This window comes from Corallococcus sp. AB030, from assembly GCF_003668965.1.
GTDB lineage: Bacteria > Myxococcota > Myxococcia > Myxococcales > Myxococcaceae > Corallococcus > Corallococcus exiguus.
The window spans coordinates 1-46,491 of sequence record NZ_RAWQ01000057.1 but is presented as its reverse complement, the minus strand read 5'-3'; the positions used below and the strand labels follow the sequence as shown (position 1 = coordinate 46,491).

42 protein-coding genes and 1 pseudogene are annotated in these 46,491 nt (G+C 69.7%); 29 read left to right on the top strand and 14 right to left on the bottom strand.

Annotation, left to right across the window (positions count from 1 at the left end):
* The 3 genes and pseudogenes from D7Y15_RS45745 to D7Y15_RS16060 form a co-directional block, all read left to right on the top strand.
* Window positions 1-339 (top strand): annotated as a pseudogene (locus tag D7Y15_RS45745) (hypothetical protein); the annotation flags it as partial.
* Between the two features lie 41 nt (window positions 340-380).
* On the top strand, window positions 381-890 hold the full coding sequence (locus tag D7Y15_RS16065; RefSeq protein WP_120580372.1) for a biotin/lipoyl-containing protein: 510 nt from the start codon (window positions 381-383) through the stop codon (window positions 888-890).
* A 7-nt stretch (window positions 891-897) separates the two neighbouring features.
* Window positions 898-1,419 carry a YfbM family protein gene (locus D7Y15_RS16060; RefSeq protein WP_121753129.1) on the top strand — a complete coding sequence of 174 codons (522 nt, stop codon included), beginning with the start codon at window positions 898-900 and terminating at the stop codon, window positions 1,417-1,419.
* 1 nt (window position 1,420) lies between these two features.
* On the opposite strand, the gene D7Y15_RS16055 is transcribed toward D7Y15_RS16060, so the two are convergent.
* On the bottom strand, window positions 1,421-2,200 hold the full coding sequence (locus D7Y15_RS16055; RefSeq protein WP_169822364.1) for a TSUP family transporter: 780 nt from the start codon (window positions 2,198-2,200) through the stop codon (window positions 1,421-1,423).
* A 68-nt stretch (window positions 2,201-2,268) separates the two neighbouring features.
* Here D7Y15_RS16055 and D7Y15_RS16050 point away from each other — a divergent pair, with 68 nt between their 5' ends.
* The 7 genes from D7Y15_RS16050 to D7Y15_RS16015 all read left to right on the top strand — a co-directional run bounded on the left by D7Y15_RS16050 (window position 2,269) and on the right by D7Y15_RS16015 (window position 9,651).
* On the top strand, window positions 2,269-3,081 hold the full coding sequence (locus D7Y15_RS16050) for a hypothetical protein (RefSeq protein WP_120580380.1): 813 nt from the start codon (window positions 2,269-2,271) through the stop codon (window positions 3,079-3,081).
* A 106-nt stretch (window positions 3,082-3,187) separates the two neighbouring features.
* Window positions 3,188-5,743 (top strand): DnaJ domain-containing protein, encoded by a 2,556-nt coding sequence (locus D7Y15_RS16045; protein ID WP_121753128.1) that lies wholly within the window; start codon window positions 3,188-3,190, stop codon window positions 5,741-5,743.
* 30 nt (window positions 5,744-5,773) lie between these two features.
* On the top strand, window positions 5,774-6,130 hold the full coding sequence (yhbY, locus tag D7Y15_RS16040) for a ribosome assembly RNA-binding protein YhbY (RefSeq protein ID WP_120580376.1): 357 nt from the start codon (window positions 5,774-5,776) through the stop codon (window positions 6,128-6,130).
* Window positions 6,131-6,262: 132 nt separating this feature from the next.
* Window positions 6,263-6,535: a hypothetical protein gene (locus tag D7Y15_RS16035; protein ID WP_233597397.1), complete on the top strand. Its 273-nt coding sequence runs from the start codon at window positions 6,263-6,265 to the stop codon at window positions 6,533-6,535.
* The gene (locus D7Y15_RS16030; RefSeq protein WP_120580378.1) at window positions 6,532-7,422 is read left to right on the top strand and encodes a hypothetical protein; all 891 of its coding nucleotides are present in this window, start codon (window positions 6,532-6,534) and stop codon (window positions 7,420-7,422) included. Before D7Y15_RS16035 ends, D7Y15_RS16030 begins: the two co-directional genes overlap by 4 nt.
* Window positions 7,423-7,561: 139 nt before the next feature.
* On the top strand, window positions 7,562-8,419 hold the full coding sequence (locus D7Y15_RS16025) for a ChaN family lipoprotein (protein WP_148712781.1): 858 nt from the start codon (window positions 7,562-7,564) through the stop codon (window positions 8,417-8,419).
* Window positions 8,420-8,532: 113 nt separating this feature from the next.
* Window positions 8,533-9,651: an alpha/beta fold hydrolase gene (locus tag D7Y15_RS16015; RefSeq protein ID WP_233604973.1), complete on the top strand. Its 1,119-nt coding sequence runs from the start codon at window positions 8,533-8,535 to the stop codon at window positions 9,649-9,651.
* On the opposite strand, the gene D7Y15_RS16010 is transcribed toward D7Y15_RS16015, so the two are convergent.
* Together D7Y15_RS16010 and D7Y15_RS16005 are read right to left on the bottom strand one after the other, a co-directional pair.
* The gene (locus D7Y15_RS16010; protein ID WP_199745931.1) at window positions 9,629-10,798 is read right to left on the bottom strand and encodes a metallophosphoesterase; all 1,170 of its coding nucleotides are present in this window, start codon (window positions 10,796-10,798) and stop codon (window positions 9,629-9,631) included. The genes D7Y15_RS16015 and D7Y15_RS16010 overlap by 23 nt on opposite strands.
* A gap of 96 nt (window positions 10,799-10,894) precedes the next feature.
* Entirely contained in the window at window positions 10,895-11,452 is a 558-nt protein-coding gene (locus D7Y15_RS16005) for a Uma2 family endonuclease (protein ID WP_120577857.1), read from the bottom strand.
* Between the two features lie 197 nt (window positions 11,453-11,649).
* Here D7Y15_RS16005 and D7Y15_RS16000 point away from each other — a divergent pair, with 197 nt between their 5' ends.
* Together D7Y15_RS16000 and D7Y15_RS15995 are read left to right on the top strand one after the other, a co-directional pair.
* The gene (locus D7Y15_RS16000; protein ID WP_120577834.1) at window positions 11,650-12,672 is read left to right on the top strand and encodes an NADP-dependent oxidoreductase; all 1,023 of its coding nucleotides are present in this window, start codon (window positions 11,650-11,652) and stop codon (window positions 12,670-12,672) included.
* Between the two features lie 141 nt (window positions 12,673-12,813).
* Window positions 12,814-14,928 (top strand): catalase, encoded by a 2,115-nt coding sequence (locus D7Y15_RS15995; RefSeq protein ID WP_120577835.1) that lies wholly within the window; start codon window positions 12,814-12,816, stop codon window positions 14,926-14,928.
* Window positions 14,929-14,946: 18 nt separating this feature from the next.
* Here the strand turns inward: D7Y15_RS15995 and D7Y15_RS15990 are convergent, their stop codons facing one another.
* Window positions 14,947-15,660 (bottom strand): S8/S53 family peptidase, encoded by a 714-nt coding sequence (locus tag D7Y15_RS15990; RefSeq protein WP_120577836.1) that lies wholly within the window; start codon window positions 15,658-15,660, stop codon window positions 14,947-14,949.
* Between the two features lie 23 nt (window positions 15,661-15,683).
* The gene (locus D7Y15_RS15985) at window positions 15,684-15,875 is read right to left on the bottom strand and encodes a hypothetical protein (protein WP_120577837.1); all 192 of its coding nucleotides are present in this window, start codon (window positions 15,873-15,875) and stop codon (window positions 15,684-15,686) included.
* A 162-nt stretch (window positions 15,876-16,037) separates the two neighbouring features.
* Between D7Y15_RS15985 and D7Y15_RS15980 the strand changes: the two genes are divergently transcribed.
* Window positions 16,038-17,315: a dicarboxylate/amino acid:cation symporter gene (locus D7Y15_RS15980; protein WP_120577838.1), complete on the top strand. Its 1,278-nt coding sequence runs from the start codon at window positions 16,038-16,040 to the stop codon at window positions 17,313-17,315.
* A gap of 17 nt (window positions 17,316-17,332) precedes the next feature.
* Here the strand turns inward: D7Y15_RS15980 and D7Y15_RS15975 are convergent, their stop codons facing one another.
* Together D7Y15_RS15975 and D7Y15_RS15970 are read right to left on the bottom strand one after the other, a co-directional pair.
* A complete protein-coding gene (locus D7Y15_RS15975; RefSeq protein WP_233604972.1) occupies window positions 17,333-18,553 on the bottom strand; it encodes an SO2930 family diheme c-type cytochrome in 1,221 nt (406 codons plus the stop codon).
* A 39-nt stretch (window positions 18,554-18,592) separates the two neighbouring features.
* Window positions 18,593-20,140 carry a parallel beta-helix domain-containing protein gene (locus D7Y15_RS15970; protein WP_121753124.1) on the bottom strand — a complete coding sequence of 516 codons (1,548 nt, stop codon included), beginning with the start codon at window positions 20,138-20,140 and terminating at the stop codon, window positions 18,593-18,595.
* A 352-nt stretch (window positions 20,141-20,492) separates the two neighbouring features.
* Between D7Y15_RS15970 and D7Y15_RS15965 the strand changes: the two genes are divergently transcribed.
* Entirely contained in the window at window positions 20,493-20,942 is a 450-nt protein-coding gene (locus D7Y15_RS15965; RefSeq protein ID WP_148712780.1) for a hypothetical protein, read from the top strand.
* Window positions 20,943-20,956: 14 nt separating this feature from the next.
* Here D7Y15_RS15965 and D7Y15_RS15960 read toward each other — a convergent pair whose 3' ends face one another.
* Together D7Y15_RS15960 and D7Y15_RS15955 are read right to left on the bottom strand one after the other, a co-directional pair.
* Window positions 20,957-21,814: a neutral zinc metallopeptidase gene (locus tag D7Y15_RS15960; RefSeq protein ID WP_121753122.1), complete on the bottom strand. Its 858-nt coding sequence runs from the start codon at window positions 21,812-21,814 to the stop codon at window positions 20,957-20,959.
* Between the two features lie 138 nt (window positions 21,815-21,952).
* A complete protein-coding gene (locus tag D7Y15_RS15955) occupies window positions 21,953-23,269 on the bottom strand; it encodes a neutral/alkaline non-lysosomal ceramidase N-terminal domain-containing protein (RefSeq protein ID WP_120597120.1) in 1,317 nt (438 codons plus the stop codon).
* A 166-nt stretch (window positions 23,270-23,435) separates the two neighbouring features.
* On the opposite strand from D7Y15_RS15955, the gene purF reads away from it, so the two are divergent.
* The 7 genes from purF (at window position 23,436) to D7Y15_RS15920 (ending at window position 34,617) form a co-directional block, all read left to right on the top strand.
* Window positions 23,436-24,818, top strand: a complete 1,383-nt coding sequence (purF, locus tag D7Y15_RS15950; RefSeq protein WP_217277677.1) for an amidophosphoribosyltransferase — start codon at window positions 23,436-23,438, stop codon at window positions 24,816-24,818.
* A gap of 1 nt (window position 24,819) precedes the next feature.
* Window positions 24,820-26,454, top strand: a complete 1,635-nt coding sequence (locus D7Y15_RS15945; protein WP_233604971.1) for a sensor histidine kinase — start codon at window positions 24,820-24,822, stop codon at window positions 26,452-26,454.
* A complete protein-coding gene (locus D7Y15_RS15940; protein ID WP_121753119.1) occupies window positions 26,451-27,818 on the top strand; it encodes a sigma-54 dependent transcriptional regulator in 1,368 nt (455 codons plus the stop codon). The genes D7Y15_RS15945 and D7Y15_RS15940 overlap by 4 nt, the downstream gene beginning before the upstream one ends.
* A gap of 157 nt (window positions 27,819-27,975) precedes the next feature.
* Window positions 27,976-29,301 carry a TolC family protein gene (locus D7Y15_RS15935; protein ID WP_120577847.1) on the top strand — a complete coding sequence of 442 codons (1,326 nt, stop codon included), beginning with the start codon at window positions 27,976-27,978 and terminating at the stop codon, window positions 29,299-29,301.
* Between the two features lie 132 nt (window positions 29,302-29,433).
* Window positions 29,434-30,627: an efflux RND transporter periplasmic adaptor subunit gene (locus D7Y15_RS15930; protein ID WP_121753118.1), complete on the top strand. Its 1,194-nt coding sequence runs from the start codon at window positions 29,434-29,436 to the stop codon at window positions 30,625-30,627.
* A 17-nt stretch (window positions 30,628-30,644) separates the two neighbouring features.
* A complete protein-coding gene (locus D7Y15_RS15925; protein ID WP_120598893.1) occupies window positions 30,645-33,779 on the top strand; it encodes an efflux RND transporter permease subunit in 3,135 nt (1,044 codons plus the stop codon).
* Between the two features lie 19 nt (window positions 33,780-33,798).
* Window positions 33,799-34,617 carry an alpha/beta fold hydrolase gene (locus D7Y15_RS15920; RefSeq protein WP_121753117.1) on the top strand — a complete coding sequence of 273 codons (819 nt, stop codon included), beginning with the start codon at window positions 33,799-33,801 and terminating at the stop codon, window positions 34,615-34,617.
* Here D7Y15_RS15920 and D7Y15_RS15915 read toward each other — a convergent pair.
* Both D7Y15_RS15915 and wecB read right to left on the bottom strand, forming a co-directional pair.
* On the bottom strand, window positions 34,601-35,578 hold the full coding sequence (locus D7Y15_RS15915) for an RluA family pseudouridine synthase (protein ID WP_121753116.1): 978 nt from the start codon (window positions 35,576-35,578) through the stop codon (window positions 34,601-34,603). The two genes, D7Y15_RS15920 and D7Y15_RS15915, sit on opposite strands and share 17 nt — an antisense overlap.
* 105 nt (window positions 35,579-35,683) lie before the next feature.
* Window positions 35,684-36,805, bottom strand: a complete 1,122-nt coding sequence (gene wecB / locus D7Y15_RS15910) for a non-hydrolyzing UDP-N-acetylglucosamine 2-epimerase (protein ID WP_120598896.1) — start codon at window positions 36,803-36,805, stop codon at window positions 35,684-35,686.
* A gap of 105 nt (window positions 36,806-36,910) precedes the next feature.
* On the opposite strand from wecB, the gene kdsB reads away from it, so the two are divergent.
* Window positions 36,911-37,657 (top strand): 3-deoxy-manno-octulosonate cytidylyltransferase, encoded by a 747-nt coding sequence (kdsB, locus tag D7Y15_RS15905; protein ID WP_121753115.1) that lies wholly within the window; start codon window positions 36,911-36,913, stop codon window positions 37,655-37,657.
* Here the strand turns inward: kdsB and D7Y15_RS15900 are convergent.
* Window positions 37,650-38,498 (bottom strand): aldo/keto reductase, encoded by an 849-nt coding sequence (locus tag D7Y15_RS15900; protein ID WP_121753114.1) that lies wholly within the window; start codon window positions 38,496-38,498, stop codon window positions 37,650-37,652. The genes kdsB and D7Y15_RS15900 overlap by 8 nt on opposite strands.
* A 116-nt stretch (window positions 38,499-38,614) precedes the next feature.
* On the opposite strand from D7Y15_RS15900, the gene D7Y15_RS15895 reads away from it, so the two are divergent.
* The 6 genes from D7Y15_RS15895 to D7Y15_RS15870 all read left to right on the top strand — a co-directional run bounded on the left by D7Y15_RS15895 (window position 38,615) and on the right by D7Y15_RS15870 (window position 44,783).
* Entirely contained in the window at window positions 38,615-40,384 is a 1,770-nt protein-coding gene (locus D7Y15_RS15895) for an ABC transporter ATP-binding protein (RefSeq protein ID WP_120577855.1), read from the top strand.
* Window positions 40,385-40,712: 328 nt separating this feature from the next.
* Window positions 40,713-40,946, top strand: a complete 234-nt coding sequence (locus D7Y15_RS15890; protein WP_014393887.1) for a hypothetical protein — start codon at window positions 40,713-40,715, stop codon at window positions 40,944-40,946.
* Window positions 40,947-41,033: 87 nt separating this feature from the next.
* Window positions 41,034-42,677, top strand: a complete 1,644-nt coding sequence (locus D7Y15_RS15885; RefSeq protein WP_121753113.1) for a CTP synthase — start codon at window positions 41,034-41,036, stop codon at window positions 42,675-42,677.
* A complete protein-coding gene (gene kdsA, locus D7Y15_RS15880; protein WP_120581567.1) occupies window positions 42,674-43,510 on the top strand; it encodes a 3-deoxy-8-phosphooctulonate synthase in 837 nt (278 codons plus the stop codon). The genes D7Y15_RS15885 and kdsA overlap by 4 nt, the downstream gene beginning before the upstream one ends.
* Before the next feature lie 23 nt (window positions 43,511-43,533).
* Window positions 43,534-44,109, top strand: coding sequence for an HAD family hydrolase (locus D7Y15_RS15875; protein WP_120581569.1), 576 nt, complete (start codon window positions 43,534-43,536; stop codon window positions 44,107-44,109).
* Window positions 44,110-44,153: 44 nt separating this feature from the next.
* Entirely contained in the window at window positions 44,154-44,783 is a 630-nt protein-coding gene (locus D7Y15_RS15870) for a response regulator (RefSeq protein ID WP_120562008.1), read from the top strand.
* A gap of 123 nt (window positions 44,784-44,906) precedes the next feature.
* Here the strand turns inward: D7Y15_RS15870 and D7Y15_RS15865 are convergent, their stop codons facing one another.
* A complete protein-coding gene (locus D7Y15_RS15865; protein ID WP_233597535.1) occupies window positions 44,907-45,356 on the bottom strand; it encodes an Hsp20/alpha crystallin family protein in 450 nt (149 codons plus the stop codon).
* A 225-nt stretch (window positions 45,357-45,581) separates the two neighbouring features.
* Window positions 45,582-45,776, bottom strand: coding sequence for a CPXCG motif-containing cysteine-rich protein (locus D7Y15_RS15860; RefSeq protein ID WP_120581566.1), 195 nt, complete (start codon window positions 45,774-45,776; stop codon window positions 45,582-45,584).
* Window positions 45,777-45,878: 102 nt separating this feature from the next.
* On the opposite strand from D7Y15_RS15860, the gene D7Y15_RS15855 reads away from it, so the two are divergent.
* Window positions 45,879-46,491 (top strand): general secretion pathway protein GspE (locus D7Y15_RS15855; protein WP_121753112.1); only part of this gene is annotated, 613 nt, incomplete at its 3' end.

The following is a 46,491-nucleotide window of genomic DNA, read 5'->3' as shown; positions in this document are numbered from 1 at the left end:
CTCTTCGTTGATGGCCACTTTGCGTCCCAGCATGGCTTCTCTTCCTGCCCCACACCACCCCGCCTCGCACGGGCCTGTCAGGCAGGCGGCTGGCGATCTGCTCACTCAAATGAGGGGATCGCTCAGGACTACGACACCAGCTTCCTCACCCGCCATCACACGGCGCTGCTGGGCGAGGAGGACACCAGGCTCAGCGAGGTGGCGCTGCTCGCGAGCACGCTGCACGCGTTCCAGCGCGACCAGAAGCGCGCGAAGACGCTGCCGTCGCGCGCCGGTGGCGGTGACGCCCCTGGCCGCATCAGCCCGTGGCGTCTGGCGTTGAAGAGCCGCCGCCGCTGACCTTCTTCCTCCCGCAAGCCTTTCGGAAGGGACCTTTCCGCATGCGTTACTTCACGAAGCAGCAGGGCCAGAAGGAAGCGGTGCCGGTGGACCTGGAGTCTCTGGGCCAGGACCGCTACCGGCTCACGGTGAACGGCCAGACGTTCCAGGTGGACGCGCTGTCCGTGGACCAGGGCACGCTGTCGCTCCTGGTGGACGGCCAGTCCTACAACGTCGAGTTCGAGGAGAACGGCGACGAGATTGGAACGTTGGTGCGCGGACAGGTGAACCGCACCGACGTCGCGGATGAGCGCAAGCTGCGCATGCGCGCCGCGGCCGGCAGCTTCTCCGTGGAGGGCCGTCAGGTCATCCTCGCGCCCATGCCCGGCAAGGTGGTGAAGGTGCTGGTCGCGGTCGGTGAGGAAGTGAAGGAGGGCCAGGGGCTCGTGGTCGTGGAGGCCATGAAGATGGAGAACGAGCTCAAGAGCCCCAAGGCCGGCAAGGTCACGGAGGTGTTCGCCAAGGAAGGCACCGCCGTGGAGAACAACGCCAAGCTCGTCGTCGTGGAGTAGCCGCCCCATGGAGATGCTCTGCACGCTGCGCAGCACCACCGAGTCGCAGCGCCAGTCCCTGCACCAGGCGCCCGAAGCGCTGGAGCCCTTCCTGGAGGACGAGGAGGACTTCGGCGACGCGAAGGGCGCATCGTTCCTGGAGCTGGACATCGGCGAGGCGTGGCACGGCCTCCAGTACCTGCTCACCGGCACGGCCTGGGAGGGCACGCCGCCCCTGGACTTCCTGGTCCGCGGCGGCGAGGACGTGGGCGACATCCCTTCGGATGAAGGCACCGCGCGCGTGTTCGACGTGGCCGCCGTGAAGTCGCTGGCGGAGGCGCTGAAGAAGGCCTCCGTGGAGGACCTGCGCAAGCGCTTCGACCCCGCGACGCTCCAGGCGGAGGACATCTACCCCGGCACCTGGGACGAGGAGGAGCCCGCGGAGGATGTGGATCCGCTGGAGGAGCTGCTCTCCTACTTCGTGGAGCTCCAGAAGTTCACCGCCGCCGTGGCGAAGCGCGGCCTGTGCCTGCTCGTGCACATCGGCTGAATCAGGCCGCCCAGCCCCGCCACACGTCGTACCCCAGCTTCAGCACCAGCGCGGCCACCACGCCGAGCACCACGACGCGCACCACCCGGTCGCCGCCCTTCACCGCCACGTGCGCGCCCAGCCACGCGCCGGTGAACTGCGCGGCGGCCATGGGCAGCGCCACCTTCCACAGCACCACGCCCCGGAGCGTGAAGAGCGCCACCGACGCCAGGTTGGAGGCGAAGTTCACCACCTTCGCGTCCGCGGACGCGCGCGCCAGGCCGTGGCCCAGCAGTGACGAGAACGCCACGATGAGGAAGGTGCCCGTGCCCGGACCGAAGAAGCCGTCATAGGTGCCAAGACAGAGCGCGATGAGCGCGCCGATGGCCTGCGCGCGCGGCCGGGGTGAGGGCTCCACGCCGTCCTTCTTCGGCGGTGTGCGGCGGAAGGCGAGGAACACCGCCACCGCGATGAGCAGCACCAGCACCAGCGGCTTGAGCACCTCCGGCTTGAGCAGCAGCACCAGCGCCGCGCCGCCGAACGCGCCCATCAGGCCGAAGGGGAACGTCGCTCGGGCCAGCTTCCAATCCACCAGCCCCGCGCGCGCGAAGCGCACCATCGCCGCCCCCGAGCCGAACACGGACTGCCCCTTGTTGGTGCCCAGCGCCACGTGCGCGGGCAGGCCCGCCGCCAGGAGCGCGGGCAGGCTGATGAGCCCGCCGCCCCCCGCGATGGCGTCCACGAAGCCCGCGCTCAGCGCGGCGACACACAACAGCACCAGCTGCACTGCGCTGACGTCCATGTCCACGATGGCGCCCCGCTTATCACCCTTACTTGCGCGGGGTCGAAGCTTGGGGGTCAATGGGGTCCATGCTCGCGACCCTGATGACCGTGCTGGCGCTGACGCTCGCCGCGCCGCCCTCGACGCCTGACGCGACCACCGCCACGTGCCGCTCCATCGACGGGCACGTGTCCTGTGGCTATGCGTGCAAGTCGGATGGACAGCGCGTGCGGTGCGCCCAGACGCTCCAGGGCAGATGTACCGTCATCGACGGACAGGCCACCTGCTTCGACCCGCCGGCCTACGTGGTGAAGGCGTACGGCGCCGCGCTGCCGGACTCGGAGTGCAAGACCATCGACGGGGTGGTGGGCTGCGGGTACGGGTGCGCCACGGACTTCGGCAAGGTGCAGTGCGCGAAGACGCCCGCGGGCGCGTGCCGCAGCCAGGGGGGCAACGTGATGTGCTTCGACCCGCCCGCCGCGGTGTTCGCGGTGTTCGGCCGGCAGGTGCCGCGCGCGCAGTGCGTCAGCAACGGCGTGCAGATGGCGTGCGGCTACAACTGCGTGAACGCCTCCGAAGGGGTGCGCTGCGCGAAGTCGCCCCTGGGCGTGTGCAAGGCGCAGAACGGCCACCTCACCTGCTTCGACCCGTCGCCCGCGGCGCTCTGCGCGTGGGGCAAGGGCCTGCCGGCGCCCCAGTGCAAGCTGAGCGAGGTGGGCCCGGTGTGCGGCTTCAACTGCACCACGGCGTACGGAAAGGTGGCGTGCGCGGGGACCCCGGCGGGCATCTGCAAGGTCTTCGACAGCGAGGTGTACTGCTTCGACCCGCCCGCCGAGCAGCAGGCCGACGCGGCGTGTCTGGCCAACGTGGGGCTGGCGGCGATGGAGGGCGCCACGCCCTGAAACGCCCGTCCGGCCGCTCGTGTGACGTCGTCTGCTTGGACGCGGGCACGGGCGGCGATAAAATTCCAACTTCTCGGCGATCCAGGGACTGGGAGCAGGACGGCACATGGCGGAGGGCGAGGTCCGGCAGTACTGGGTGCGGAACGATCGGGGCACCACCTGGGGGCCCCTGACGGGCGCGACCATCGAGCTGCTCATCGACAGCGGCTCCATCCAGGGCAAGATCCAGGTCTCCATCGATGGCCTGCAGTTCGCCTTCCCGTGGCGCTTCCCGGAGGTGCGGGACTCGTTCCCCCGGGAGCTGTGGGGCGACGGCGCACCCGCGTCGCTGCTGCAATCCACGCCCGCGGCCATCGCTCCGCCCCCACCCGGCCCTGCCGCGCCCGTCGCGGGTCCGGCCGCCGTGCCCATGGCGGGCCCTGGAATGGCCCCTGTCGCGGGTCCTGGCACCCGGCCGCCCATGGCGGGCCCTGGCGCGATGCGGCCCGGGCCTGGAGCCGTGCGTCCGCCCGTCGACGCGGCGGGACGCCCTGTCGCGGCCGCGCGGCCTCCGGGTCCTCCGGTCGCGGCGGCCCGTCCGGCGGGAGCACCTGGCGCGGGAGCGGCTCCGGCGGCGGCTCCGCAGGCACCGCAGAGTCCGGCGGATGACGGGACCAACACGGTGCCGCCGCAGGGGCAGCTCCAGCAGTGCTCACCCCTGCAGCTGTATGGGCGCATCGCCGCGGGCGAGCAGACGGGCCTGCTGACGTTGGGGCTTTCGGACCGCACGCTGTCCGTCCACTTCCGCAAGGGCAGCCCGGAGTACGTGGACTCGTCGCACGCGGAGGACGCGCTGGGCGTGTCGCTGATGGGCGCGAGGCTCCTGACGGCGGAGCAGCTCCAGCAGGCGGAGGGTTCCAAGGAGCGCTTCGGAGGCGACCTGCTCGCGGCGCTGTTCGGGTTGGGGCTGCTCCAGCCGGCGACGGCGTTCACGCAGCTGTCGCAGCGGGCGCTGGGCATCCTGGGCAAGGCGCTGCGTGCGGAGTCCGGCACGTTCACCTTCGAGGCGCGGGACCTGCCCGCGCAGAAGGCGATGCCGCTGGGCAACCGCTGGGCGCTGATCAGCGACCAGGTGCGGCGCATGCCGACGGCGGACCTCAAGCGGCGGCTGGCCTTCGTGCTGCCCATGCCCATCATGAAGTCCGGGGGCCGGGTGGCCTCCAGCGAGCTGCGCCTGACGCCGCACGAGGTCCGCGCGCTCTCCTTCATCGACGGGGTGCGCTCGCTGGGGCAGCTGCTCCAGGACGTGCCGCAGGACACGGATCACCTGCTGCGCGTGGCGTTCCTGCTGAAGGAGCTGAACGGCGTCTCCTTCGCGTCGGCCTCGCGCGCGCAGACGGCGGCCTCCGGCCCCACGGCGGGCCCGGGCAACCCGACCCGTCCGTCCGGCACCGTCCCCACCGTGGGTGCGGGGAACCCGACCCGTCCATCCGGCACCGTGCCCACCGTGGGACCTGGAGCCACCGGCCCGGGTGCCGCGCCCGGAGCACCTGCCGCCGCGAACACCGGAGCCAGACCCGGTGCGCCCGTCGCGGGCCCTGGAGTCGCCGGAGCCGGTGCGGCCGTCGCGAGCCCGGGTGCCGCGCCCGGAGCACCTGCCGCCGCGAGCGCTGGAGCCAGACCCGGAGCGCCCGTCGCGGGTCCGGGTGCCGCGCCCGGTGCGCCTGTCGCCGGTCCAGGTGCCGCGCCCCGCCCCGCCGGTGCCGCCCCCGTGGCGGGTCCCGGTGCCGCGCGTCCAGCCGCCGCGCCCACGGCGGGCCCGGGTGCGGCGCCCCGTCCTCCTCCGGGTGCCCCCGCCGGAGCCGCCCCTGCCGCGGGCCCGGGTGCGCGTCCCCCGGGTGCCCCTGCTGGAGCCGCTCCCATGGCGGGTCCCGGTGCCGCCCGGCCCGCTCCGCCCGTCGTCGCCGCTCCGGCGGCCCCGGCCGCCTCGGGTCCCGCGCCCGGTTCGGACGAACTGCCCGCGCTGCGCCAGCTCGCCGCGACCCTGAAGGGCCAGAACCACTTCCAGCGGCTGGGCCTCACCGAACAGACCGAAGGCAGCGCGGTGAAGATCGCCTACTTCCGCCTGGCCAAGCTCTACCACCCGGACACCCTGCCCCAGGGCGCCCCCCCGGAGCTGGAGAAGCTCAAGGCGGAGGTGTTCGCGTACATCGGTGACGCCTACCGCGCCCTCTCCGACGACAAGAGCCGCGCGGCCTACATCGAGGAGCTCAAGAGCGGCGGCGGCGACGGCGTGGACATCCAGGCCATCCTCCAGGCGGAAGAGCTCTTCCAGAAGGCCTGCATCCTGGTGAAGGCGCGCAAGTACCCGGAGGCCGTGAAGATGCTCAACGAGGCCATCTCCCTCAACGCGGAAGAGCCCGAGTTCTTCGCCTGGCGGGGCTATGCGCGCTTCCTCGTCGCCCCGGACAAGAAGGCCGCCCAGCCGGAGGCCTTCCGCGAAATCCAGGCCGCCCTTAAACGCAACGAGCGGTGCGCCCCCGCCCACTACTTCCTGGGCGTCATCGCCAAGCTGTGCGGCGACGCGGCCGGGGCCCTCAAGCACTTCAAGCGGACGGTCGAGCTGCAACCGGACCACATCGATGCGATGCGAGAGGTCCGCATGGCGTCGCAAAAGAAGTAGGGTGCGCGCCTTTTCAAGGAGACACCCCCCATGCCCCTCACCGGGAAAGAACGCCGCCACCTGCGGGCCCTCGGCCACCACCTGGAGCCGGTGGTCATCGTCGGCTCGTCCGGCGTCACCGAGGGCGTCATCGCCGCCATCGAGCAGGCGCTGAACGACCACGAGCTCATCAAGGTGAAGATCAACGAAGGCCCGGAAGGCCGCCACGAAGGCGCCGACAGCATCGCCGAGGCCACCGGCTCGGAGCTCGCACAGCTCCTGGGCCGCACCGCCCTCTTCTTCAAGCGCCGCAAGCAGAAGTCCCACTTCGAGGACATCCTCAAGGGCCCACATGAGCCCCGTCCGGCCCCCAAGGCGGACGAAGAGAAGAAGCCGCGCCGCCGTTAGCCGCACCGTTTTCCAGAGGTCGCGGGGAATCCAGACTCATCCCCGCACTTTCTGCGGGTTCGAGGGCAGTCGGACCCTCGTACCGGGTTCGAAATGTCCCTACGCTGGGGGTCTTCCCCCCGCGGAGGTGACGTGCAGACTTCCTCGTCCTCCCCTTCAGCCTCCCCCGGCTGGCACGACGTGCTGATGCATCACCTGGAGCCGCTCCTGGGTGACTTCACCGCGAAGATGGCCATCCACACCGCTGCGTTGCGGGCCCTCAAGCGTCCACCGGAGCAGGTGGGCGTTCAGGACGTGCCGCAGGTGCTGGAGGGCCTCAAGCCCATGCTCAACGTCTTCATCGGCGCGGTGCGCACGACGAACACCCTCACGGAGATTTCGAAGGCCATGGAGAAGCTGCGATGAACGCCCCCCGTTCTTCCTCGGGTCGCGCCTTCAAGCGGATGGCGCCGTGGCTGGGCGCCGTCGTGGTGCTCCAGCTGGTGCACCTGGCCGCGGTGGCCACGTCGTTCCAGGACGCGCCCCGGCTGGCGCTCGTGGGTGACGTGGCGGGCTGGACGGTGGGACTGCTCGCGGTGGCGGGAACGGCGGCGGCGGCGCTGTCGTTCGGCGCGGGGGACTACCTGCGCCGCGTGTGGGGCCTGCTGACGGCGGGAGCGGTGCTGTCGCTGGTCAGCACGGCCCTGCGCAGCTACTGGATGCACGCGGTGCCGGACGTGCCCTTCACGGAGTCACCGCTGCTGCCCGTGCGCATGGGCGTGGTGGTGCTGGCGAACGTGTGCACGACGTTCGCGCTGGTGCTGCTGTCTCGGACCTACAAGCAGTCCGGTCTGCAGCCGCCGCCCAGCTCCCGCGCGTCGCTGCTGTGGGCGGTGGCGGCGGTGGCGGCGCTGGCGGTGGGTGGGCCGGCGCTCGTCACGGCGGTGGGCCACCTGGGCCAGGGCTTCGCGGCCACGTGCACGGCGGTCATCGCGCTGGCGTCCACGCTGGCGGACATGACGACCATCCTGCTCGTCGCGCCCATCCTCCGCGTCGCGTACATGCTGCGCGGTGGGCGGCTCGCGTGGGTGTGGTGGGCCATGGGCGTGTCCGGCGCGGTGTGGCTCTTCTACGACGCGCGCGAGTGGCTGGCGCCGCTGTTGCCCGGCAATCCCGCGGAGGCGGTGGAGCTGCTGCGCACGCTGCGCACCTCGGGGCTCGCGATGCTGGGGCTCGCCGGGTGGTTGCAGCGCTCGGCGCTCATGTCGGCCCAGCGCCAGTCCAGCCCGGGCGTCGTCGTCCCCACCGCCTGACACGGCCCGTCGCGTCGAGCTGACGCACGAGGCCACCACCGGCCCGCTCCGTCTTCCGGGGCGGGCCGTCGTGTTTCCAGGGGCACGGGGCTGGAGGAGACTGGGACTTCCCGTTCTCCTCACTGGAGGCTCCCCGCCCATGCGCTCTTTCCCGACGTCCCTGCTGTTGGCCACCTGTCTTCTGGCGGGATGCCGGACGGCGAGAGAAGCACCGGCGGCACAGGCGAAGGCGGACTGCGGCCCGGTGATTCCCGGCATGGAGGCGGTGCTCAAGCCCGCGGCCTTCGTCGTGTTGGGAGAGATTCACGGTACGCAGGAGGCTCCGGCCTTCGCGGCGCGGCTGGCGTGTCACGCGGCGGCGGCGGGACAGCCGGTGCGGCTGGCGTTGGAGCTGCCGGTGGAGGAGCAGGCGCGCCTGGACGCGTTCGTCTCGGGCGGGTCCGAGGGGCCTCCCGACAGCGCCTTCTGGCGCCGCGAGGTGCAGGACGGCCGCAGCAGCGAAGCCATGCGGAGCCTGCTGGAGCGCGCGAGGGAGTTGAGGCACGCGGGGCTGCCGCTGCGGGTGGTGGCGTTCGACGCGGGTGGCAAGGACCGCGATGACACGATGGCGGCGCAGCTCCGTCAGGCGCGGAGCGAGGCACGTGGAGACACCTTCATCGTGCTCGTGGGCAACCTGCACGCGCGCCGCGACGTGGGCGCGCCCTGGAACGAGAAGCTCCAGTTCATGACGCACCGGTTGCTCGAAGCGGAGCCTGGTCTGGTGTCGCTCGACCTGGCGAACACCGGGGGCTCCGCGTGGATCTGCCGGGGCATGACGGCGGACACCTGTGGCCAGCAGTCCCTGCGAAGCCGGGGCGAAGCGCAGGCCCCGGGCATCACGCTCCAGAAGAACGCGGAGGATCCAGACGGCTACGACGGCACCTACGCCGTGGGAGCACTGAACGCCTCACCGCCCGCGTTCGGCGCCACGAGCACCGCGACGCCCGAGCCTCGCTGAGTCCCAAAGCCAGCTGTCGTCCCGCCCACGCCCGGGCCATCGAGGAGTGGCCGACCTCCCTCCGGGCGCGCTACATGCGCGGCTCCATCCTTTTTGGGTACGAGGAACCTGGAATGCTCGCACGCACCTGGCGCGGGGTGACGAAGGCGGAGGACGCCGACGCCTACCTCGCCTATCTCCACCAGACGGGCCTCACGCACTACCGGCGCACGCCGGGCAACCTGGCCGCGTACTGCCTGCGCAAGGTGGCGGACGGGCGCGCGGAGTTCCTCCTCGTCACGTTGTGGGAGTCCATGGACGCGGTGAAGCGCTTCGCGGGGGACTCGCCGGAGCGCGCCATCTTCTTCCCGGAGGATGACCGCTACCTCATCGACCGGGACGTGCACGTCACCCACTACGAGGTCCCCTTCGCGGAAGGCCAGGCCTTCGAGCCCCAGCGGATCCGCTTCGACGACTTCCGGGTGGCGGGGCCCGCGGGCGACCTGCGGCTGGTGGACACCGGCGGTGGCGGCAAGGCATTGCCTGTCGTCTTCGTGCACGGGCTCGCGGGCAACGCGTCCCACTGGCAGGCGCAGCTGGAGCACCTGGCCCGTCAGGGCCGCCGGGGCATCGCGCTGGAGCTGCGCGGCCACGGAGGATCCACCGTGCCGGAGCCGGAGGACTACACGCTGGAGTCACTCGCGGGTGACATCGCCGCCGTCGTGCGAGCGCTGGGGCTGCGCCGCTTCGTGCTGGTGGGACACAGCATCAGCGGCGGCGTGACGCTGGCGTACGCGGGGGAGAACCCGCGGCAGGTGGCGGGGCTGTTCCTGGTGGATCCGATGACGGACTCGCGCCAGTACCCCGAGGAGCAGGTGGCCGCATACATCGCCTCGCTGGATGCGCCGGACGTGGCGCAGGCCGTGCGGCAGGACTGGGCGCAGATGGCGGGGCCGCGCGCGGACGTGCGCGAGCGGCTGCTGGCGGACCTGGACGCGACGCCGTTGTCCGCCGTGACGGCCGTGCAGCGCTCCAGCCTGCGCTTCGACCTGACGGCGGCGCTCGCGCGCTACCCGGGGCCAAAGTTCTCGCTCGTCGCGCCGGACAACGACGCGCCGCACAGCCTCCACCGGCTGGGGGAAGGCGTGGCGCACCAGGTGGTGGAGGGCGCCGGCCACTGGATCCAACTGGACCATCCGGACGAGGTGAACGCCGCGCTGGACGCGTTCCTCACGAAGTCAGCACCAGTTTGACGAGCTCCGGGGGGCTGCCCAGCCGCATGGGTGGCCCCCAGAAGCCGCAGCCCCGGCTGACGTAGATGTGTGAATCGCCGTGCCGGTAGTGGCCGGCGGAGTGTTCCCAGCTCAACCCGATGAGCGCTGTCATGGGGAAGAGCTGGCCGCCATGGGTGTGGCCGGAGATCTGGAGGTCCACGCCGCGCTCCGCGGCCACCTTGAAGTTGGCGGGCTGGTGCGCGAGCAGCACCGCGGCGCGCTCGGGGTCGCGGTCCGCGAGCGCCAGGTCCAGGTCATAGCCCTTCTGTCCCAGGCGCCGGCCGCCGTGCCAGTCGTCCACGCCGACCAGGTCGAACGCGCCGCCCGCGTCGCCAATGCGCACGTGCCGGTTGCGCAGCGAAGGAATGCCCATGGAGCCCAGGTGGGCCACCCAGTCCTCCGCGCCGGACGAATAGTCATGGTTGCCGGTGACGAAGAAGCTCCCGTAGCGAGCATGGAGGTTGCCGAGCGCCGCGACGAAGCCGCCCAGCCGGGCCACGGTGCCATCCACCAGGTCACCGGTGATGGCGACCAGGTCTGGCTTGAGCGCATTGGCCCGCCGCACGAGCTCATCCATGAAGCGCCGCTGGATGAAGGGGCCCACGTGCAGGTCGGTGAGCTGCACGATGCTGAAGCCGTCCAGCGAGCGGGGCAGCTTCGGAATGCGAACCACCACCTCCGTGACCTCCGGAGCAGTGAACGCGCGCCAGCTCCCATACCCCGCCAGTCCCCCACCCAGAGCGAGAGCCCCACCCGCGGTCGCCTGCGACAGGAAGCGCCGCCGTTCGGCATCCACGGAGGGAGCGGCGGGAGCAGGACGAAGCCGGCGCCCCAGAGCGAGCACGGCCCGTCCCAGGTCGACGCCCGCGAGAGCAAGCACCAGACACAGCGCCACGCCCATCCACGAATAGGACACCAGCTCCACGACGTCGCCAGGAGCCTCCGGAAGCGTGCGTTGCAGATACCGCCGCGCAATCAGCACGAGCGTCATGATGCCCAGCACGAGCGCGGCAACGAGCCGGGGCCCACGGCGGGACGTGAGGTTCCACACAAGCCGCCGGAACAGGTACAGGTGCCCGAGCGCGGCACCCAGCGCGATGAGGAGTGAGAACGGAGACAGCGGCATGGGCACAAGCCTCCCGCGCCTCGTGCCCGGGCGCACCTGAATCCGTGCTCGGCCGGCCGCCCGCCGTGAGTCGCTGCCCGGAAGCGGACGACTCCGTCAGCTGTGCTCGTCCCACAGGAAAAAGAGCTCCAGCGCCAGAACCTCGAAGGGCTCGACGTGGACGGTTGCACTTCCGGAATGGAAGCCCACCTGCCTGTAGCCTTCCGCCTCCAACCGGAGCACCTCCAACGTGCGGGGCACCGGATCCAGGAACCAGACATGGCGCACGCCTTCGCGTGCATACACTGGCAGTTTTGCCTGGCGGTCCAGCTTCCGGGTGGACGGCGACAGCACTTCGCAGACCCAATCCGGCGCGAGGCGGGAGGCAGCCCCCCGAGGCGTTTCTGGCAGCCGCTCGCGCCGCCAGCCCGCGATGTCCGGAATCAGGACATCCGTTCCAAAGTGGAGCTCGGGCTCATCCAGGATGAGCCATCCACCGGGCCCGCCGCGCCCCCGGTCGAAGGGACCCGTGAGTTCCGCGCCCAGGTGCGACGCCACGATGAGATGGGGAGCCGCAGGCCGGGGGCTCGCATACAACTCCCCCGCGACAATCTCCCCCACGACCCCCTCCGGGAGCGCCTCCAGGTCCGCATAGGTCGCGGGTTTCTTTCCCATGGATTCCCTCCAGTCCTCGCCGCCCATCACTCTATCCATGACGGGGAGAGGTAGCACGCCCGTCCGACATGACAGGGCACACGTCCGGCGCCCTACCCTACACATCTCCCACGGATTCCCCGTCCAATTCCCTGCCGCGCCTCCACGCGGTGGTTAAGAGGCCCGCGCTTCCTTCCATCTTCACGAAAGGCCCCCTCATGGCCACGCCGCTCCAGGGACGTGAAATCCGCCTGAAGTCCCGCCCGCACGGTGAGCCCACGCCGGACAACTTCGAGTTCGCCACGGTCACCGTCCCGGAACCCGCCGAGGGCCAGGTCCTCGTGCGCAACCACTTCATGTCCGTGGATCCGTACATGCGCGGCCGCATGAACGACGCGAAGTCCTACGTCCCGCCCTTCAAGCTGGGCGAAGTCATGGACGGCGGCAGCGTGGGCCAGGTGATCCGCTCGCGCTCGCCTGACTTCAAGGAAGGCGACTTCGTCGTCGCCGGCACCGGCGGCTGGCGCGAATACGCCGTCGCTCCCGCGAAGCACTACCAGAAGGCCGACCCGTCCGTGGGCCCGCTCTCCGCGTACCTCGGGGTGCTCGGCATGCCGGGCATGACCGCGTACGTGGGCCTGCTCGACATCGGCAAGCCGAAGGCCGGCGACACCGTCTTCGTGTCCGCCGCCGCAGGCGCCGTGGGCGGCGTCGTGGGCCAGATTGCCCGCATCAAAGGCTGCCGCGTGGTGGGCAGCGTCGGCTCGGACGCGAAGGTGAAGCACCTCCGCGATGACCTGAAGTTCGATGCCGCCATCAACTACAAGTCCGCGCCCATCGCCGAGTCCCTGGCCAAGGCCTGCCCGGACGGCATCGACGTCTACTTCGACAACGTGGGCGGCGACCACCTGGAGGCCGCCATCGGCCTGATGAAGAACCACGGCCGCATCGTCCTGTGCGGCGCCATCTCTGTTTACAACGCCACCGCCCCCACGCCCGGTCCGCGCAACCTGGGACTCGCCGTGGGCAAGCGCCTCACCCTCCAGGGCTACATCGTCATGGACCACGCGGACCGCCGGGCGGACTTCCTGCGCGACGTGGGTCAGTGGCTGCGCGAGGGCAAGGTCCAGGACGTCTCCACCATCGTGGACGGCCTGGACAAGGCCCCCGACGCCTTCATCGGCCTGCTGCGCGGCGACAACACCGGCAAGATGCTGGTGCGCCTGGCGAAGGACGCCTGACGCTCGCTGGCCAACGTCGCGAACGAACGCCACCGGACACAGCCGCCGTCTTGCGTCCTGCACCTCTCAGACGCGGGACACAAGACGTGCGGCCTCCGCCGCGTCCGGCACCCTGCACGCCCTTTCGCAGGAGGCAGTGCGGTGACCTCACAGAAGCATCCGGACGCGGTTCGCGTCGACGAGAAGAGCAAGGACCAGCAGCTCGCGAAGGACCGCGCGGAGCCCACGGGCAACTTCCTCACCACGGACCAGGGCATCCGCGTCGAGCACACCGACGATTCGCTCAAGATTGGCGCGCGCGGACCCACGCTCCTGGAGGACTTCCACTTCCGCGAGAAGATGACCCGCTTCGACCACGAGCGGATCCCCGAGCGCGTCGTCCACGCGCGCGGCGCGGGCGCCCACGGCTACTTCCAGGTCTACGAATCCCAGGCGAAGTACACCCGCGCGAAGTTCCTCCAGGACCCGTCCAAGAAGACGCCCGTGTTCGTGCGCTTCTCCACCGTCGCGGGCTCGCGCGGCTCCGCGGACACCGCGCGTGACGTGCGCGGCTTCGCGGTGAAGTTCTACACGGAAGAGGGCAACTGGGACCTGGTGGGCAACAACATCCCCGTCTTCTTCATCCAGGACGGCATCAAGTTCCCGGACATCATCCACGCCGCCAAGCCGGAACCCCACCACGAGATTCCCCAGGCGCAGACGGCGCATGACTCCTTCTGGGACTTCGTGTCGCTCGTCCCGGAAACGATGCACATGATCATGTGGATCATGTCCGACCGCGCCATCCCGCGCAGCTTCCGGATGATGCAGGGCTTCGGCGTCCACACCTTCCGCTTCATCGACGAAAAGAACACCGCGCGCTTCGTGAAGTTCCACTGGAAGCCGCTGCTGGGCACGCACTCGCTCGTCTGGGATGAAGCGCAGAAGCTCGGCGGCAAGGACCCGGACTTCCACCGCCGCGACCTCTTCGAGGCCATCGAGCAGGGCGACTTCCCCGAGTACGAGCTGGGCGTTCAAATCCTGGAGGAGAAGGACGCGCAGGCGCTGGGCGTGGACCTGCTGGACGCGACGAAGCTCATCCCGGAGGAGGTGGCGCCGGTGCAGCCCGTGGGCAAGCTCACGCTCAACCGCAACCCGACCAACTTCTTCGCGGAGACGGAGCAGGTCGCGTTCTGCGTGGCCAACATCGTGCCGGGCATCGACTTCACGGATGATCCGCTGATGCAGGCGCGGCTCTTCTCGTACCTGGACACGCAGCTGACGCGCCTGGGCGGGCCGAACTTCGCGGAGATCCCCATCAACCGCCCGGTGGCGCCGGTGCACAACCATCAGCAGGACGGCTTCGGCCGGCACACGAGCAACGTGGGCCGCGCCAACTACTTCCCCAACTCGCTGGGCGGTGGCTGCCCGTTCCTCGCGGCCCAGCAGCAGGGCGGCTACGTGCACCACCCGGAGCAGGTGAGCGGGAAGAAGGTGCGCGAGCGCGCCGCCTCCTTCAACGACCACTACAGCCAGGCGGCCCTCTTCTTCCGCAGCCTGTCCGAACCGGAGCAGCAGCACCTCATCGACGCGTGCCGCTTCGAGCTGGGCAAAGTCGAGACGAAGGCCATCCAGGAGCGCGTGCTGGAACACTTCGCGAAGATCGACGCCCTCCTGGTGTCGGCCGTGGCGGAAGGACTGGGCCTGCCCGCGCCCAAGGCCACGCCCGTCACGCCCAAGGGCCCTCCCGCGTCCAAGGCCCTGAGCATGGAGGCCATGAAGCTGGCCACGCCGCCGTCCATCAAGACGCGGAAGATTGGCGTGCTCGTCGCGGACGGCGTGGACGCGGACGAACTGATGGCCCTGCGCAAGGAGTTGGAGTCCCAAGGTGCCCAGCTGAAGGTCATCGCCAAGCGCCTGGGCACGGTGAAGGCCTCCAACGGCAAGGACGTGCCGGTGGACAAGAGCGCCATGACCACCGCCTCCGTGGAGTACGACGGCGTCTTCATCCCCGGCGGCGCCGCGAGCGTGGCCACGTTGAAGAAGGACGGCGAGTCGCGCCACTTCGTGCAGGAGGCCTACCTGCACTGCAAGACGGTGGGCGCGTCCAAGGACGCGGAGGAGCTGCTCAAGGCCTGTGAAATCGACCCGGCCGCGCCCGGCGTCGTCGCGGGCTCTAAGGCAGGGGCCGGCGCGGCGCTGGCCACCGCGTTCGCGAAGGCGCTCGCGAAGCACCGGCACTGGGACCGCAAGGACAACGACCGCGTCCCGGCCTGAGGTCCACTGAGGCGAATGTCACCGCGTCCGCTGTGACGCGGTGACGCGCCGCCACCCGGCAGGACAGCCCTCGCGCAGCACCCGCGCCGCCGCGAGGGCACAGGCATAGCTGCTCGTGATGGGGCGCTCGCACCAGGCGCCGTCCGCGTACAGCCGCACCGTGGCCGCGTCCTCGACGTGGTCCACGATGTCTCCCTTCCTCAGCGCGTGGGCCATGGCCGCGTCCGCCACCGTCACCACCGACGGCAACCCGGACGGCAGACCCGATACAGGACCCGCGGAGCAGAGCACCAGGCTGCCCTGCTCCACCGCGCGGTCCAGCAGCGCGGTGAGGGGCGCCTCGAAGGCGCGGCCCACGGTGCCCAGGCTCAGGTTGATGAGGTCCGGCCGCACGTCCTGCGTGAGCCACTCCAGCGCTTCCAGCAGGCCCAGCGAATCGCCGCGCATCCGCCCATCCAGCACGCGCGCGACGTACCACTCCACGTCGGCACCGGGACGGCCCTGCTCCATCAGGATGCTCAGCACCGCGGTGCCGTGGCCGTGCGCGTCCTCCAGGTCCTCCAACACGGAGTCGCCGCCGCGCCAGGCCGCCAGCTCCTCACGCGAGTGGACACGGGACTCCAGGCGCCGCGCCTCCCGGTCCACCGTGAAGCTCGCGGCTCCGGCGAGCGACAGCCCCGCCCCGCGAAGGAAGCCTGCCGACACTCCACTGTCCACGATGGCGACCTTCATGGGGGCAGGGCCTTGCGACACGCCTAGCAGGAGCTGCTCGAGTCCTCGCCCACCGGGTACTTGAGCACCGGGAAGTAGGTGCCCACCCACTGGGTACCGCTCCAGGTGTAGTGCTGGCCGTTGAGGTACGACGTCGCGCAGGCGTGGCCCATCAGGTCCTCGGACCCGCTGACTTCCTCCAGCAGCTTCGACACGTCCTTGCTCGTGAACTTCATGGCAACACTCCCGGCGTTGAATTGGGGGGAAAAGCGGGAAGGAGCCTAGGGGGCCAGTGAGCGGGTCGCAATGATGTGGGGCGTCCCTCGCAGGGGAACGCGGCGCCGGACTCGCGAGGGGGTTAGGGTCTGCCGGTCCACCGGTGTGAGAGGTGTCTCGCGATGAAGCTCTGGGCCCGCTGGTTCCGCATTCCCTTCTGGCAGCGAGTGCTGGGCGCCTTCGTGCTGGGAGCGCTCGCCGGATGGGCGCTGGGCGACCGCGCCGGCACGTGGCTCCAGCCGCTGGGCACACTCTACGTCCAGCTGATCCGGATGATCGCTACACCGCTGGTGTTCTTCGCCGTCATCCACGCGGTGTCCGCGCTGCGCGGCCAGAAGAGCGTGGCGGCGCTGGGCGGCCGCACCTTCCTCTGGTTCGCCGTCACCGCCGCGCTCGCCGTGGGCGTGGGCCTGGGCACCGCGGCCCTCACGAAGCCGGGCCTGGGCGTGGGCACGCTCCAGGTGGCCAGCGACTTCAAGCCGCGCCAGGTGCCCGGCCCGGTACAGGTCCTGCTGGACGTGGTGCCCACCAACCCCTTCGCCGCGCTGGCGGAGGGCAAGATGCTCCAGGTCATCTTCTTCGCGGGCCTGCTGGGCTTCGCGCTGGTGAAGCTGGGAGACCGCACCGCGCGTCTGCGGCAGCTCGTGGGCGAGGCCAGCGACGCGATGATTCAAGTCACCCGCTTCGTGCTGGAGCTGACGCCGCTGGGCACCTTCGGCCTCATCGCCGCGCTGGTGGGCACCTACGGCTTCGAGCGCCTGCTGCCCCTGGGCACCTTCGTCCTCACGCTGTACCTCGCGTGCGCGGTGCACGTCGTCTTCGTGTACGGCGGGCTGCTCGCGGCGCACGGACTCAACCCGCTGCGCTTCTTCCGGGGCGCCGCGCCGGGCATGCAGGTGGCGTTCGTCAGCTCCTCCAGCTTCGCGTCCATGCCGGTGGCCCTGCGCAGCGTCACCCACAACCTGGGCGTCGACCGGGACTACGCGGCGTTCGCGGTGCCCCTGGGCGCCAGCATCAAGATGGACGGCTGCGGCGCCATCTACCCGGCCATGACGTCGCTCTTCATCGCCCAATACTTCGGCCTGACGCTGTCCGCGCCCCAGCTCTTCATCATCCTGCTGGCGTCCGTGCTGGGCAGCTTCGGCACCGCCGGCGTGCCCGGTACGGCGGTGGTGATGACCACCGTCGTCCTCAGCTCCGCGGGGTTGCCCCTGGAGGGGCTGGGCTACCTGCTGGCCATCGACCGGGTGCTGGACATGATGCGCACCCTCACCAACGTCACCGGCCAGATGCTGGTGCCCGTCCTGGTGGCCCGCGAGGAGGGCCTCCTGGACCTGGCCGTCTACAACCGCGCGTCCAGCAACGTGGGGCTGGAGGAGCCCCCGTCGCCGGCCGCATGAGCGCTACTTGCAGGTCGTCACTTGCAGGTCTTCGGCGGCATCGAGTCGATCCAATCCGCGACGAGCTGCGCGCCCTCCGCGTGGTGAATCGTGCGGCCAATCTGCGGCATCATCTTGCCGGACTCCTCCGTGTGCAGCCGGTACCAGAGGATGGACTCCGCGTGGTTGCCGGGGACGATGTCGAACTCGCCGCCCACGCCCGCGCCCGCGGAGCCCGGGCGCTTGCACTCGCCCAGTGAGAACAGGCTGGTGTTGTCGAAGTTGAGGAACAGCTGGCTGGTGATGCCCGCCGTCCCCTTCGGGTTGTGGCAATGCGCGCAGTTGATGTCCAGGTACGTGCGCGCCCGCGTGTCCAGGTTCGCCGACTGCGGGTCGAACGCGTCCGGCGCCTTCGGCAGCTCCGCCTGGGCGGGCAGCCCGTCCAGCTTGCCCAGCGACGCCAGGTACTCCAGCTGGTCGCGCTCCACGCCTCCGTAGGTGTTCGTGCGGTGCAGGTAGCGCGCCTTCACACCAATGGGGTGCATCACCTGGTCGCCCTTCTCATCCACCAGGTGGTGGCACTGCTGGCACTGGTTCTTCTGTGGCACCGAGTACCGGAACGACCGGGTCTCCCCCTCCAGGTCGATGAACGTCACGTCGCGCACGCGGCCGCCGGGGACCATCGTGGCCTCCGTCTGCTCCGCGTTCCAGACGTACGGCCACGCCTCCCAGCCGGAGGGCTGGCGCACCAGGACGCGCGTCTCGATGACCCGCACGTCCTGGTCCGGTTTCCGCAAGTCCGCCGGGAAGGCGAACGTCTTCGTGATGAGCGTCCCCACCGGCAGGTCCAGCGCGTCCACAGGCGCGTAGTGCGCCGTCTTGCCGGGGGGGATGTAGAGGGTGCGTGACTTGACCGCGTAGTCGGAGAACAGCGGGGTGGACAGGGTGTAGGGCACGTTGCCCTCCACCGGGATGAGCCCCCCGTCCGCCGGGCTTCCGGTGAACAGCCCGAAGCCCGACAGCACGCTGGGGATGGCCAGCGGCGGCCCCGCGTCCACGGGCCCCGCGTCCGGAACGCCCGCATCGAGCGTTCCGGCATCCATGCCCGCGTCCGGTTCACCCGCGTCCGGAACCCCCGCGTCCCCCGTTCCGGCATCCACGGTCCCCGAGTCGGGTGTGGGCCCGGGGCCTTCCGGGTCGGAGGAACCGCAGGCCGCCAGCGTCAACGCCAGCAGCACCACGGAGAGACGAGGGCTCACGAACGACGTCCACATGGGTGTCACGCTCCCTGACCTCGGTTACGGCTTGATGAAGTCGCCAATCGTCAGCGCGGGGCTGAAGCCCGAGCAGTTGAACTCCGCCTTCGAGGCCGGGTAGTGCCGCGTGAGGGCCCACCCGCCCGCGAAGTTGCCCGTGGCCGCGGCCGCACCCGCCGCCACCAGGTCCAGGTCCGCGATGGCGTTGACGGTGCCCGAGGGCAGCGTGTTGTCGGCGAAGCAGATGTTGATGGGGTTCAGCTCCGTGCGGGCATGGCCGTAGGGGTCCACGCCGTCCCACACCAGGTGCTCCACGCCCTTCGCGCCCTGCGTCTCGCCGTAGGTGTAGAGCGCCGCCAGGGCCGCGCCCAGGGGCCGCAGCTGCGGGCTCAGGTTGCCGTTGTCCACGTTGTCGCCGCTGCCACCCTGGAAGGTGTTGCCGTGGATGTAGACGTCCGAGCTCGCGAAGTTGAAGCCGCCCGCTTCCCACAGCGCGACGTCGTCCTCGATGGTGAGGCCGCTCAGCACCGCCACGTCCACCGTGTTGTTGTTGCCCCAGGTGTTGCCCGTCAGCTCCACGCGGCGCGACGCCAGCATGAACGTGCCCGTGCCCGCCGGCACCTGCGACACCGTGCTGCTGCTGGCCGCGACGGAGGCGAAGTTGTGCCGGTTGTTGCCGGTGATGATGTTGTTCTTCACCCGGATGTCCGTCCCCATGATGGGGTTGCCCGGCAGGTCGAACACCACCAGGCCCGTGGTGTTGTCCTGGGCCGTGTTGCCCAGCACGTAGGCGTACTTCGTGTTTTCAATCTCGATGCCCGCCACGTTCTGCTTCGCCACGCTGTTGCGCACGACGGCGTACTCCGTCTGGCCCACGTAGATGCCCGCGTCCGCGGCGTTGTACGCCTCGCATTCATCGATGAGGACGTACTTGGACTTCACCGGGTACAGGCCGTACTTGCCGTTGCTCTCCTTGTCGGCCTCCGCCCACTCCGTGCGCACGCGGCGCATGATGACGTCGATGGAGGACTCCACGCGGATGGCGTCCTTCTTCGCGTTCCACACCGCCAGGTCGCTCACCGTGAAGAGATTGCCCACCACGTCCAGGCCGTTGGAGTTCGCCGCGGCGTTGGTGAACACCAGCACCGTGCTGCTCGCCCCGCCGGTGCCCTCGCCCTTCGTGCCCTTGCCCGCACCCACCAGCGTGATGCCGTTCTGGCGGATGGTGATGGCGTTGTCGAAGGTGTACGTGCCCGCCGCCAGATTGATGGTGGTGCACTCGGCCATGGTGTTCACCTGGTCCTGGAGCGCCTCCTCCTGGCCCGGTGCGAAGTTCAGCGTCGCCTGGGCCTTGCCCTCGCAGGAGAAGGTCCCCGCGCTGCCGCCGTCCCAGGGGATGCCCGTGTCCACGCTTCCCGCGTCGCTGCCGGCGTCCGTGTTCGTGCCCGCGTCCGTGTTCGTACCCGCGTCCACTTTCACGCCCGAATCCGGCGTCTTGTCGTCGTCATCCGAGCAGGCGGTCAACGAGAGGGCCCCCACCAGGGCCAGAACGGTCGCGCGCGTAGCGCGGGTCCACTGCAAACGGGGCATGTCGTTCCTCCGCGAGGCCGCTCCGCATGGGCCACGGGGAAGCGCCCGCGGCCCGCGAAGCAGCGGGAAGGCGGCATGCTCGGAGCAAAGACACACTGGCGACAAGCACAAGTTTCACGTTTGTGTTTTGACGCGGCGCCCCTTCAGTCACGCTCAAAAAAGCACGCGCACGCGGTAAGCCTATCGTCCGCAATGTGTCCGGAATGCGAATGACGCACGGCCCCATGACAGGCGCGCGGTCAGGCCCGTGGGCGAGGACACCGCGCTCCCCGCAGCCGACCCGCGCGGTCATCTTGAGAAGGAGGTCGCGGCGCGGTTCCCCTCTCCCGCGACGGAAAGAACGAGGACGCCCATGCGCACTGGAACCCTGGTGACCCTGGTGGTGGCGCTCGCGTCAGGTCCGGCCCTGGCGCAGCAGGACGAAGCGATGACTGCCCCGGGAGGCAATGACTCGCAGAACCTGGATGACCGGCAATCACTGACAAGCGATTCCAGCGACGGCACCTTCTGGGACAATTACTGGTATCAGCCGCCCGCGGAGAGCGGGTTCCAGCAGCCGCTCGCCGGCTCGTATCAACTCGAACAGCCGATGGCCGGTTCGTACCAGCTGCAGCAGCCGCTCGTTGGCACGTACCAACTCCAGCAACCGCTCATCGGCACGTATCAACTCCAGCAACCGCTCAACGGGACGTACCAGCTGCAGCAGCCGCTGAATGGGACGTACCAGCTCCAGCAGCCGCTCATCGGCACGCAGCAGCAGCGCCCGCCGATGCATGGGCCGGGCGCCACGAGGGTGCGCTGAGCCCTTCGCGCCACCTACCGCCGGGTGTTGAAGGTGTCGCACGCCTCCAGCGTCCCCTGCTCCAGGCCGCGCTTGAACCAGGTCATGCGCTGCGCGGCGGAGCCATGGGTGAAGGACTCGGGGACGACGTAGCCCCGGGCGCGCTTCTGGAGGGTGTCGTCGCCCACGGCGCTGGCGGCGCCCAGGCCCTCCTCCACGTCACCCTGCTCCAGGATGTTCCGCTCCTTCTGCGCGTGGTGGGCCCAGATGCCGGCGAAGCAGTCCGCCTGGAGCTCCGTCAGCACGGAGAGCTGGTTGGCCTGCTCCTCGCTCGTGCGGTTGCGCAGGGACTGCACCTTGCGGGAGACGCCCAGCAGGTTCTGCACGTGGTGCCCCACCTCGTGCGCGATGACGTACGCGCGGCCGAAGTCACCCGGCGCGCCGAAGCGGCTCTCCAGCTCGTCGAAGAAGCGCAGGTCCAGGTACACCTTCTGGTCGCCCGGACAATAGAAGGGCCCCACCGCGCTCTCCTGCATGCCGCACGCGGACTGCACCGCGTCCGAGAAGAGCACCAGCCGCGGCTGCACGTAGCGCACGCCCTGGGGCTCCAGCAGACCGGGCCAGGTGTCCTCGGTGTCCGCGAGCACGACGGAGGCGAAGTCCTTCAGCTCCTCCTGCCGTGGATCCACGTTCCCGGAGCCGCCCGTGCCCGGTTGCGAATACGGGGAGGTGCGCGTGCCAATCTGCACGTCGGACGGGTCGCCGCCCAGCAGCATCACCAGCAGGGCCACCACCAGTGACGCGGCGCCACCGCCCACCGCGAGCGGGCGTCCGAAGCCACCGCCCCGCCGGTCCTCGATGTTCGAGCTGCGACGTCCGCCTTCCCACCTCATCCTGTTCCCCCTGTCGCGTGAAGACGCTTTCGAGGACCAAGGTAGGCAGCGGGCCCTCCGTCAGCGACGGTGCGGGCCCAGCGCGGCCGGATGTCAGGAGGTCCGCAGGGCAGGCGGGCGGACGGGCCTTCGCCGCGCCTACTTGACGGGAGAGAAGCCGACCGCGCCGGAGGCCACGCGCGCGGCGGTGCCCAGGCGCTCCATCAGGGCGGGACCGAAGTACTGGCGCCGGGATTCGCCCTGCCCTTCGCGCACCTTCTCAGGCGTGTCCAGGTAGCCAACGTAACCGTTGGCGAGCCCCAGCACGTGCGTCGCCCCGGTGAGGTCCGCCAGCGCGCGGCCCGCGCCCACGGTGGGCTCTCCCGGGATGGACAGCAGCTCCAGGGGCCCCAGCGCCAGCGCATCCACCTCCGCCTCGCGCGGTGACGAAGCGCACAGGAAGTTGTCCCCCGCCGCGCGGGTGAAGGCGGGCACCAGCCGCGAAGAGTCCGGCCGGGGCAGCGCCGTCTGGACTCGCGCGAACGCCAGCCGCACCGGCTCCGTCACGGACGCCGGGGCAGCGCCATCCGCCAGCGCCGACAGCTTGCGAGCGAAGCCCAGGGCGCGCTCGGGGCCCTGGCCCTCGTTGAAGGACACGGTCGCATTGCCCTCGCTGCCCTGCACGAACAGCGTGACGCCACTCCCCGCCTCCTCGCGCAGCGCGCTCAGCCGGCCCGGGAAGTCCGGATCCAACAGCGACCGCTGCCGGGGAATGAGCGTGGCGTGCCCGGCGAACACCAGCACCTCCGCCACGGGCCCCTCCGCTCCGCGCAACACCGCCCGCGTGAGCTGGCCGTCCGGGACATCCCCACCGGAGCGGGAATGGACGAGCTCCGCGTCCGCCGCGCCGCCCACCTCCAATGTCACGTCCTTCATGGAAGCCGCGGCCTTCTCCAGCGCCTCGCTCGCGCCTTCCACCACCGCGTTCGCGGACGCCTCCCGGTAGCGCCCCGTGCCGGAGAGCTGGGCCGCCCACCGCGCGTCGTAGCCTCCAAACGAGGAGTGCGTGTGCGTGGCCACCACCAGCACCTCCTTCACCCCGGCCTTCGCGACGCGCTCGCGCACCCGCGCCGTGATTTCCGGCGTCACCAGGAGCAGCTCCAGCGACACCACGCCCACGCGCGCGCCACCGGCCTCCAGCACCAGGGCCCTCGCATGGAGGGGGAGCTCGGCCTGGCTCGCCTCGGGCCGGGGCGGGACGTAGCCCGCCACCACCACCGGATAGGGCGGAGAGAGGGCCACCTTCGCCGCGCCCGCGCGCAGAGGACCTTCGCCACGCACCTGTGACAGCACCTCGGGCGTGCGCTCCTCCCACCTCCCACACCAGTTCCAGGAGGCGAGCGCGTAGGCGGCCCCGGCCGTTAACAATGCGAAGGGCAGCAAGGGGCGGAGGAAGGAGCGCCGGGAAGAGGACATGCCGGAGGCAGCGTAACCCCTCGGCGCGTCCAGGCGGCTCCTACCTTTCGGGCAACGGTGCCTTGCCTGGCCTACAAGGGCCGACGTCGGCTGATGGTGGAATACCCACCTTCAAGGCGTGCGTTCCTGTTCCGCTTCGCGGTCGAAAGGGGTAAGGCAGCGCGCCATGTGCGGCATCTTCGGAATCGTGGGTCACGGAGAGGCGTCCAACCTGACGTACCTGGGGTTGCACGCCCTGCAGCACCGCGGACAGGAGTCCGCCGGAATCGTCGCGTCCGACGGGCACGTCCTGCGCGCGCACCGGCAGATGGGCCTGGTCGCCGACATCTTCACCGCGCCGGTGATTGAAGGGCTCCCCGGCAAGGCGGCCATCGGCCACGTGCGCTACAGCACGGCGGGTGGAAGTGGCATCAAGAACGCCCAGCCCCTGTTCGTGAACTACGCGGGCGGCCAGTTCTCCATCGCGCACAACGGCAACCTCGTGAACGCGGTGGAGCTCAAGGCGGAGCTGGAGTCGGAGGGCGCGCTCTTCCAGTCGGACGCGGACACGGAGGTGGTGATGCACCTCCTCGCCCGCTCCAAGCAGCCCACCTTCGAGGCCCGCCTCGTGGAAGCGCTGCGCCGGGTGGAGGGCGCGTACAGCATCCTGCTCCTCACCGAGGACAAGCTCATCGCGGTGCGCGACCCCAACGGCTTCCGGCCGCTGGTGCTGGGCAAGATGAAGGAAGGCGCCTACGTGCTCGCCAGCGAGACGACGGCGTTGGATCTCATCGAAGCGGAGATCGTCCGCGAGCTGGAGCCGGGCGAACTGGTCGTCATCGAGAACGGCGTGCTGCGCTCCAGCATGCCGTTCAAGCCCGCGGCCCGGCTGGGCCGCTGCATCTTCGAGCACGTCTACTTCGCCAAGCCGGACTCGGTGCTCTTCGGCAGCAGCGTGTACGAGGTGCGCAAGCGCCTGGGCGTGCAGCTGGCACGCGAGCAGCCCGCGGAGGCGGACCTGGTCATCGCGGTGCCGGACTCGGGCGTGCCCGCGGCCATCGGCTTCTCGCAGGCGAGCGGCATCCCCTACGACGTGGGCCTCATCCGCAGCCACTACGTGGGCCGCACCTTCATCGAGCCGCAGCAGTCCATCCGCCACTTCGGCGTGAAGCTGAAGCTGTCCGCCGTGCGCCAGGTGCTCAAGGGCAAGCGCGTGGTGGTGGTGGACGACTCCATCGTGCGCGGCACCACCAGCCGGAAGATCGTGAAGATGCTCAAGGCCGCGGGCGCCGTGGAGGTGCACCTGCGCATCTCGTCGCCGCCCACGCAGTGGCCCTGCTACTACGGCATCGACACGCCCAGCCGCACGGAGCTCATCGCGGCCAGCCACACCACGGATGAGATCGCGAAGTACGTGACGGCGGACTCCCTGGGCTACCTGTCGCTGGAGGGCCTGGGCACCGCGGTGGACGACCCGAAGCGGAGCACCTACTGCACCGCGTGCTTCTCCGGGCAGTACCTCACCGACAAGCTGTCCCAGAGCGCGGGTGCCACCAAGCTCAGCGCCTGAGATGTCAGCCGCGCCTTCGGGCCGGCCCGGGCTCGCCCAGGCGGAGCGGCAGTTCGTCCGCTCCGTCGTCGCGGGCCTGGTGTTGTTGGGCGCGGTCGCCGTCGCGGGGCCGCTGCTCTCCTACCGCAGCGACGTGGCCGTGGCCCGTGCGGAGTTCCAGTCCCGCATGACGCGCGAGGCCCGCGTCTACGCGGAGGCGCTGGGCCTGCACCTGAAGCTGCTCCAGACGGAGCTGTTGCGCGTATCCGAGGGCGTGGGCCCGGACGTGAAGCGCGAGCTGCCCACCGAGGACCTCCAGGACCTCACCACGCCCCGCGCCGGCCTCTTCCACGCGGGCGTGATGGTGCTGGACGCGCAGGGCAAGCTGCGCTGGAGCGACCCGCCGCTCGACGAGGCGCAAGCCCAGGACGGCTTCGCCACGCGTCCCTGGTTCCAGCAGGTGCTCGCGCGCCAGACGTCGGTGGTGGACGCCATCGCGCCGGGCGCGTCCCTCTTCGTCGTCGCGGTGCCGGTGGTGCGCGCGGGCGAGACGACCGCGGTGCTCGCGGGCCTGCTGGACACGGGGACGGCGCTGCCGGGCGGACGGCCCCTGAGCAACGACCTGGAGCTGCTCGTCCTCAACGCCTCGGGAGACCTCTTCCTGCCGAGCGCGCCGCCCTCGTGGGCCAACGTGTCACGCGCGTCCGGAGAGCTGCGCGACTTCATCCGCGAGGGCGTCCGGCCCCCGTCGCTGGACGCGATGCCGGAGACCTTCCTCACCGCCACGCCCGTGCCCGGCACGGGGCTGCACCTGGTGCTCGCCGCGGACGAGACCGCGCTCCTGTCCGGCCTGCGCGACCGCTTCCTCGTACAGCTGCTGGTGCTGGCGCTGCTCCAGGTGGGCACGCTGGTGCTCTTCACCGTCCACTGGCGCCGCGTCTACGGCCTGTTCCGCGAGGTGGAGACGCGCTCCGCGCAGCAGGAGAAGATGGCCGCGCTGGGCAGCGCCGCCAGCCTCATCGCGCACGAGGTGAAGAACTCCCTCAACGGCCTCAAGGCCGCCACCGGCCTCGTCTCGCCGGAGGGGGAAGGCGGGCTCGTGGTGCGCACGCTGCACGGCCAGATTGACCGGCTGGCGCACCTGGCCACGTCGCTGCTCAACTTCGGCAAGCCGCCCGTCGTGCGCCGCGTGGACGTGAACCTGTCCCAGTTGGTGCGTGACGTGGTGGAGGGCCTGCGCTCGCTGCCGGAGGCGGGGGAAGTGCGAGTGGACGTGGACGTGCCCCCGGACGCGGCGCCCCTGTCGTGCGACCCGTTGCTGCTCACCACCGCGCTGGACAACCTGGTGCGCAACGCGATGGAGGCCACGGTGGCGGCCAAGGACCTGGGCAAGGTGACAGAGCCCCAGGTGCGCGTGCGCGCCCACCTGGACGCGGACGCGGCGGTGGTGACGGTGGAGGACAACGGGGGCGGGCCACCGCCGGGCGTGCAGGAGCACCTCTTCGAGCCCTTCCACACCTCCAAGCCCAAGGGCATCGGCCTGGGGCTGGCCATGACGCGACAGGCGCTGGAGCATCAGGGCGGACAGCTCACCTTCGAGCGCCTTCCCGACGGCAGCCGCTTCCTCCTCCACCTTCCCCGAGTGCCCCGGCCATGAGCCTCCCCGTCCTCTTGGTGGATGACGACCGAGCCTTCTCCTCCATCGCGGCGGTGGCGCTTCAGCGCGAGGGCTTCAGCCTCACGGTGGCGCACTCGCTGCACGAGGCCCGCGCGTCGTTGGCGAAGGCCACGCCCGTGCTGTTGGTGTTGGATCGCCGCCTGCCGGATGGAGACGGGCTCACGTTCCTGCCGGAGCTGAAGGCGCATGCGCCCGGCGTGGCGGTGGTGATGGTGACGGCGCACGGAGACATCGCCAGCGCGGTGGACGCGGTGCGAGCGGGCGCGGCGGACTACCTGGCCAAGCCCGTGGAGCTGGCCGACCTGGTGCTGCGAGCGCGCCGGGCCGTGGACGCGAGCCGTTTGAGGGACCGGTTGGAGACGGCGGAGGCGGAGCTGTCCGGCCGCCGCCGGCTGGTGCCCCCCACGTCCGCCGCCATGCAGCGGGTGTTCGCGATGCTGGAGCGCATCGCCGCGTCGCCGCGAAGCCCGGTGCTGCTGCTGGGCGAGACGGGAGTGGGCAAGGAGCAGCTCGCGAGGCACCTGCATGCGCTCGCGTCGAAGGACGGGGGCGCGCCCTTTGTGCACATCAACTGCGCGGCACTGCCCGAGCAGACGGTGGAGAGCGAGCTGTTCGGCCACGAGAAGGGCGCCTTCACGGACGCGCGCACCGCGAGGCGCGGCCTGGTGGAGGTGGCCCACGGCGGCGTGCTCTTCCTGGATGAAGTGGGCGAACTGCCGCTGCCGCTCCAGGCGAAGCTGCTCACGTTCCTGGACTCGGGGAGGTTCCGCCGACTGGGTGGTACGACGGAGCAGACGAGCACCGCGCGCATCGTGGCCGCCACCAACCGGGACCTGCCCAAGCAGATGTCGGGCGGCAACTTCCGAGAGGACCTCTGGTTCCGCCTGGGCGTGTTCCGCATCGATATCCCGCCGCTGCGAAAGCGGCGCGAGGACATCCTCCCGCTGGCGGAAGGGATGCTCGCGGACCTGGGCCGCGAGCTGGGCCGGCGCGACGTGAGCCTGGGCGTGAAGGCCCGCGCGAGGCTCGCGGCGTATGCGTTCCCGGGCAACGTGCGCGAGCTGCGCAACATCCTGGAGCGGGCGCTGGTGCTGGAGTCCGGACCGGAGCTGGAGCTGGAGGTGCTTGGCGGCACGCCCTCCGTGAGCGCCGCGGTGAAGGTGGAGGCACCCGCCGCGGTGGCGCCGGGAGCCTTCAGCGTGACGGAGCCCGTGCCCATGGAGGACCTGGAGCAGGCGTACGTGCGCTGGGTGCTGGAGCGGCTGGGCGGCCGGCGCATGGAGGCGGCGAAGGCGCTCGGGCTGTCCTATCCGACCTTCCTCAAGCGCCTGGGTGACACCTGAAGCGATTTGCAGTGCCCGCGATGAAAGGATTTTGAAGTCGCGGGCGCTGAAAGGATTTTGAAGTCGCGCGGCGTTGCATCCGCGCGGATTTGCTGGGGCCAGGCCGGGCACACGGCTTGCGATGGGGCTCCTCCGGATTCTCACCGGAGCCTGCCGCTTGCGCCGTTCCCTCCCCGCACTCATCGCCCTGGGCACCCTGCTCGGTCTCACCGCCGGTGCCGAGCAGCGCCCCACGTCCTCCTCCACGCTGCTGCTCTCCACCCTGCCGGACGACGACGGTCTGGCGGAGCTCCTCTGGGAGCACTCCGCCGACTTCGCGGACGACCGCGCCCGCCTCGCGGCGTCGCGAGCGGATCACCAGCGCACGCACCTGCTGCCCAATCCGGAGCTGGACGTGTCGATGAACACCATCCCCATCGGCGCCACGAACCCGCCGGGCCTGCGCCGCCTGGACGACGTGCCCAACTACGTCGTAGGCCTGTCGGAGCTGGTGGAGCTGGGCAAGCGGGGCCCGCGTCAGGACGCGGCGAAGGCGGCGCTGTCCGCCACCACGTTGGACGTGCACGCCGCGCTGAGGGCTCGCACGTACGACGTGCTGGAGCGAGCAGCGGACGTGGCCACCCTGGAGGTGCGCATCGCGGAGCTGACGAAGCTCACCGACGACGCGCTGAAGCTCACGGACCTGCAACGCGCCAGGCAGCAGCACGGCGACGCCGCGGGTCTGGACGTGGACCGCTCCACGTTGGAGGCACAGTCGTTGGAGACGTCGCTGGGAGAGGAGCGGGTGAAGCTCACGGACGCGCTGCTCGCCTGCGCGCAGCTCGCGGGCATTCCGTGTGAGCCGTTCGGAAACCACGAGCGGGCGATGTCCTTCCTCCAGGCGAGGCTCGACAAGGCGCCCGCCCCCGCCGCCATCGAAGCAAGGCCGGACCTGCGGGCCCTGAGCGCGCAGGAGGACTCCGCGCGGTCCTCGCTGACGTTGGCGCAGCGCCGCTGGATTCCGGATCCGACGGTGCGAGCTGGCTACACGCGAGACCAGTTCATGATCTCCGGCAACCAGAAGAACTCCCTCTTCGTGGGCCTGTCGATTCCGCTCCCCCTCTTCGACCACGGACAGGCGGACGCGCACGCCGCCAGCGCGAGCGCCCAGTCCGCGAGGACCGCGCGAGAGCTGCTCACGGCCCAGGCCTCGCGGGAGACGGACGTCCTGAACCAGCAACTGCGAGCGGTGCAGGAGCGCAGGCAGAAGCTCCACACGCAAACGCTGCCGCTGGCCGAAGGCGTGGTGCAGCGCCTGGACGCGGCGGTGAAGGCAGGAGGCGCGGCATTGCAGGACCTGCTCCTCGCGCGCCGGACCTACGGCGAGCTGGTGCTGCACGCGGCCGACCTGGATCAGACCGCCTACCGCCTCACCATCGCCATCGCCCGGACCAGCGCCGCCGGTCCGCGCGCACCGGACGCGATGACCAACCCCCGCTCCTGATGACGGCAGGCGCATTCCCCCGCTCCTGCCTCCGCTCCTCGAAGCACGAACACCGCCCTGCCCGCCCCTGACGAGCCGTCCCATTCCGCGTGAGCCCCACGCGATCCCTCCCGCTTTCCAGAAAGCCCCCGCATGAACACCCCCGACACCGCCGCTGCTCCGACGTCCAGCACCACTCCATCCCGCCGAACCACGGTCTGGATGGCCTTCGCGGGAGCGGGCCTGCTGGGCACCGGTGTGCTGCTCTACGTGCTGGCCCCCACCGACTCCATCGCGGAGAGCGAGACCGCCATCAGCGGCCCCACCGTGAAGGGCGAAACGGTGCACCTGCCGGACGGCGCACCGCAGTGGCACTACGTGCAGCTGGCCGTGGCCACCGAGGGCAGCGCCCTCACCCCACTCCCCTCACCCGCACGAGTGCAGTTCGACGAGGCGCGCACCGCGTCCGTGGGAGCCCCGCTCGCGGGCCGAGTGGAAGAAGTCCGCGTGCGTCCCGGAGACCGCGTGAAGCAGGGTGACGACCTCTTCAGCGTACGCTCTGGAGCCTTCGCGGAGCTCGTGCGTGAACAGCGCGGAGCGGAAGCCGAGCTCGCGGAGAAGCGCCGCAACGCGGACCGCCTCAAGGAGCTGGTGGCCCTGCGAGCCGCCCCGGAGAAGGAACTCCTCGCCGCGCAGACGGAGCTGCGTCAGGCCGAACTCTCCCTGGAGGCCGCGAAGGCGAAGCAAGGCAGCCTCCGCGTGTCCTCCCGAGGCGAGAACCTCTTCTGGGTGACGGCGCCGCGCTCCGGCACGGTGGTGGACCAGGACCTGGTGGCCAGCCAGGAGGTGACGCCGGACCGCGACAAGCCGCTCGTGCGTCTGTCGGACCTGGATCAAGTCATGGTCGTCGCGGACCTCCAGGAGGCGGACGCGATGGACATGTCCCCCGGCCAGGACGTCACGGTCACCACGCGAGACGGCATCGTCCGTGCCGGCAAGGTGGACCGCGTCGCCGAGGTGGTGGATCCGTTGCGCCGCACCGTGGAGGTGCGCGTGCGAGTCCCCAACAACGACCGCCGCTTCCGCCCCAACGCCTTCGTGGAGGTGACGCCCACACCCCCCGAAGGCGTCAAGCGCGTGCGGGTCCCGGACAGCGCGGTGGTGACGGACGGAGCGCGCTCGGTGGTCTTCGTCGCCCGTGATTCGAACCGCCTGGAGCGGGTCGCCGTGACGCCGGGCCGCCGCCGCGACGGAGAGGTGGAGCTGCGCGGGGGCCTCGCCTCCGGAGACCGGTTCGTCGCCCGGGGCGCGCTGCTCCTGGAGAACCAGATCGAACTGGCGGACTGAAGGAACGAAAGACACCCATGTTCGAAAAGCTCGTCGACTTCAGTCTGAAGAACCGCGCGGCGGTGGTGTTCCTCACGCTGCTCACCGCCATCTGGGGCTGGTTCTGCTTCACCGACCTCACCGTGGAAGCCTTCCCGGATCCCACGGACACCCAGGTCAACGTCATCACCCTCTATCCGGGCCAGCCGTCGGAAGAGGTGGAGCGCCAGATTGGCCTCCCGCTGGAGCGCGCCCTCAACGGCATCCCGGGCCTGACGCGCCTGCGCAACCTCTCCATGTTCGGCCTGTCGTTCGTGACGCTGAGCTTCAACGACAACACCGACGTGCTCTTCGCCCGAGCCCAGGTGCTGGAGCGCCTGCGCGACGCGGAGCTGCCGGAGGGACTCACGCCCTCCCTGGGCCCGCTGGCCACCCCCATCGGAGAGATCTACCGCTACACGCTCAAGGGCGCGAAGGGCGACCCGATGAAGCTGCGCACGCTCCAGGACTGGGTGGTGCGGCCGGGCCTCTTGCGAGTGGACGGCGTCGCGGACGTCGTCAGCTACGGAGGCCTCCTCAAGGAGATCCACATCCAGCCGGATCCCGTGAAGCTCGCGGCGTTCGGCCTCACGCTGGATGACGTGGAGGACGCGCTGAAGGACGGCTCGGAGAACGCGAGCGGCGGCGTGCTGGAGCGAGGCTCCGAACAGTTCGTCATCCGCAGCGAGGGCCTCTTCCGCTCGCTGGACGACATCCGCGACGTGCGGGTGGCCACGCACGAAGGCACGCCCGTGTTCCTCAAGGACGTGGCGGACGTGAACGAGGGCTGGTCCCCTCGCCAGGGCGTGGTCAGCCGCGACGGCGACGGTGACGTGGTGCAGGGCATCGTGCTGATGCGCCGGGGAGAGAACCCCTCCGTGGTGCTCTCCCGCGTGCGCGACGCGGTGACCGCGGTGAACGGCCGCCTCCAGACGGACGACGCTCACATTGATCCGTTCTACGACCGCACGGACCTGGTGAACACGACGTTGCGCACGGTGGGCCACAACCTGCTGGAGGGCGCGCTGCTCGTCACGCTGGTCCTCTTCATCTTCCTCTTGGACCTGCGGGCCGCCATCGTCGTGGGCGTCCTGATTCCCCTCTCGCTGCTGGCGTCGTTCATCTACCTGAAGATGCGAGGCATGTCGGCGAACCTGCTGTCCATGGGCGCGGTGGACTTCGGCGTCATCGTGGACGGAGGCGTGGTCATCATCGAGAGCATCCTGGCGCGCATGTCCGGCCACCAGTACGAGGGGGAAACCCCGCTCGAACGCATCCAGCGCGCGACGAAGGCGGTGGTGCGCCCCACGGTGTTCTCGCTGCTCATCATCATCGCGGCGTACCTGCCCATCTTCATGTTGCAGCGGGTGGAGGGCCGCATCTTCGCGCCCATGGCGAACACGGTGGTGGCGGCGCTGCTGGGTGCGCTCGTCTTCTCCGTCACGCTCATCCCGGTGCTGGCATCGTTCGTCTACCGCAAGCCAGTGAAGCACAGGGAATCACCGGTGCTGCGAGCCGCGGACAAGGCCTATGGCCCCGTGCTGACCTGGAGCCTCAAGCACCCGGGCACCGTGGTCGCGGTGTGCACGGCGGGCCTGCTCTTCGCGGGAGCGCTCGTCCCGCGCATGGGCAGCGAGTTCCTCCCGGCGCTCAACGAAGGCAGCCTCTACCTGACCTTCACCATGCCCTCGAACATCTCCCTGTCGGAGGGCCGCAAGCTGGTGCCGCGAATCGAAGGCCTGCTGCGCGCGGCGCCGCAGGTGGACGGAGTGCTCAGCCAGTTGGGCCGCCCGGAGGACGGCACCGACGCGAAGCTCACCAACAACCTGGAGTTCTTCGTGAAGCTCAAGCCACCCGCCGAGTGGCCCAAGAGCACACCAAAGTTGGACGACGTGCTGGAGGTCCTCCAGCGCTCCGTATCTGAGGTCCCGGGCATGGAGGTGAGCTTCAGCCAGCCCATTGGCGACAACGTGAACGAGAGCATCAGCGGCCAGCAGGGCCAGCTCGCGGTGAAGCTCTTCGGCGACGACCTCCAGGTGCTCCAGGAGTATTCGCAGAAGGTGAAGCGCACGCTGTCGAAGGTGGACGGCGTCGCGGACCTGGGCATCGTGAAGAGCGGTGAGGTGCCCAGCATCCAGGTGACCCCGGACCGTGTAGCGCTGGCCCGCCACGGCATGTCACTGGGAGACTTCCAGCACGTCTTCCAGACGGCGGTGGGCGGCCGGCCGCTCAGCGAGTTCTGGGAGGGCGAGCGCCGCTTCGACGTGGTGATGCGCCTGCCCATGTCCAGCCGGGACGACGTGGAGAAGATCTCCCACCTGCGAGTGCCCGTGGAGGGAGGCGTGCTGGTGCCGCTGAACGAGCTGGCCAAGGTGAAGACGGGCTTCGGCCGGGCCTCCATCAACCGCGAGAACGGCCGGCGCTACATCGGAGTGCGCATGAACGTGCGAGGCCGGGACCTGGGCTCCTTCGTGAAGGACGCACAAGCGCTGCTCCAGAAGGAAGCCCCGCCCCCCGTGGGGATGAGCGTCGAGTGGGGCGGCGAGTTCGAGAGCAAGGAGCGCGCGATGGACCGGCTCCTCACCGTGCTGCCGGTGGCGCTGGTGCTCACGCTGCTGCTGCTCTTCAAGGCGTTCAACTCCTTCGGCCGCGCGGTGGTGACGCTGCTCAACGTGCCCTTCGCGCTGATGGGAGGCGTGTTCGGCCTGTACTGGGCGGGCATGCCACTGAGCGTGGCGGCGGCGGTGGGCTTCATCGCGCTCATCGGCCAGGCGGCGCTCAACGGAGTGTTGGTGATGAGCGCCATCGCGGAACGGAGGGAGGCGGGAGAGTCGCTGGACGACGCCATCCTCCACGGAAGCCGCGAACGCCTGCGCCCTGTGCTGATGACGGCAGCGCTGGCGGCGCTGGGCCTCGTGCCGGCGTGCTTGAGCAACGGCATCGGCTCGGAGATGCAGAAGCCCCTGGCCATCGTCATCGTGTCCGGAACCATCTCCGCCTGCGCACTGACGCTGGTGCTGTTGCCGGTGCTCTTCCGCATCTTCGCCCGCTTCACGGAGCAGGTCGTGGACCGGATGCCCGAGCAACTGTTGCGCGTGGTGCCCGGAGCGAAGAACCTCCGCAAGGCAGGCTGATGGAGGTTCACGGAGTCCCATGACGACCTGGAAGAGTGGAGTCTGTGAAGCGAACGGCATCGACCTCCACTATCTCCGGACGGGAGGCGCCAGACCTCCCGTCGTCCTGCTCCATGGATTGATCGGGAGCGGCGCCTGCTGGACTTCCGTGGCGCGCGGGCTCGAAGGTGAATTCGATGTCGTCATGCCCGACGCCCGAGGGCACGGCGGTTCGAGCGCGCCGCGCCACGGCTACCAGTACGACGAACACGCAAGCGACGTCGTGGGACTCATCCAAGGCCTGGAGCTCTCGCGTCCGGTGCTGCTGGGCCACTCGATGGGTGGGATGACCGCCGCGGTGGTCGCAAGTCGAGGGACGGCGGGCCTCCGCGGCGTCATCCTGGTCGACCCGACGTTCTTGAGCCCCGAGCGCCAACGCGAGGTGCACGCCAGCGACGTCGCCGAACAACACCGCCGGACCCTCGGCTTCAGCAAACCTGAGCTCGTTGCCCAGGCCCGAGCCCGGCAGCCGCATCGTTCGCCCGAGCTCATCGAGCATCTCGCCGAGGCGAGACTGAAGACCCGCACGGAAGCCTTCGACGTCCTCACGCCGCCCAACCCCGAGTATCGCGAAGTGGTGAGCGCGATTGACGTCCCCATTCTCCTCGTCATCGGGGACAGCAGCCCCGTCGTCACGCTCGAGATGGCAACGGAGCTGCGGAGCCTCAACCCACGCCTGCGAATCGAACAGATACAGGACGCCGGCCACGGCCTCCCGTATGACCAACCCGAGCGCCTGGCGGAGGTGGTCGCGTCGTTCCTGCGTGAACTGGCCGGGCCGATCAACTCCCGGCGATGAAGTCCTTCAAGTCATCGGGAAGCGGCGACGCGAAGGTGACGGACTCCCCGGTGCCCGGGTGCGGGAACGTGATGCGCTCCGCGTGAAGCGCATGGCGCGGCAACCGCAGCCGGGCCCACGCCTCCGGCTCCAGCGAGTGCTTGCTGAACCGGTCGAAGTAGCCGGGGTCCGGCCCGTACATCTTGTCGCCCACCAGAGGAAAACCCGCCTCGCGCAGGTGGATGCGAATCTGATGCTGCCGTCCCGTCTCCGGAAAGCAGCGCAGCAGCGCGAACGGCGCGCCGCCATGAGTGAAGCGCTGAAGCACCTGGAAGCGCGTACGACTGGGCTTGCCCACCACCGGGTCGATGCGCACGGCGATGCGGATCAGGTCCGTGCCTTCCGCGATGGGCGCATCCACGACGAAGGTGTCCTCGGAAGGCTGGCCCTCGCACAGCGCCAGGTACTCCTTGTGCACATCGCGCGACAGGAACAGTCCACCCAGCACACGGCAGGACTCGGTGGTGCGGCCACACACCACCAGCCCGCTCGTCTCGCGGTCCAGCCGGTGCGCGGGCTCCGCGAAGCGCTCACCGAAGCGCTCACGCAGGAGCGTCACCAGCGTGCCCTTGTGGTAGCGCGCGGTGGGGTGGATGGGCAGCCCCGCCGGCTTGTCCAACACCAGCAGCCAGTCATCGGAGAAGACGACGGGCAGCTCCGTGGGCGTCACGGGCTCCTGGCTCGCGGGGCGGCGGATGCGGAAGGTGAGCCCCGGGTACACGGGCGTGGAGGGCTTGAGCCGGTACTCGTCGCACAGGACGCCGCGCAGGATGATGCCCCGCACGCGCTCCAGGTCCATGCGGCGGATCTTCTCGCAGAGGTACCGGTCCAACCGCCACCCCGCGTAGTTCGGCTCCACGACGAACGGGATGTCGACGTAGCCGTCGGGGATGACCGGAGCGCTCTCGGAGTCTTCACGCATGGCGGACCCGACGCTCTACCACGCTTTGAAACACGAAGGCCGCCCGGCCCCCGCGCACGAAGACGCGAGCACCCGGCGGCCTGATTGCTTCACGAACGCGTCAGCTCACCCGAAGGCGCGCTTCGTCTCCACGCCCAGGAAGCGCGAGTACAGGTCCGCGATGCGCTCGCCCGTGCGGCCGTCCCACAGCTCCGGCACGCGGCCCTTCTTGAAGTCGCCGGACAGCACGCGGTTCGCGGCCTCGCGGATGCGCGCGGGGTCGGTGCCCACCACCTCGTTGGAGCCGACCTCCACGGTGATGGGGCGCTCGGTCTGCTCGCGCATGGTGAGGCACGGCACGTTCAGCGCGGTGGTCTCCTCCTGCAGGCCGCCGGAGTCCGTCATCACCAGCTTCGCCTGCGACGTGACGGACAGGAACTCCAGGTAGCCCATGGGGTCCACCAGCTTGAGCCCCGGCGTCTGCTCCAGCTTGGAAGCCAGCCCCTGCTCCGAAATCATCTTCCGCGTGCGAGGGTGCACCGGGAACACGACGGGCAGCTCCTTCGCCACGTCCATCAGCACGCCCAGCAGGCCCGCCAGCAGCTTCGGGTTGTCCACGTTGGACGGCCGGTGCAGCGTCGCCACCACGTAGCCCTTCGGCGTCAGGCCCAGGTTCTTCAGCGTGGGCAGCTGGTCGGCCTTCTCCTTGGACGACAGGAGCGAGTCGATCATCACGTTGCCCACCAGGTGGATGTGCTTCGGGTCGATGCCCTCCTTCAAGAGGTTCGCGTCCGCGTCGCGCGACGGCGTGAGCAGCAGGTCGGAGAGCCGGTCGGTGACGACGCGGTTGATCTCCTCCGGCTGGTGCCGCTCGAAGCTGCGCAGGCCCGCTTCCACGTGGGACAGCGGAATCGCCAGCTTGGACGTGACGAGCGCCGCGGCGATGGTGCTGTTCACGTCGCCCACCACGGAGACCAGGTCCGGCTTCTCCTGGAGGAAGACCTTCTCCATCTCCACCATCATCTTCGCCGTCTGCTCGGCGTGGCTGCCGGAGCCGATGCCCAGGTGGATTTCGGGCGGAGGCAAGCCCAGGTCCGCGAAGAAGACGTCACTCATCTTCGCGTCGTAGTGCTGGCCGGTGTGGATGACGAGCTGCCGCAGGGACGTACGCGCGGAGATGGCCCGGTGAATGGGTGCCACCTTCATGAAATTGGGACGCGCGCCAACGATGTGGATGACCTTCTTCATGTCGCCCCGGAAGCTAGGCATGGCGCCAGTTCTGGCCAGTGGTGGGCGCCAGTCAGCCCCTCCCCAAGCGCGGCGGGACGTCCTGAATCTGATAGATGCCGCCCCATGCCCGCCTCCTACACCGTGGCCGTCATCCCCGCCCGCCATGCCAGCACCCGCTTCCCTGGCAAGCCGCTCGCCCTCATCGCCGGCCGTCCGATGATCGAACACGTCTGGCGCCGCTGTCAGGAAGCCAGCGCCTTCGACGAGGTGTGGGTGGCCACCGACGACACGCGGATCCGCGACGTCGTGGAGTCCTTCGGCGGCAAGGCGGTGATGACCAGCCCCACCTGCCCCACCGGCACGGACCGCATCGCGGAGGTCGCCCGCGCCCGTCCGGACGTGGAGGTGTGGGTGAACGTGCAGGGGGATGAGCCGCTCGTGGACCCCGCCGCCCTCAAGGTGCTCGCGGAGCTCTTCCAGGACGAAGCCGTGAACATGGCCACGCTGGTGCGCCCCCTGGAGCCGGAGGAGGTGGACAACCCCAACGTGGTGAAGGCCGTGCTCGCCCTCAACGGCGACGCGCTCTACTTCAGCCGAGCCACGGTGCCGCACGCCCGCGAGCCCGGCACACCCGTGCGCCGCTGGGCCCACCTGGGCCTCTATGGCTACCGGCGGGACACGCTGCTCCAACTCGCCGAACTCAGCCCCACCCCACTGGAGGAGGCGGAGAAGCTGGAGCAACTGCGCGCCCTGGAGCACGGCCTGCGCATCCGCTGCGCCAGCGTGAACTGGCGCAGCGTGGCGGTGGACGTGCCGGAGGATGTAGCCCGAGTGGAAGCGGTGATGCGCGAGCGCGCTGCCGTCAGATGACGGGCAGCTCGTCCGGCTCGTCGCCCTTCGGGAAGGCCGCGTCGATGCGCTGGAGCTCGTCCTCCGTGAGCTTCAGCGAAGCCGCGCTCGCGTTGTCTCGCACGTGCGCCGCGTTGCTCGCCTTGGGGATGGCGAACACCGACGGCCGCCGCACCAGGAACTGGAGCGCCACCTGGAAGGGCGTCACGCCGTGCGCCTTCGCGATGGACGCCAGCACCTTGCCGCCCGCGCTGGTGGGTGACGGGAACTGCCCGTTGCCGAAGGGGCTGTAGGCCACCACCGCCACGCCCTGCGCCTCGCACCACGGGATGACCGCGTGCTCGATGGCGCGCTCCTCCAGGTGGTACAGCACCTGGTTGCACGCGATGCGCCCCTTGCCCGCGAGTGCCAGCACCTCCTCCAGGTCCTCCACCCCGAAGTTGCTCACACCCCAGGAGCGGATCTTCCCCGCCGCGACCAGCTCCTCGAAGGCCTCCACCGTGCCCTCCAGCGGGTGCGAACCGGGCCAGTGCAACAGGTAGCAGTCCAGGTGGTCCGTGCCCAGGCGCTTCAGGCTGCGCTCGCAGGCGGCCACCGTGCCCCTCCGCGTCGCGTTGGACGGCATCACCTTGGAGACGAGGTACACCTCCTCGCGCCGGCCCTCGATGGCCTTCGCCACCAGGGCCTCCTCCACCTGCCCCTGGCCGTAGAGCTCCGCGGTGTCCAGGTGCGTGAGCCCCAGGTCCAGCCCGGCGCGCAGGGCTCGGACGGCTGCTTCCGCGTTGTCTTCCTCCATCTGCCAGGTGCCCTGTCCGATGACCGGCACCGCCACCCCGGTGTTGCCAAAGACGCGCTTCTCCATGGCCCCTCCTCGCATGGAACGTGCCTTGGAATACCACCCAGGCCACCCGCCTGCATCCCGGCCCTGCGGACACCGTCCGGGCTGCACGTCCCCCGACAGTCCGGTAGGCTCCGCCGGTGCCTCCCTCCGTTACCGCTTCGACACCGCACCTCTCCTCCGGGGTCACCGGGCGCCGCCTGCTGGCGCTCGCCCGCCCTGAGCTGGGCACGCTGCTGGTCGCCACCGTCTTCCTGTTCATCAGCAGCGGCGCCAGCCTGGTCTACCCCCAGGGCGTCCGCATCCTCATCGACGAGGCCCTCAACGCGAAGAACCGCGGCCTCATCGACAAGGCCGCGCTCGTCATGCTGGCCGTCTTCCTGGTCCAGGGCGTGGCCACCGCCGTGCGCTTCTACCTCTTCACCAACGCCGGCGAGCGCGTGGTCATGCGCCTGCGCCATGACTTCTTCCGGCGCCTCATGGACCAGGAGGTGGCCTTCTTCGACACGCACCGCACCGGAGAGCTCACCAGCCGGCTCGCCTCCGACACCACGGTGCTCCAGAACACGGTGAGCGCGAACATCTCCATGGGGCTGCGCAACGCCGTGCAGGCCCTGGGCGGCATCGTGCTGCTCTTCTACACTTCGCCCTCGCTCACCTTCCTGATGCTCGCCATCGTGCCCGTCGTCGCCGTGGGCGGCATGGTCTACGGCCGGCGCGTGCGCGGGCTGTCGCGCAACGTGCAGGACGCGCTCGCCAAGGCCAGCGAGGTCGCCGAGGAGAGCCTGTCCGGCATGCGCACCGTGCGCTCCTTCGCGGCGGAACCCTCGGAGGTGGCGCGCTACGGCAACTCCGTGCGCAACGCCTACGAGGTCGCCCGCAACCGCGCGCGCCAGTCCGCCGCCTTCATGGGGGGCGCCTCCAGCGCGGGCTACATCGCCGCGGTGGTGGTGTTCTGGTACGGCGGCCGGCTGGTGGTGGACGGCGAGCTCTCCGTGGGCGCCCTCACCTCGTTCCTCATCTACACGATGCTCGTGGCCGTCTCCCTGGGCTCCCTGGCGGACCTCTGGGCGGACTTCATGCGCGCCTCCGGCGCCGCCGAGCGCGTCTTCGAGCTGATGGACCGCGCGCCCTCCATCCCCGCCAACGAGGGCGAGCGCCCCGCCACCGTCGAAGGCCGCGTGGAGCTGCACGGCGTGCACTTCGCCTACCCCACGCGTCCGGACGTGCCGGTGCTCCAGGGCATCGACCTCACCGTCAACGCGGGCGAGGTCGTCGCCGTGGTGGGCTCCTCCGGCGCCGGCAAGTCCACCCTCGCCGCCCTCCTGTCGCGCTTCTATGATCCGCTCCAGGGCGAGCTGCGCCTGGACGGCCGCCCCCTGAAGTCCCTGGACCCCAGCTGGCTGCGGCGCCACGTGGGCATGGTCGCCCAGGAGCCCCTGCTCTTCTCCTGCTCCATCGCGGACAACATCCGCTACGGCCGCCCGGACGCCACCGACGCGGAGGTGGAGGCCGCCGCCCGCGCCGCGAACGCGCACGACTTCATCCAGCGCTTCCCTGACGGCTACCGCACGGAGGTGGGCGAGCGCGGCGTGCAGCTGTCCGGCGGCCAGAAGCAGCGCGTGGCCATCGCGCGGGCCGTGCTCAAGGACCCGCGCATCCTCATCCTGGATGAGGCGACGTCCGCCCTGGATTCAGAGAGCGAGCACCTGGTGAAGGACGCCCTGGACCGGCTGATGCAGGGCCGCACCACGCTCATCATCGCCCACCGCCTGTCCACCGTGGCCAACGCCCAGCGCGTGCTGGTGATGGAGCACGGCCGCGTGGTGCAGAGCGGCACCCACTCCACCCTCATGACGCAGGACGGCTTGTACCGCCGCCTCGTGGAGCGCCAGGTCGTCGCCGCCTGAACGCTCGTTCCTCGGACGACCCCCGCCCACCTCGCGGTCTTCATGGCGGGAAATGAGGGCGCGCATTATCTCTGCTGCCGCAAGAAAGGAGGTGATGCCTTGAACGACAGCAAGATCAAGGCGTCCACCTCCGTCGCGGTGGCCTGCTAACGCGGGTTGTCCCCGGCGGAAGTGACGCCTGCGGTAACGAGTCGCCCCCGTCCTTGCCGACGGGGGCGACTTTTTTCGTCCCCCTCCCTACCGGGAATGTCCTGTCCACCCACCGGTTCGTGGCCGCCGGGGGGAAGTGCCATCCACGACCGTAGGGGTCGCCTGCCGGAGAACTTCCGTGTCCATCACGCCATGTCCCATCCCGCTGCCCTCTGCCCTCCGTGACGAGGAGACGGTGGATGACCAGCGCAATCTTTTTTGTCCCAACTACGATGCCTGCCTGCACCAGGTCGTGAAGAAAGGCTGGGAAGGCTGGAGTTGCCGGGGGTGCGACCTGCGCCATTTCCGCGTCGGCCAGCCCACCGCCCAGCAGTTCGCTGTCGCCCGACCCGGGGGTTGGGACGCGCAGTGAAGGGCTGCCCCTGCGGGTCGGGGCCAGCCGGCCGTCCGTGCGTCAGAGAATATTTGACGCCCCCTGGCCCTCTTGGCAGGAAGGGACATGCGCTCCAAGAAAACCAAGTTCATCTTCGTGACGGGCGGCGTGGTCAGCTCGCTGGGGAAGGGACTGGCCTCCGCATCCATTGGCGCCCTCCTTGAGAACCGCGGGCTGGACATCACGCTCATCAAGCTGGATCCCTACATCAACGTGGATCCGGGCACGATGAGCCCCTTCCAGCACGGCGAAGTGTTCGTCACCGAGGACGGTGGCGAGACCGACATGGACCTGGGCCACTACGAGCGGTTCACCCACGCCCGGATGAGCCGCCTCAACAACTTCACCTCCGGCCGCATCTACAACGCGGTCATCACCAAGGAACGCCGTGGCGAGTACCTGGGCAAGACCGTCCAGGTGATTCCGCACATCACGGATGAGATCAAGGCCAGCATCCGCCAGGCCGCCCAGGACGTGGACGTCGTCATCGTGGAGGTCGGCGGAACGGTGGGCGACATCGAGTCCCTGCCCTTCCTCGAGGCCATCCGCCAGATGCGCTACGACGTGGGCAGCCAGAACGCCGTCTACATCCACCTGACGCTGCTGCCGTACATCGGCGCCGCGGGTGAAGTGAAGACCAAGCCCACGCAGCACTCGGTGATGAAGCTGCGCGAAATCGGCATCCAGCCGGACTTCCTCCTGTGCCGCACGGACCGGGAGATTTCGCGCGAGCTGAAGGACAAGATCGCCATGTTCTGCAACGTGGACAACGGCAACGTGTTCACGTCCCCGGACGTGCGCAGCATCTACGAGCTGCCCCTGGAGCTGCACCGCCAGGGCCTGGATGAGCGGCTGGCGGAGGTGCTCAACATCTGGAGCCGCGCGCCCCACCTGGAGAAGTGGGAGACCATCGTCCGCAAAATCTACGAGCCCGCGCGCGGTGAGGTCACCGTCGGCATCGTGGGCAAGTACGTGAACCTCACGGAGAGCTACAAGAGCCTCAACGAGTCCCTGCTCCACGGCGGCATCGCCAACGACGTGCGAGTGAAGCTGCGCTTCGTGGACAGCCAGGACGTGGAGGCTCAAGGGCCGGAGAAGACGCTCGAGGGCGTGGACGCGGTGCTCGTGCCCGGCGGCTTCGGCGTGCGCGGCACCGAAGGGAAGATCGCCGCGGTCCGCTACGCGCGTGAGAACAAGCTCCCCTTCTTCGGCATCTGCCTGGGCCTCCAGATGGCCGTGGTGGAGTTCAGCCGCACCGTGCTGGGCTTGAAGGGCGCCAACAGCCTGGAGTTCGACGAGCACACCGCGCACCCCGTGGTGACGCTCATGGAGAGCCAGGTGAAGGTGCAGGACAAGGGCGGCACCATGCGCCTGGGCAGCTACGCGTGCGCGCTCAAGCCCGGCAGCGTCGCGCACAAGCTCTACGGCCAGGAGGCCATCCAGGAGCGCCACCGCCACCGCTACGAGGTCAACAACTCCTACCGCGGCCGGCTCCAGGAGGCCGGGCTCGTCATCTCCGGCCACAACCCGGAGCTGAACCTGGTGGAGATGATTGAGCTCGCGGACCACCCGTACTTCGTGGGCTGCCAGTTCCACCCTGAGTTCAAGAGCAAGCCCTTCGCCCCCCACCCCCTGTTCTCCGGCTTCATCGGCGCGGCGCTCGCCCAGCGGGACGCCCACCGGACCCCGGCCCTCCCGGTGCGCTCATGAGCAACACCCCCTCCATCGAGCTGTGCGGCCACAAGGTCGGCCCCGGCCAGCGCCTCTTCGTCATCGCCGGCCCGGACAGCATCGAGTCCGAGGAGATGGCCCTGAGACACGCCCACCTGCTCAAGGGCATCACGTCCCGGCTGGGCGTTCCGTATGCCTTCAAATGTTCCTATGACAAAGCCAACCGGACCAGCGGGAAGTCCTTCCGCGGTCCGGGTTTGAAGGAAGGTCTGAGAATCCTGGACCGCGTCCGTCGGGAGGTGGGAGTGCCCGTTCTCACGGACGTCCATGAAACCAGCCACGTCGGGCCTGCCGCTGAAGTCGTGGATATCATCCAGATACCCGCCTTCCTCTGTCGGCAGACGGACCTCGTGGAGGCGGTGGCCCGCTCGGGCAAGGGGGTGAACTTGAAGAAGGGACAGTTCGTGGCCCCCAAGGACATCGTCCACTCGGCGAAGAAAGCAGTGGAGGCGGGCAACCCCAACGTGCTCGTCACCGAGCGCGGTTCCTCCTTCGGCTACAACAACCTCGTCGTGGACATGCGCGGCTTCGCCCAGATGCGCGAGGCCGGCCTCGTGGTCTGCATGGACGCCACCCACGCCGTCCAGCTCCCCAGCTCCAGCGACGGAAAGACAGGCGGCGAGCGCCGGTTCGTCTCGCTGCTCGCCCGCAGCGCCGCCGCCGCCGGGATTGACGCTTTATTCACAGAAGTCCACGAAGACCCCGACCGTGCCCTGTGTGACGGTCCGTGCTCGCTCAATCCACAGATGTTCGAGGACGTGCTACGAGATGTACTCAGCATCCGCCGCGCGCTGGGTCACGAAGCCAGTTGATGCATGCGAAAGGTGAGGAGGCCATGCAGACGGAAGCGCCTTCCAAGCCGGGCAAGGAAGAGCTGACGTCCCGTGCGTCGCGCGTGCGACTGCTCGTGTTCGACGTGGATGGCGTCCTCACCGACGGCGCGCTGTATTACGGCGACAACGGCGAAGTGATGAAGCGCTTCAACGTGAAGGATGGCCATGCGCTCGTCATGGCCCGGCTGGTGGGCCTGCCCGCCGCCATCCTCACCGCGCGCACGTCCCGCATCGTCGAGGCGCGAGGCCGAGAATTGGGCCTCGCCGCCATCTTCCAGGGCCGCAAGGAGAAGGGTCCCGCCTTCCTTGAATTGCTCGCCCAACTCCAGATACCCGCGAATCAGTGCGCGTATATGGGAGACGACCTGAACGACCTGGACCCCATGTCACTCTCAGGGCTGTCCGCCTGTCCGGCGGATGCTGTTCCAGAGGTGCGCCAGGAAGCAGACTTCGTTACGACGAACGTGGGCGGTCACGGAGCCGCCCGTGAGCTTGTGGAGCTGTGCCTCCGTGCCAGTGGCCGTTGGGATGACGCCGTGGGTCTGATGAGAAGCACAGATAAACGCAGCACGTCGTAGGGTGGGTTGATCAAACCCCGCATTCAAGGTAGGTGTTTATTTCCATGGCTAGTGGAACGATGCAGTCCGAGGGGAGTACGGCGATGACGGACCAGCTCTACACGACGCACGACATCAGTCGGTTGCTTCAGGTGGACCCGTCGACGGTGAGCAAGTGGATTGACCGCGGCATCCTGATGGCCTTCCGGACTCCGGGTGGCCACCGCCGGGTGCGTTCGACGGACCTGCGCACCTTCCTGGTCACCCACCAGATGCCCGTGCCCGAGGAGCTGGGTAGCAGCACGGTGCGCCTGCTGGTCGTGGACGACGAGCGCCCGGTGCTGGACGCCATCAAGCGCGCGTTCAAGCCGCACGCGAACCAGGTGGAGCTTCAGACGACCACGAGCGGCGTGGAGGCGCTGCTGCTGGTGTCGGAGCAGAAGCCGCACGGGATGATCATCGACCTCAACATGCCGGACATCGACGGCATCGAGGTCTGCAAGCGCATCCGCGCGCGCAAGCAGATGGAAGGCGTGCGTCTCATCACCATGACGAGCATGCACACGCCCGACGTCGTGGAGCAGTCCAAGCAGGCCGGCGCGGTGGCGTGCCTGGCCAAGCCGCTGGACGTGACTCAGGTGATGGAGCTGTTCCGGGTGCCGCTGGCGCTCAACACCAGCGCTGCTCGCAAGTGATGGGACGGGGGCTTCCGCCGGCCACCGCGGAAGCCCTCGGGTCGCAACGATGCTTGCGGGAGTCGCCGCGCCTCGCGACAGCGAGGGCAGCGGCCTCCCTGATGGGGTGTTGATGCACGCGCATCAACCCTGGACCTTCACCTCGACGACGCGGGGCTTGGTCTCCTCGCGACGCGGCAGGGTGAGGGTGAGCACGCCATTGTCGTAGCGGGCCTCCACGCGGGTCGCGTCCACCGTCTCCGGCAGGCGGAACTGGCGCGCGTACACACCCGAGGCGCGCTCCTGGCGCCGCAGGGCGCTGCCCTCCGGCACGGCTTCGGCCTTGCGCTCGGAGCGCACGGTCAGCACGCCGTCCTCCACCTTCACCTGGATGGCCTTGGCGTCATGGCCCGGCAGGTCCACGCGCAGCGTGATGCCGGACTCGGCCTCCAGGATGTCCGCCGCGGGCGTGACGGTGCGCTCGGCGTCCTCGCGGACGCCCGGCGAGGCCAGCTCGCGGAAGATGAAGTCGAAGTCGCGCAGCAGCGGGTGGGTGACAGCGGCGTTGTTGAAGGGATAGCGAGCGTTCAGCATGGTCGTCTCCTGTTCGTGACGTCCCTGGGGACGCACGTCGTGCGGGTTCACGGTCGTTGTTGAAGTGGGTGGCCGGGACCCTGTTTCCAGGAGCGCCCGGCAGCGCCTCACAAGACTCAAGAGAACCATGCTTCGGGACGTGTCAAGGAACGGCCCCGCACGTCCTGGAGCCCCCGCGAAAGGCCTTCGTACCCGCCTGCCTGCCCTCCTGGCGGGGGGCCAGGCTCAGTCGTCGTCGCGGCCCAACGTGACGGCGGCGCCGTCCTCGCCCCGGGTGACGTGCACCTGCCAGGGGCGGCAGCAGACGGGGCAGTCCTCCACGTAGGACTCGGAGGAGGCGCCCAGCGAGTCCACGTCCACTTCGACCTCTTCGCCGCAGTACGGGCACATCTGGGTGGCGGCGTCCGCGAACGGTTGCATGGTCCAGCCTCCTTGCCTTCAAGCCATGTTCCCCTGCCTTCAAGGCAGGTTCATTGACGTGGACTGAGCGTCCGCGCCATCAGACGCTAGAATCCCCACCCCATGGCTCCCCCTTCCCGGAATCGCATCGCGGACATCCTCGTCAAGGCGCGCGTCATCGACGAGTTGCAGCTACGCAGCGCGCTCGCCTCACTGGACCAGTGGGGCGGACGCGTGTCGCGCGTCATCGCGGACCTGGGGCTGGCGTCCGAGGAGACCATCACCCAGGCCATCTGCCAGGGCCTGGGAATGCCGCGCGTGCAGCTGGGCAACCTGACCAAGGACGCGGCGGCGCTCGCCCGCGTGGAGGTGGGGCTCGCCGAGCAAAAGGGCGTCTTCCCCGTGCAGCTCAAGGACAACGGGAAGACGCTGGTGCTGGCGATGTCCGACCCCACGGACCTGGCCACGTTGGACCAGGTCGCGGCGCGCAGCCGCGCCCGCGTGGTCCCCATGGTGGCGGGCGACCGTGAAATCGAGCACGCCATCCTGCGCCACTACCGCGGCCAGGAGCCGGTGGAGAAGAAGCGCTTCAAGCCCGACTCGAACAAGCAGCAGGACGCGGGCGAACTCCCGGAGGAGGAGGAGTTCAAGGTCGTGGACATGAGCGGCAAGACGGTCGTGAAGCGCATCAGCGACATCGTCGACCCGAACGCCGCGCCGCCGCCCCCCGCCGCCC

Excerpts from the sequence above, each read along its gene's own strand:
- D7Y15_RS16065 (WP_120580372.1), top strand. The coding sequence starts at position 381 with ATGCGTTACTTCACGAAGCAGCAGGGCCAGAAGGAAGCGGTGCCGGTG.
- D7Y15_RS16060 (WP_121753129.1), top strand. The coding sequence starts at position 898 with ATGGAGATGCTCTGCACGCTGCGCAGCACCACCGAGTCGCAGCGCCAG.
- D7Y15_RS16055 (WP_169822364.1), bottom strand. The coding sequence starts at position 2,200 with ATGGACGTCAGCGCAGTGCAGCTGGTGCTGTTGTGTGTCGCCGCGCTG.
- D7Y15_RS16050 (WP_120580380.1), top strand. The coding sequence starts at position 2,269 with ATGCTCGCGACCCTGATGACCGTGCTGGCGCTGACGCTCGCCGCGCCG.
- D7Y15_RS16045 (WP_121753128.1), top strand. The coding sequence starts at position 3,188 with ATGGCGGAGGGCGAGGTCCGGCAGTACTGGGTGCGGAACGATCGGGGC.
- yhbY (WP_120580376.1), top strand. The coding sequence starts at position 5,774 with ATGCCCCTCACCGGGAAAGAACGCCGCCACCTGCGGGCCCTCGGCCAC.
- D7Y15_RS16030 (WP_120580378.1), top strand. The coding sequence starts at position 6,532 with ATGAACGCCCCCCGTTCTTCCTCGGGTCGCGCCTTCAAGCGGATGGCG.
- D7Y15_RS16025 (WP_148712781.1), top strand. The coding sequence starts at position 7,562 with ATGCGCTCTTTCCCGACGTCCCTGCTGTTGGCCACCTGTCTTCTGGCG.
- D7Y15_RS16015 (WP_233604973.1), top strand. The coding sequence starts at position 8,533 with ATGCTCGCACGCACCTGGCGCGGGGTGACGAAGGCGGAGGACGCCGAC.
- D7Y15_RS16010 (WP_199745931.1), bottom strand. The coding sequence starts at position 10,798 with ATGCCGCTGTCTCCGTTCTCACTCCTCATCGCGCTGGGTGCCGCGCTC.
- D7Y15_RS16005 (WP_120577857.1), bottom strand. The coding sequence starts at position 11,452 with ATGGGAAAGAAACCCGCGACCTATGCGGACCTGGAGGCGCTCCCGGAG.
- D7Y15_RS16000 (WP_120577834.1), top strand. The coding sequence starts at position 11,650 with ATGGCCACGCCGCTCCAGGGACGTGAAATCCGCCTGAAGTCCCGCCCG.
- D7Y15_RS15990 (WP_120577836.1), bottom strand. The coding sequence starts at position 15,660 with ATGAAGGTCGCCATCGTGGACAGTGGAGTGTCGGCAGGCTTCCTTCGC.
- D7Y15_RS15985 (WP_120577837.1), bottom strand. The coding sequence starts at position 15,875 with ATGAAGTTCACGAGCAAGGACGTGTCGAAGCTGCTGGAGGAAGTCAGC.
- D7Y15_RS15980 (WP_120577838.1), top strand. The coding sequence starts at position 16,038 with ATGAAGCTCTGGGCCCGCTGGTTCCGCATTCCCTTCTGGCAGCGAGTG.
- D7Y15_RS15970 (WP_121753124.1), bottom strand. The coding sequence starts at position 20,140 with ATGCCCCGTTTGCAGTGGACCCGCGCTACGCGCGCGACCGTTCTGGCC.
- D7Y15_RS15965 (WP_148712780.1), top strand. The coding sequence starts at position 20,493 with ATGCGCACTGGAACCCTGGTGACCCTGGTGGTGGCGCTCGCGTCAGGT.
- D7Y15_RS15960 (WP_121753122.1), bottom strand. The coding sequence starts at position 21,814 with ATGAGGTGGGAAGGCGGACGTCGCAGCTCGAACATCGAGGACCGGCGG.
- D7Y15_RS15955 (WP_120597120.1), bottom strand. The coding sequence starts at position 23,269 with ATGTCCTCTTCCCGGCGCTCCTTCCTCCGCCCCTTGCTGCCCTTCGCA.
- purF (WP_217277677.1), top strand. The coding sequence starts at position 23,436 with ATGTGCGGCATCTTCGGAATCGTGGGTCACGGAGAGGCGTCCAACCTG.
- D7Y15_RS15945 (WP_233604971.1), top strand. The coding sequence starts at position 24,820 with ATGTCAGCCGCGCCTTCGGGCCGGCCCGGGCTCGCCCAGGCGGAGCGG.
- D7Y15_RS15940 (WP_121753119.1), top strand. The coding sequence starts at position 26,451 with ATGAGCCTCCCCGTCCTCTTGGTGGATGACGACCGAGCCTTCTCCTCC.
- D7Y15_RS15930 (WP_121753118.1), top strand. The coding sequence starts at position 29,434 with ATGAACACCCCCGACACCGCCGCTGCTCCGACGTCCAGCACCACTCCA.
- D7Y15_RS15925 (WP_120598893.1), top strand. The coding sequence starts at position 30,645 with ATGTTCGAAAAGCTCGTCGACTTCAGTCTGAAGAACCGCGCGGCGGTG.
- D7Y15_RS15920 (WP_121753117.1), top strand. The coding sequence starts at position 33,799 with ATGACGACCTGGAAGAGTGGAGTCTGTGAAGCGAACGGCATCGACCTC.
- D7Y15_RS15915 (WP_121753116.1), bottom strand. The coding sequence starts at position 35,578 with ATGCGTGAAGACTCCGAGAGCGCTCCGGTCATCCCCGACGGCTACGTC.
- wecB (WP_120598896.1), bottom strand. The coding sequence starts at position 36,805 with ATGAAGAAGGTCATCCACATCGTTGGCGCGCGTCCCAATTTCATGAAG.
- kdsB (WP_121753115.1), top strand. The coding sequence starts at position 36,911 with ATGCCCGCCTCCTACACCGTGGCCGTCATCCCCGCCCGCCATGCCAGC.
- D7Y15_RS15900 (WP_121753114.1), bottom strand. The coding sequence starts at position 38,498 with ATGGAGAAGCGCGTCTTTGGCAACACCGGGGTGGCGGTGCCGGTCATC.
- D7Y15_RS15885 (WP_121753113.1), top strand. The coding sequence starts at position 41,034 with ATGCGCTCCAAGAAAACCAAGTTCATCTTCGTGACGGGCGGCGTGGTC.
- kdsA (WP_120581567.1), top strand. The coding sequence starts at position 42,674 with ATGAGCAACACCCCCTCCATCGAGCTGTGCGGCCACAAGGTCGGCCCC.
- D7Y15_RS15875 (WP_120581569.1), top strand. The coding sequence starts at position 43,534 with ATGCAGACGGAAGCGCCTTCCAAGCCGGGCAAGGAAGAGCTGACGTCC.
- D7Y15_RS15870 (WP_120562008.1), top strand. The coding sequence starts at position 44,154 with ATGGCTAGTGGAACGATGCAGTCCGAGGGGAGTACGGCGATGACGGAC.
- D7Y15_RS15865 (WP_233597535.1), bottom strand. The coding sequence starts at position 45,356 with ATGCTGAACGCTCGCTATCCCTTCAACAACGCCGCTGTCACCCACCCG.
- D7Y15_RS15860 (WP_120581566.1), bottom strand. The coding sequence starts at position 45,776 with ATGCAACCGTTCGCGGACGCCGCCACCCAGATGTGCCCGTACTGCGGC.